The organism is Hornefia porci, from assembly GCF_001940235.1.
Classification (GTDB): domain Bacteria; phylum Bacillota; class Clostridia; order Peptostreptococcales; family Anaerovoracaceae; genus Aminicella; species Aminicella porci.
Map to the genome: position 1 here is coordinate 1610863 of NZ_MJIE01000001.1, position 57671 is coordinate 1668533.

Below are 57671 nucleotides of genomic sequence, written 5' to 3' on the forward strand. Positions count from 1 at the left end.
CCATTTTAATCATTCATTTCACCTCTCTGTTCTTCTGCTTTCCTTCAGCAGTTTTTGTCTTTCATCTTCCAGATAACAGCACATATACCGCTAATAACCGTTCCAATGCACGCGATCATATATGCATTCGTTGTCGTGGTCTCTCCAAACACGAGTTTTGCAGCTATGTTGATGATTACCGGAGAAATCAGCTGTGAGCCGCAGATCGCTACGGTCATGACCGATGACGCCATAGGGGCCGATGCCAAAGGAACAACAGTTGTAACTTCCACCATCGCCTTTGGGAAATAAACACCCTGTGAATATCCGCAAAGGACTGCTCCTAATACAAGCATTACAGTATTTCCCGGAAACACTGCAATCACAAGATATCCCAATGCCAATCCGAACATTGCCCCTGGCAGTGTATATTTCCGGCTCACTTTAACAATATGATTCAGAAGAAAACCAAATATTACCTGTGAAACCGAAAATATACCTGTGAGCAGACCTGCCACAGCAGTATCACCTTTCAGACTTCCAGATAAATGCATGGAAATATTCGTTGTAAACGTTATCACAAAGAACGATTCCACAAACATAAACGCGGCCATCACGAATACCCTGTGATTCAATTGTATCCGCTGCATTCCTCTTCGTTTTTTCTTCTCTTTTTTCGGAAGACAGACTGCAATAATCGCAAAAGCGACGAACGCAAGCAAATTGATGAAATATGCCCGCCGAAAATCCCCTTTGCCGATGACACCGCATACGGTTGTAACAATCATCATCGCCGCTCCCACCGAAGCACCTTGCATCCCCATAACCCGCACACGCTGTTCGCCTTCAAAATAGTCTGCCACCAGGGCTGTGACTAGCGAAACCGCAATCCCGAGAGATAACCCATAGGCCATCCGGGAGAAGAACAAAATCCAGAAATTATCCGCAAGGCAGGGCAGAACCCCCGTCACTCCAGATACTGCGGCCGCAGTTAAAAACAAGGTCCGCTGACCGACCCTCATGGCAAGCCAGCCCGTAATCAGCGCCACTATCATTGCAATCAGGCACGGCGCAGTAATCAGCATCTGAACAAAACTGATATCCACTGACGAAAAATGATGATGAATTTCACTTAATACCGGTGACACACAATGCTGCAACCCATTAATCAACGCAATCGCTGCGATTGCGGCAATGATTCTTTTGTTACCGAAGCCTGTCATCTTGTCAATACGCCTGTTTCAGGATGTCCAGTACGGCTTCCTTTGTGACGCCCTGACGCGGGTTAAATCCGAGCACCGGCTCCTTCAGAACGTCTTCTGCCACCATATCTAAATCTTTCTCATCGATCCCCTGTTCCGACAGTGTCTTTATACCGAGCCTGCGCGTTAGCTTCAGCAATGCTTCAGAAAGAAGATATTGATCCTTTTCCTGTTCTCCTGACAGATCAATACCGATTGCTTCCGCAAGCGCAGCCATTTTCTCCGGACAGCTCTCCGCATTATATCGCATTACATACGGAAGAACAGTAGCGTTCGCCATACCGTGAGCCAGGCCGAAATGCGCGCTCAGAGTATGAGCGATTCCGTGAACCAGCCCGAGATTCGCATTGGAGAATGCGAAGCCAGTGATGATACAACCCAGCATCATCTGTTCCCTTGCTTCCATATCGTTTCCGTTTTCAACGGCTGCCGGCAGATTCCGGTACAGGATTTCCAGTCCCTTCAGAGAATTATATTCAGTAAGAGGAGTCGCCATATTGGAAATATAGCTCTCCACAGCATGCGTAATGGCATCCATTCCGGTTGCTGCGGTCACGCTCTTCGGCATCGTTGCTGTCAGCTCCGGATCTGCGATGACATCTGTGGCAACAAGTTTATTGTCAATGATAACATATTTAATGACTTTCTCGGTGTCGATCAGTGCGCTGACATTGGTGATTTCACTAGAGGTTCCCGCCGTGGTCGGGATCGCAATCAGCGGAAGGCACGGGGTCTTGACCTTGTTCATTCCTCCATAATCCCCGATTCTTCCCGGATTTGTCATCAGCACGTTCACCGCCTTCGCTAAATCGATACTGCTTCCTCCTCCGACTGCGATGAAACCGTCAACTCCGGCTTTTTTTGCCATGTCGGCCGCTTCTTCCACGACTTCGTTCGTCGGGTTTGGAATCACTCCGTCGAAAACAATATATTCCGCACCGGATTCTTTTACTTGGGCCAGGACTTTGCCGGCGATTCCCGCTGCCCTGACACCTTCATCATAAACAATCATCGCGGACTTAAATCCATATCCGCGGATCAAATCCGCAAGACACGCCAGTGCCCCGCGTCCAAAGGTAATATTGCTGTTTACAAAGAAATTAAAACTCATGCTGTTTCCTCCAATACTTCCAGGCTCGTATGCCGAAAAGGCTCATACCGCCTGATCCGCCGCAATCAGAGCCTGCATGGCATCCACCGCTTCCTGCGGCATCGGCTCGAAAACATCTGCCAGTCTGGCGTAATAATTCGTCTGCGCCATTTCTTCCGTATAGATGGTCGCTGCCATCGCCGCCTTGATATCCTTTCCACAGCAAAACATTCCGTGATTTTTAATCAAAACGGCTCTGCCCTTTTCGCCAAGCGCTTTCACAACTCTATCGGCAACCTCGTCACTTCCCGGCATGGTAAACGGGACAATTCCTACCGGTACGAACTCCGCCTGAGGCGGCGTAATCGCCTTCAACTCTCCGAATTTCTCCATTGCGGCGATTGTCGCAAACATTCCGTGAGTATGTACCGTCGCCGTAACATCTTTCCTCGCCCGCATGCAGGCAAGATGCATTGGAACCTCAGAAGACGGTTTATATTTTCCATCCATCCACTTCCCTGTTTTCAGATCGACGATAGCAATCTGCTCGAGATTCATCGTCTTATAAGGGATTCCGCTGGGCGTAATCGCAACAACCGGTTCCTCCGGATCTCTTACCGCAATGTTTCCCGAGGTTCCGTGAATCAATCCCAAATCAACGGCATCCAGAATTGCGTCCAGTACCTGCTGTCTGATATTTTCATATTTCATTTCCAATCCTCCTGTCTAAAACCGCCGCTTAGCTTAAAGTTGTACTTTCCGATGGAATAATCTTATCTCATCATTCCGTAAAATCACAAATTATCTTTTTCCTCTTCAAAGCGGAAAGGAAATCTGATATAATCCGCTTGAGGAGATTCGCTAAACAATGAGGTCGATGCGGTTTCTTCACGGAAAAAGATTCGCGGAACAAAGGTTGAGACCCGCGCATCCGCAAACTCAATCATTAAACATAGACAGAACCTTGTCGTGTCCACAAGTTCCCTGTCCCGACTAAAGGAGGTCCCGCATTTGAAATCTCTAGATCTGTCGCTGCGCCAAAAGCGTATTCTACACATTATGCAACACAACGATACATACATTACAAGCGCCGCACTGGCCGCTAAACTGAACGTTTCTTCCCGGACGATCCGCAATGATGTTGTGAAAATAAACGAGGAGCTGGCACCTTATAACGCCCGTATTCTTTCTCTGAAAAGTCGAGGATACGGCTTTGAATCAGAGGATCCTAAACTTATTGAATCCCTGAATCAGATTGAAACTGCATTCTTCTCCAAGGAGAACCGCGCCCGTTACCTCGCCTTCAAACTGTGTTTTGCCGAAGAACCTCAGAACCTCTACGACCTGGAAGATGAAATGTATATCAGCCATACGACCCTGGATCACGCTCTGCGGGATATTGCCTCCCAGTTTTCCGATCACACGCCGTATATCAGGCTGATTCGGCAGAAGGAGACAGTGCGGTTTGAAGATGATGAAATGAAAAAGAGGCTGGTTCTGGTCGAAATGCTGCGGAAGTCCTGGAACTACCATGCACGCAGAAACGCTTATTATGACGATAATTTTATCGAGCCTAAAGTCCTGGACTTCATCATCGACCTGGTTTCCTCTAACTTAAACAAATATAATATCCTGCTGGAGGATCCCTCTATCGTCTTTCTGAATCTCATGATTGCCGTCATGTATTACCGGATCCGCGATGGTCATATCCTCCCCTATGAACCCCCGATCCCGAAGGCCGACACCTCCGTCTATTACGCCTGTCAGGATATTCTGAACACGCTTACCGATCATCTTCACTGCTATATTCATCCTGAAGAACTCGACAGGCTTTACCTGTTCATCACCGCGAACCGACTGCTGGACCAGACAACGCTCACCAGGGAGACCGCCAAGGATTATTTCGGTCCCAACACACGCCTCATTGCCGAGCACTTCCTCACAATGATACAAAATTACTTCCGCCTGGATTTTTCAGATGATGACGATTTCTATATTACTCTGCTGCAGTACATCCGCACTTTGCAGCGCCGTTCAGATATTTATAACGAACAGTACACCTCCGACTTCGTCAAAAACGATCTTCGAATTGAGCTCATCATCGCTCACTTATTCCAGCCCCTGGCACTTCAATATCTGGGAAAAACACTGACAGAAACACAGTTGATTTATCTGGCCTATTGTCTTTGCGGAACTCTGGAAAATTTTGTGCACAATCACCCCGGGGATAAATTGAACACAGTTATCTGCTGCCAGATGAACATGCCCTTTCTCTTCGCCATGAAACGCAGGCTGGAATCTGATTTCGGAAACTATCTGAATATCACAGCTCTGCTCCCGGTAAACATTAAAAACTCTTTTGATTTTACAGACACAGATTTGATCCTGACGACTGTACAGAAACCGATTACGCGCAATCCCGCCACAGATACCCTCTATATGTCGATTAATATGACGGAGGACGATCTGGCCCGACTGGAGCACCTGATTCTGCAGCGTACTATACGAAAAATCTACACGGCCAGTCCCTCACCTCATGACCTGTTTATCAATGCCTTCCGACATGAGAAAACCGGGCATGGTGATCCGTACAGCATTTTTCGGGACATGGCTGCCGACTTCATCAATGCGGGTTTCGTCACGTCTGATTTCCTCAACGATATTATACGGCACGAAGAAAATTCCACCTACGCAATCTGTCCCGGTGTAGCCTATATCTACTCTCTTATTCCCGCCGAAAAATCCGCCATGTCAATCCTCACGCTGGATCACAGAATCACATGGAACACTCATAAGATCCGCGTCTTCATTATGACCTGTTTCACGCTGGAGGACATGCCGATCACGTTCCGACTGGCAAACTTATTCTATGATGAGGCATACGACCTTCCAAAAATCAAAATGGAAGAAAACCCGGATGTGCTCACCCGCTATTATCTGAGTTTCATTGATGAACCTCTGACCCCTTAAAGAACATTTTCGTTCACGCACCATGGATACGAAGCGGCAAACGTTGATACAGCAACCCGACTCGTCACCTGCCGAACGATGACATTTACCTGCCGGGCAGTGTGCCTACCTGCCGGACTTTTTTTCGTATTCCAGTACAGTCACTGTATTGTGAAGCTTCTTCAGGCTTTCATCAAGACAACTGTACATCTCAGCGTAATACGGATACAGTTTATCATAAACAGAAACCCATTCATCCACCGGCTGAATAATCTCCTTTACACGAATGATTCTTCTGGACGCCTCTGTGAGGGACTCAAAAACTCCGACCTTGCGTCCGACAATCAAGCAATCTCCGACCGGCACATCACCGGAACTCTCATCCAGCACATACACAGGCATCTTCAGCATTGACGCCTTAATCATAGACCACGTCCGACTTTTTGCTCCCCCTCCGCATATTCTCAAAATCCCCGCTTTACCTCCGTTATGACGAATCGTACTCATCACGTGCCGCAGAGCATAAGCCGTACCTTCGAACACAGCGCGTATCAACTCGGCTCGCGTCATATCCATGCCCATTCCGATAAACATTCCACGTGCATAATTATTCCAGAGCGGAGCCCGCTCTCCAAGCAGATATGGATAGAAATAGAGCCCTCGACAGCCTGCAGGTGCCTCCAGCGCCCGTTCATTCAAGTAGTCATAGATATTTCTGCTATTCTTCACGGCATAATCCCGCTCTTCTGCTGCCAGCTTTTCAATAAACCATTTCAAAGACGCTCCGGATGCCTGGATTGGGGCGTCGAACACATAGGGAACCCCATCGATTGCACAAGGCCTGGTCGTCACAGGCACATCCGGCGCACTTTTTTTGTCACTGCCGACAAAGAGCAGAGATGTGGTTCCGGAAGCTTCACCCGCCTCACCCAGGCGACAAAGCCCAGTCGCATACATGGACGCCATCGCGTCGCTGCACCCGCAAATCACGGGAATTCCTTCCGAAAGTCCCGTTTCCTTCGCAGCTCGCGTCGTCACAAAGCCAATGATGTCATCCACCGGCCGCGGCGACGGTAAAATCTCATCCAGACAGATTCCCATCGCCTCTCCGATTTCCGACGACCATGTCATGCTGTTCACATCCAAACACTGAGTTCGTGCTGCCTGATCCACATCCGCAGTCAGCATTCCCGTCAGCTTATAGTTGATATATGAACTTGCCTGAAGACAACATCGAGTCTTTCCGAAAAGTTCCGGTTCATTGCGTTTATACCAGAGCAGTTTAGACGGCAGGAACGCAATAGACGGGCGGCCGCCGATTATGTCCACAAATCGCTCATATCCGATTTTCTCAATTATGTCCTCCAGTTCTCCAGTCGAACGACAGTCCTGGTATATTATGGCATTGCGCAGCGGCTTTCCGTCTGAATCCAGTGGGAGCAGCGAGACCGTGTGAGAACTGACACAGATCCCGCGGATCCTTTTCACGATATCCGTACCCGCGAGTTCTGTGATATCCCTCAGAATCTCTGCAGCATTGCCCCACCATTCATCCGCGTTCTGTTCCTGCATATCCGGGCCCGGGGACAAAGTATGGCTGGCGCGGCTCGCCTCCGCAACCGCCTTCCCATCCTCTCCGAGAAGTACTGCCTTGATATTCGTTGTCCCGCAATCCATTCCAAGTAAATAATTTTCGATTCTTGCCATAGCCGGTCCTTTCTGTCGTGCATTCCACTCCATGATTCATTCCGATATTTTCGTTTGATAACACAATATCAAAAAAACTTTACTGCCGCAAAAAAAGTTTTTCCGCTTCCTTCAGGCAATTTAAAATAATGCCGTTTATAAGTGGCAATTTCCCGTTTGAAATTCCGGCACAAACCCCGTAAACTGATGCCATATCAAACGAACAGAAAGGAGAAATGAAATATGAAAATGAAAGCGGCTCTGATGTACGGGCCAAATGATATTCGGGTTGAAGAAACGGAAAAGCCGACCTGCCCCAGAGACGGCATGATTCTGAAAATCATGTCTGTAGGTCTTTGTGGCTCTGATATACGGAACCTCACTACCGATTCCCGAAAGGGAGATTATCCGTTTATATACGGTCACGAGATCGTCGGTTATGTCGATGAGACGGGACCTGAGACAACAAAATACAAGCTGGGACAGAGACTTTTTCTCTTTCCGGGAACTTACTGCATGGAATGCGATGCCTGCATCAGCGGTCACAGTGAGAACTGCGAGAATGAGCATGTCGCGAAACTGGCTGGAACCGGCGGATTCGCACAGTACATCGCGGTCAGCGGAGAGAAAATTCAGAAAGGCGGAATTTACGAAATCCCTGAAGACGTCTCCTTCGATGCCGCCAGCCTGGGCGAACCGCTGACCTCTGTATTCGCCTGCCTGGAAAATGTCCGCGTCGGCTATCCTGACACCCTGGTAATCATCGGCGCAGGCCCTATCGGAGACTTCATGGCACAGCTTGCCAAAATCCGCGGCGCACGAAAAATCATCATGATCGATATCAACCAGACCCGCCTCGACATGTCTGAACAGTTCGGCGTGGATGTCACAATCAACAGTGCGGAAACCGATCCGATCCAAGAGGTGTTGAAGCTGACTGAGGGGAAAGGCGCAGACAAAGTCATTTCCGCCACTCCTGTAAACGCGACGCAGGCACAGGCAATCCACATGGTTCGCAAAGGAGGGCTTGTCGTCTTCTTCGGCGGTGTTCCAAAAGGCTCTTTGACCGAACTGGACACCAATCTGATCCACTACAATAACATCTGGATTAAAGGACACTTCGGTGCCTCCTACAGCCAGTCCAAACGAGCGTTTCAGCTGGCCGTTTCACCGTCATTCCCGACAGAGAAATTTATCACTCATGTCCTTCCTCTGGATGAGATAAACAAAGGCATTCAACTGACAAAAAGCGGCGAAGCGATTAAAGTCGTTCTCCATCCGTGGGAATAAACCTGCTCCCACGGTGCAGGTGCAGGCCGATGGAAGCCTGCGCGGATATACGCACCATGTGCGCTCCCACGACACTGCATCGAATTTCACAAACGCGCGGGTGAACTGTCCCTATTACCTCAGTTTTCCCTAGTGTTGATCGGATTGCATACCAAAGCAGAGGGTTCGTTCCGCGAACCCTCTGCTTTGAAATTCAATGCATTCCCTCTGTTTTTTACAGGGAGAATGCAATATACTATACGTCACAATTTACATTTACAAGTCATTTCTACACAAATCTTCCATCGATTCACGTCTCACAGCAACATAACTTCTGCCGTCACAAAGCATCACAATGGGAGGCCTAGGAATTCTATTATAATTAGATGCCATGGAATAGTTATATGCACCAGTCGTACACACTGCAACAAGATCGCCACGTGTTACACTTTGCGGCAACATGACATTTTCTTGTATAATATCACCGCTCTCGCAGCACCTACCAACTATCGAACATTTAAAATCACAGTCTTCCTGCATTTTGTTCGCCAATAAACATGTATAGCTGGATTTATATAAGGCATAGCGGGGGTTATCAGGCATCCCGCCATCAATGGAAACATAATTTTTGTAGCCAGGAATTGTCTTGACAGTACCTACAGTATATAAAGTCATACCCGCCGCGCCTACGATGCTTCTTCCAGGTTCCATATGAATCTCAGGCATCTCAATACCCAGAGAATTACACGAATCAGTAATGGCCGCTGCAACTTCACTGACCTTTTTGTCGACATCCATAAACGGATCCGAATCTACATAACGTACACCATATCCTCCTCCCAGGTCAAGTTGTTGCGTTATATAACCATATTTACGTTTCATTTCAGCCGAAAATTTAAGCATAATGACTGCTGCACGTTCGAAAACATCTTCTGCAAACACCTGCGATCCAACGTGACAATGAAATCCTGCCAGCTCAATATGCGATTGATTCAGCGTATATCTCGTAATTTCATCCGCTTGCCCCGTTTCAATAGCACTTCCAAATTTCGAGTCAACCTTTCCTGTCGAGACTGCCTCGTAGGTGTGTGGATCAATGCCCGGAGTCAATCGGAGAAGAAGTTTTTGCTTAATTCCGCGCTGTTCAGCTTCACGTTCAATTGCCTTAATTTCCTCAATATTGTCTGCAACGAAATACCCTATATTGTTATCCATTGCATAGCTAATATCTTTATCAGTTTTATTATTACTATGAAAATACGCCTTTTTCAGATCATATCCTGCTTGAAGCGCAGTATATATCTCCCCAGAAGAAACGACATCAATCCCCATTTCTTCTTCGCTCATGATTTCAAAAATACGTTTAAAAGCATTTGCTTTGCTGGCATATAGAGGGCAGGAACCTTCTCCAAAATGTTTTTTAAATGCATTCTTGTATACACGGCAATTTGAACGTATCATTTCCTCGTCCAGAAGATATAGAGGCGTACCATACTCCTGTGCTAACACAATTGTGTCCTGACCTGCAAAATATACATGTCCATTTTCTCCAATAGATATATTTTTAGCTATCATTATACAGTCCTTTCTTTCCATTTTATTCAGCAGAAGCAGCCTCAGCCTGCTGACGTCTGATCGCATTGTTTAACCAGTCTTTACCATCTACAAAACGCGACACCATATAGCTTACAACATAATCTCCCGAGGAATTAATCATAGTCGCCGGTGGATCCACGAGATTACCAATGGCAACAAGAATCGGAAACGCCACTTCCACGTTATTGGGGAAAAATATACTGCAGATGATATATTCACCAATATATCCGCCGCCAGGAACTCCTGACATTCCAACAGAGGAGAATACCGCTACCGCAATAACCGGAATCATCATTTTCCAACTCATGTCAGTCCCCATGGCCCCCATGACAAATGCTATCTTAAGTACACACGAAAAGCAGGAGCCATCCATATGCATTGTTGCGCCAAGAGGACAAACCATTTCGGATACATCTTTAGAAATACCGGTAGCTTCTGCCTCTTGCAGGTTTGTAGGAATTGTTGCTACAGACGAGCAGGTTCCCAAGGATACGATGGCTGGTTTAGCAATGTGTTTAAACATCGTACTGATACCATGTTTTCCGCCGCCAAACCATGCGAACAGCGGAAATGCAGTAAAAATATAAATAAAACACAACGGATAATAAACAAGCATTGCACGTCCGTAAGACTGAGTAATAGCAGAGCCGTATGTCGCCATTAAATTTGCGAAGATTGCAAAGAATGCAATAGGTGCATAGTAGGTAATTATCTGAACAAATTTCAGCATTACCTGTGTTAAACCATCGAGCCACCTGGTAACCGGTCCGTCCCCCTGCTCTGCGTGGTTTGTCGCAAATCCAAACAAAAGAGAGAAAACAATCAACGGAAGCATAGCTTTTCTACTTAATAAACCAACAAAATCTTCAGCGGTAAAAAAATTTACTATCATTTGCGACATAGTTGCATGTTCGCCAATATCCTCCGATGCCATATTATGCCAAGCATGCAAGACCGGTGGAAAAAGTTTCATTAGGACAAACATAATGACTGCGGCTATCGCTCCTGTAACAAGGAAAATAGCGATTGTAGTTCCCATAATTTTCCCTGCACGTTTTCGACTATTCATACCCGCAACGGCACCGGAAATCGAGGCAAACACCAGCGGAACAACAATACAAAACATCATATTGATGAAAACAGTTCCGAAAGGGGCAATCGTTGTGCCAAATTTCGGAGATATCCATCCCACAATACAGCCTAAGATCATGGCTGCAAGCATCAAAGCTAAAAACCTATAATTATTCATCACACTCTTTTTATTCATTAGTCACTCCTCCTAATAATAAATCAAGGTTACTATCTGTCAATTCACCAATAGCAACAATATTTGTTGGGCCGGTTAAATACAGATCCTGAAATTTTTCTCCATTTTTTATTACATCGATGTAAAGCGTTCCTCCCTTCATATCGACTCGCACATGATTACCACTTACTAAACCGAGTTCAGTTAAAACAGTTACTGTTGATCCTGTTCCAGTCCCACACGCATATGTAAAATCCTCTACCCCTCGCTCATAGGTTCTCTCGTAGACGTGATCATGACCTATAATTTCATAAAAATTAACATTTGCACCCTTTGGAAAGGCAGAATGAAACCGTAGTTTTCTTCCAATCTTAATCAATTCATCTGCCGGATATGTTTTCAGATCTTTAATTGGTACAACAGCATGCGGAATTCCCGGCATCCCCAATTCCACGTACGAGCAATTAACAATTTCTCCATCAAGATTAACCGGATAATCAAGAATCACTGTACTCGGATCATTTAATCTGATTTTGTACATATCTTTTGCGAGTCGTTCACCTATAACAATTCCTGCTGTTGTTTCAATTTTTTGTATTTCTCCAGCAAGGCCATTTTCATATCCATAGCGGCTTATACAACGTGCTCCATTTCCACACATTTCTCCTAGACTGCCATCCGAATTATAGAAAATCATTCGATAGTCAGCATTTCCTTGTGGCTTATCGACGACCATTAATCCATCGGCACCCAATGAAAGGTGACGTTCACATACTAATTTAGCTAGTTCTCCAAATATCTCCTGCGACAGCGTTTCTTCAATGTTGTTGATAATGATAAAATCATTTCCAGCTCCATTCATTTTCCAAAACTGCACATTTCTCACCTCCTATTCTAAAATGCGGCCGTCATAGTTTATTGTAGCAAAAGATATGCCAAACATCGCAAATTAGTTTATTGGCCATTTTAGAACAACAACCTACAGTTTTCTCAGTCAAAAAGTCCCGATTCAGGGAATCGTTTTCCTTGAATCAGGACCAGCCAGGCAGTTAGTGTATTAATGGATATCATATTCTTTCAGTTTTCTGTAGAAAACAGTCTTAGATATTCCAAGTTGTTGCATTGTTTTTAACTTATTCCCTTCATTTTGCATTAAAGCTTGCAAAATGATTTTTTTCTCTTCCGCCGCAAGTCTGCTTTTCATAGTAAGCATTTGTGACTCATTCTCCAAATGGATATTTTCGGCATAAATAATATCCGAGTCCGAAAGTACAATTGCTTGCTCCAGAATATTTTCCAGTTCCCGAATATTTCCAGGCCAATCATAGGATGTCAATTTAGCAAAAGCTTCCCCAGATAGATTTTTCTTACGAATCCCATATTTGATTGGAATCTTTTCTATGAGATTATTAATGATAAAGTAGGTATCCACAGGACAATCACGCAATGGAGGCAGATTCACAGTAAATGTACTGAGCCTGTAATATAAATCTCTTCTAAATCTGCCCGCAGCAACTTCTGCTTTCAAGTCACGATTCGTTGCAGCTAAAATACGAACATCAACTGGAATAGCTTTCGTCGATCCCACTCTTGTAACTACTTTATTCTGAATAACATTGAGAAGTTTGGTTTGAATTTCCAACGGAATCTCTCCGATTTCATCAAGGAAAATGGTTCCTCCATTCGCTTCTTCAAAAAAACCGGCCTTTCCATGAGGATCTGCACCGGTAAAAGAACCTTTCACATAACCAAACATCTCACTTTCGAAAAGAGTCGGTACGATTGTCGAACAATCTACCTTGACAAAAACACCTTTCCGCGGCTGTACATGGCTAATTGCCTCCGCAAGAAATGATTTCCCTGTGCCGCTTTCACCTGTAATCAGAATATTACAGTCTAACTGAGACAATTTATATGCCTGTCGTCTTGACGAATCTGCCGACGATCCGATACCAAACAATGTCAAAAAAGTTCTTTCATCTTGAACCGCGTTCCGTTCCCTTCTCGTTTCCTTGTAAGATTTTTCGACGATTTTAATTGCATCATTTCGTTCCTTGATAATCATTTGGATATCTTCTATATTGCGAAATCGAACAATAACATATTGCAGCGTCCCTGAATTATAAACTGGAAGAAGCGATGCTACAAGCTCAAATCCGTTGATTCGATACTCCTGATTCTCATAACAGTCTACTTCTCCGTTCATAATCTGGCTAAGATGTGTTTCGAACAAATCTCCTTCAAAGTAATCACTGAAATGATGGCCCACCACGTTCAACTCAAAGTCAGGACTTTTTGCAATATACCGCCCTCCTCGAAGGATATCTCCTGCCCCCTCTTTTCGAGCGGTGTATCCGTTCTCTTCCCAGAACTTCACCTGTCCTGTCTTACCATCTAAAATGATGAGTTGAGCTACACAGAGAAAGTAATTAATAATATATTGAGAGTCTTTAATATTAACCAAAATTGTCCGATCTTTTATTGTAGCCATAACAGGAATGCCGTCAACTTCGGTTTCTACTTTTAGATACTCCAACTCATTCCCCGGGTAAAATTTATAAACAGGCGAACATTCCGGATTATCATATCGGGCAACGGCAACACACGCATCTCCTGCATGTATTTTTTTATCGTGAATTCCCAGTACATTTAAATCTTCCGGCCTGAGGTTTCCATCGTCTGCACCAATTGCTGTATCCGCAAGTATAACAATATCGTCTTTTTCCAACTTGCCGGCAGCATGGGAATATTGACTATGATTGAAAAGCCCGAATCTGGTCTTTGCCTGCTCATTAATATGATCAATTATTCCATTTTGATTTAATATAAATATTGCGTGGGTTGATGAATCCATTACGCTTTGAAGTAAATCCATATTAATTGCCTCATTTCTAAAAATACATCTAATCCCAATATTATTTTAATATGTTACCCCCTTTTCTGACAAGATCTATTTGAATTTATTCAATATTAAGACTATCTTCCGAATTACTGCTGCCACCCACTTTCTCTATTATTTCTGTTTCAACAAACACCCCCATATTCAAAATATGCGAAAACGTCGTACGGAAAATGCTCGCTGGAACGCTGGCAATTGAGATCTGAGCACCATTATCCGGGCCGATCCCGCCGGTCATGCGGGGCGGTGACCCGAGGGTATTGTCCGGCAGACTACAGCATGTTCTCGGGCTTACTCGTTCTCCCCGTCCATCCCATCTGCCTTGCCCAGTCGCGCATCTCTTTTGCGGCATAACGATCTGCGCCATGAATCGTTTCCAGGAAATCAAGATATCCCCCGTATCCACCGACATCATCCATAACATTTAACCCATCTGCATATACACAGAGAGGTTTTCCCAGATACTGAATCTCATTAAGCGTGTTCTGCAAGTCTTCCGAAGCTTTTTCACTGCTGCTGTCATAAAAAACCGCGTCCTCATCAATTGACAGTATGTGTTCCAGAATCTCATGTCCATCTGCCGCAGTATAATCAAAGTCATCATTTTCCCAGACGGCATGATAGCCTTCCTCGCATGTGATCTTTACTTCCCAGCCATCACCATAGTCGTAGTAATATGTAAGCCCGTCCGCAACCGGAACAATATCCGGATTCCAATCGTTGATATATTCACAACATTCATCCTGCATCTCTTCTATCGCCCACTTATATTCCATCTTGACGTCAAAGGGATCCTTCCCCAGCTCTTTTTTTATTCTATCCGGATCGGAATGTGAAAGGCGATCGATTTCCTGATAATTGCGCCTAAGAACTCGTAGACGTTCTGCTGCTGACGCATAATGATCAAGCTCTCCTGCGCTAAATTCCTCTTCTACCATTTCGTTGAACTGATCAATCAAGAGAGCAATGTCCTCTGCCGCATGCTGAAGATTTTCCCGCTTTCCTCCTTTTCCTTTGACGTACAACAGTTCTCCGAGCTCAAGCCGTTCTGTGAGATGCTCCACATCAATTCCGATATCGCTGAGAGCTTTGAGTTCTTCAAGTGACAGTTCTGCATATCCCCTGCCGCCGAATATTTTCCCGGCTTTTTTGTCGCCATCCACCCAGCGTTCAAACTCTTCTGTCTTTCTGAGGTTATCCAGATAGCAATCTCCCACGCTGAATGTGCCTTCTTCATCTGTATACTTTCGTTTCAGCCAGGTTTTAACACTTATACTTTTGTCATAATCATCGTCCCAGTAAGCGTCACTGAAGTCATCGCCCTCCGGAAAGCGAAAGAGCACGCCGCAAAGTTCCGCCCATGTTTTTACACTGTTCTGTGTGAGTCCCTTGAAAATGCATTCCGGCAGTTCAAAGTGATGCAGATGGCTGTTCTGCCAGCCGAAGAGTTTTTGAATCATATAGTGCGCAGCATGCAGACTCATCCTCCCCGGAACAAGAACCTCTCTGATGATTCCGTTCTTCGCTTTCCCATATTTGCGAATCGTTTCCATGCTTTCAGATGTCTCGAAATGATTTACTAATTCCAGTTTAAGTTTGAGCACGTCAAGGTTTAATGCCGTTTCCTGAATACCTTCAACTGAATTGTCCGGTTGTTTTCCTGTATGCTCAGCCTTTGTTCCCCCATAAGCACATCCTTTTCTGTTTCTATAACTGTCCAGATCAATAACAGTTCCCATTTCTCCTGACTCCTTTCTTTTTGCGTCTGAATTACACTTATTGACCACCTGCGATTCAAAAGCTTTTTTATTACGTTCCCGATAATTTTCACTTCGAATCGCACTGTCACTTTTCTCTTTGCCGTACATGCCTCTCTCGTAAGGCTGATATGATTGCGCATCTTTTTCCGACATATGAAGTTGCTCAGCAATCCCGGCAGTTGTCTTCCCCTGTCTGTGTAATTCACCAACAGCAATACTTGTTCTGCTGCTCCATAATCCTTCTGTGATCAAAACGCGTCTGACTTTTATCGGATAAGTGCCAAGTTTCTCCGCCGTTTTGTTTCTTTGGTCAAACGCTAACATACTTGCCATAACGTGTCAACGTTTCTTCTGTTCCCTTCTGCTGATTAAATCATTTTGCGTGGACGATACCTGTGGTAATAATGTGGGGACAAAGCTGGTTTTCAGGTATTTGGCCAAAACAAAAAGCCTGAAACGTTTCCGTTTCAAGCTTTCCGGCGGCCGCAGCGCCGTGACGGCGAAGGAGATCCGACAGCTGATCTTTTCTCGTCCTGTCCGCTGACTATTCTTCCTCCTTCAGACCTTCGTCAGAAAAATATCATCCAGGTCGCCGGTCAGGGAGTCCAGCACTTTATATTTTTTTTCATCTAATTCGGGATTGTAAAATTCGATGAGATAAACGGGTTTATAAAACCGCTCTGTCACATGATCCTCAAGCTCGGGAACCGCGTACAGATTCCGGAATTTTTTCAGGATAAACTCCCGATTATAGTCCCACGCTCGCTGCAGTGCCTCTTCCTCCGTCAGCTTATCCCGCAGAACGCAGTCCGTTTCCACATCCGTTTCCCTGCCGGACGGAAGATGAGAGAGCTTACCCGGAGATAACACGGATTCATCGAATCCCGCATAATACCCCGCATATCTGCGTGTCCTCTTCGTGACCTGTAATCCGATCCTGAACTGAAAAACCCAGCATAAGCTGTAGAGCGTATTAACGCACCTGTATTCAATTCCGGTGATTTTTCTGGATTTATTCAATCTCCGAATCAGCATGTCAGGAGTATACCGAACTCCGTTGAGTACCTGGATCTTCATGTTTCACACCCTCTGAATCAGGCTGCAGCCAATGCGCACTCAGCCGGATGCGGCCGCGGCACCGTCAGCAAATCATCGTCAGCGTCTGTTAAGCCCGATCGGGACTTAACGCGCAGACCCCGATTACTTTTGTAAACTGTTCCTGATTCATTACAATTCCCGAAACCGGCTCTTCCATATCCTCGATCCGCACCTCGATCCGGTCAACCGTTCCGGTTTCCTGCATCGCAGTTTCATTAACGTCTTCAAATCTTCTGGAATACTCCATCAGATCCTGAATTTCCTTCGGCGGCTCCTTTGTCAAAAGGCTGACGATAATATACGCCGCAATCGCAAGGACCAGCGCCGCGAAAAATGTATGAATGTTGGTCTTATCCTGAAGCAGATAATACCACAGAAACCCTGTGACGGAACCGACAATCATGGCTGCGGCAGCTCCCTGTCTGGTTCCCCTTTTCCAGTACAGCCCTCCGATAATACACGGAATAAAGGCCGGCGACAGTACGGACCATGCGATCCATGTCAGCTGGTATACGCCTACTTCAAAGATCGGAACGAAGCACATGGCTGCGCCAATCAGACCGAGTACATAGGTGGCATATCTGGAAACCTTCATTTTCTGGGCATCCGTTGCATTCGGCACAAGCTGCGAGAACAAATCATTGCCCGCAGATGATCCGATAACCAGAAGAAGTGCGCTCGCTGTCGACATGACTGCTGATGCTGCTCCGGCCAGAATGAGTCCCGCGAGACCGGCCGGTAATTTGGTAAGCGCCAGCATCGGCATTACATATTCCGCATTCCCGCCCGGAAGCATTGCCGCATCCGGATATACGACTCGTCCGACCATACCGAGGATATAGACGCCAAAGGCCAGGCAGAAACCGAAGCACGCGCCGATCATGGGAACCAGCCGTATGGACTTCTCATCTCTGATTGCGACTGTCTTTATCACAAGATGAGGCTGACCCATATATCCGATGAAGTACACCAGCGCAATCCCGGCAATCATCAGAGGCGCTCCCTTCAGATAGTAGTCTTCACCCCACAGCGTCGCCAGTCCTTCATTGATGTCAATCAGGCCGTGATTCATTCCGCTGAACCCGCCGACGCTGCTGACGCACACAGGTATCAGAATAAACATTCCGATCACCATCAGTATAGACTGCGCGAAGTCCGTATACGCCACAGAGAGATATCCTCCCGCACCGGTATATATAAGAATAACGATGCAGCCAACGATAAGGGATACAGTATAAGACCAGCCGGTGATACATGATATCAGAACGCCCATGGCCATATATTCCACCAGCAGACTGATTACCATTGCCACGATCAAAATTACGACTGACAGATAGCGTATCTTTTTACTGTAATATCTGTGGCCGAAAAAATCCGGAATTGTAAGCGACTGTGCCTTTTCCGTATACCTCCGCATCCTTCTTGCAATTACTCCGAAGTTCAGAAGCGGTCCGAACACATCGCCCGGCGCCGCCCAAAGCGCGGAAGCTCCCGCTTCCCATCCATACTGAGGCCCTGCAATATACATACCTCCGCCCAGAGAACTGGAGCCATGTGCCAAAGCGGTGATCCAGGGACCCATCTCGCGTCCGCCGACAAACCAGTCCTCCGAATTTTTGACTCTTTTCGCGGCCCACAGTCCGATTGCGAGTATCGCAATTATATATATCACAAGAATAATCGGTACAATTATGGGGATCTCAAACCCCAAAGCCTTTTCAAGACTATCGATATTCAACATTGTTACTTCTCCCGTCTCACCCTAACGGGTGTTCCTTACAGCCTCCACCATCCTTTGTAGAAGGAGATCGTAGCCGCAGCGGCGATAACGACCGTAGCAATGATCAGCACCCCCGTACTGACCGGAAAATCAAAAAACCAGGACAGCAGTTTCATAAGTCAACCTCCTTTTCACATTTTAAAAAGTATCTTCGCGGCGCTCTTATTCTTCGAACTCAGAATGCGAAATGCTTCCGCGCACTGTGTCAGATCAAACTCTCCTGAGATGAGCGGGTCAACCTCAACCTCTCCTTCGGAAATTGCTTTCACTGCCCGTATAAGGTCCTCTCGCGTATAGACATTACATCCGACAAGTGTGATCTGAGAGGCTACGAGTCTGTTGATATCAAATTCAGTGTTCTCTTCAAAAATACTGACTACATACAGTTTCCCGTTTGGCATTACATGCTCTGCCGCCAGTTTAAGGGTGTGCGGATTGCCTGCAGCCTCGATTACTTTATCGAACAGCCGGTCCTCCTTCAGGTTTTTTGTGACATCCGCCGCTCCCACAGCTTCGGCAAGTTCCAGTCTTGTATCCGAAATGTCCACAGCAGTGATGTCCTGTACGCCATAAATCGATCTGGCGGCGATAATTGTCAGAAGTCCGATCGGGCCGGCTCCGATTACCGCAATACGGTCCCCCGCTCTGAACTGTGCACGTTCACAAATATGAAGCGCAACAGCCAGCGGCTCTGTCAGCGCCATAGAGCGAAGATTCGATGCTTTGGGCACCGGTATCAGTTTGTCTTCCGGCATAACAATATATTCTGCAAAACAGCCCGGTCGCACTTCTCCGATAAAGCCCAGTTCTTCGCATGTATTGAAGCTTCCGCTCTGACAGCTTATACAGTGTCCGCATGGCACCATCGGATCTGCGGTAACATAATCTCCCGGCTGATACTCTGTCACCCCGCTTCCGATTTCTTCAACGACGCCGACAAATTCATGTCCCATCGTTTCGGGTATGTTCTGAACGAACATGCCTTTGTTATAAATGTGAAGATCAGATCCACAAATCCCCGCGTAGGCAACCTTAATGAGCACTTCTTTACCGCCGCACACCGGTTTATCGATTTCCTCCGATCTGACGTCATGTACTCCGTAAAATCTGGCACATTTCAAAAGCGCTCACCTCCTCTCAGCTCGCAAGCCAGCCTCCGTCTACCTTGATTGTTTCACCGGTGATGTAATCACTTGCAGACGAGGCCAGAAACAGCATCGGACCTGCCATATCCTTCACGGTTCCCCAGATATGCAGAGGAATCCTGCTCTCGATCCACGCTCTGTGTTCCGGATCGTCGTAGAAGGGCTGTGTCATCGGCGTAATAAAATATCCCGGTGCGACACAGTTAACCTGAATGTTGTCCGGACCCAATTCAATGGACATTGTCTTGGAAAGCTGGATTACTCCGCCTTTGGTGGTACAGTATACACTGGATTCTGCCAGTCCGATGTAACTTCCCAGCGACCCTATGTTTATAATTTTGCCGCCGCCCTGCTTCTTCATCTGTCTGGCAACCGCCTGTCCCACGAAGAAAACGCCTTTCAGATTAACTCCGGTGATAAAATCATAATGCTCCGGCGTCACATCAACATAAGGTTCAATATGTTCTACGCCCGCATTGTTTACAAGAACGTCAATCCGTCCAAAATCCTTCACTGCTGCGTCAACCGCAGCCTGTATCGATTCCTGATCTGTGACATCAATGTAATACGCCTTCCCTTTTCCGCCCTCTTTAATGACGTCATTAACGGTGCCCTCGACGCCGTCCCGGTCAATATCCGCACACGCAACTACGGCTCCCGACTCAGCAAAGATATGCGCATAGCCCTCGCCCAGCCCTGTTGCGGATCCTGTAATGAAGACAATCTTTCCGGATACATCAAACAAATTAGTCCCGTTCAGTACATTCATAATATGCCCCCCTTATTTCTCTACTCTCAGCCTGACAGAATCCCTGTGTCCGTAAAGACCTTCGACTTCCGCAAACCTCATGCAGTGTTTAGACAGATTTATACATCCCTCTTCTGATACAAACTGATGGAAACCGGTTTTTATAAATGTGCCGACCCATACTCCGTTTGAGTACTTGGCTGTTTCCATAGTCGGCAGTGTATGATTCGTGCCGGATACAAAGTCGCCGAATGCGACCGGCGCATAATGCCCGACAAAGAGAGAACCGTAATTATGCAGTCTCGCGGCAATTTCGCGTTCGCTGTCAGCCTGAACCTCCAGATGCTCAGGAGCCAGTTCGTTTGTTATCGCAATCGCTTCATCCATGTCATCCGCCAGATAGACCTGTCCGTTATCCTGCCATGATTTTCCGGCGACATCCTTTGTCTCCAGGGTGGGAAGCAACCGCTCCAGCTCTGCTAACGACTTGTCGATTGTTTCCCGGTCTGTGCACACAAGCATCGGCTTGGCGTTGGGATCATGCTCTGCCTGCGCCAGCAGATCAATCGCGACAAAGGTCGGATTTGCAGTCTTATCCGCCAGAACAAGAACCTCACTCGGTCCCGCCAGACTGTCAATTCCAACATCTCCAAGCACCTGACGCTTCGCTTCTGTTACAAATTTGTTGCCCGGACCCGCAATCAGATGCACTTTCTTTATCGACTCGGTTCCATATGCCATCGCCGCGACTGCCTGCGCTCCGCCGGTACAATAAATCTCATCCGCACCGGCGATATCCATTGCAACAAGTACCGCCGGATGAATCGTTCCGAACCCGCTGAACGCCGGCGAGCACGCAATAACCTCTTTAACGCCCGCAACCTTTGCGGTTACAATCCCCATAAGCGCCGAGCTGGGCAGCGGATGTCTTCCGGCGGGAACATAGCAACCTACTCTCTCTATGGGAATCATTCTGTGCCCAAGCTCCAGTCCGGGCACTTTACTTTGTACGGTCAGATCCTTTAAGCATTCTCTCTGCTTCTCCGCGAAGAAACGAATCTGACTCTCTGCAAACCGAATCGCCTCCAGCGTCTCGCTGTCAACCTTATCATACGCCGATCTGACTTCCTCTTCGCTGACCCGAATGGAATCGACGTCCACATTGTCAAATTTACGGGCGTATTCAATCAGCGCACTATCTCCGTTTTCTCTGACATTATCGATTATATTCATCACCGACTCTGTCAGCTCGCGGTCTCTCTTATATGTCTTTTTTTCCGCACTTTTAATGGTTTTCATAATCTGCCTCCTATAATATTTCAACAACGCCGTTCGTTGCGTCCACTTTTACAAGGTCTCCGTCCTTCACATCCTGATAGAACGCAGGATCAACTTTGTCTACCATTGGGATTTCCATAATAATCGCGCTCGATACCAGTACCGTCTCAGGGAATTGTATAATCATGGCTGCCGGCATATTGCCATGCATATTCAGCTGAAACAGCCCGTCAGCCTGAACGACAGAACTTCCTTTCCCTCCCGGAAAAATCAGAATTTTTTTTGCGATGGATTTCCCTTCCAGATCGTGAGCACTTTCAATCACCCTGCCTGTCTCAGGCTCCATCAGATAAAACATGATATGATCCCCGGAAACGATCGCTTCTGCCTCTGCACATCCTTCAGAGATCTTATGACATTTGTACTGTTTCATTATTTCACCTCCCCTGTCAGCGCTGCTTCAATGCAGTCGTCCAGATCTCTGATAACAAAGTGAATCCCCCTTCTCTGTGGATAATAAGCACACTTCGGAGATTCTGTCACGCCGATCTTCCCTTTTAAGTGCTTCCAGCAGGGCTGATCCGGACATGTGTCCGGGACAATGTATCCCCCCGCCTCGGAAATCGTTTGATCCAGGCCCATTCTTTCAGCCATTTCCTTTACCAGGCTGGAGGTCAGAATCCACATTTCCTTTTTGAGCTTTTTCCCTTCAATTTTTCCCGCAATGTGACGCACCTCCTCAAGAGTGAAATGCGGGCATCCGAACATGACGAAATCAATCGGCCGATTCCCCTTCAGCGAGATTTCATGAAGGATCTCCTCCATGTCCTGATCAGTAAGAACAACTTCCCTTTCAGGCGCTTTCCCTCCGAAGGCAGTGTCTATATCCGGCGCCTCAGGCGTCACACCTGCGATGTGATACATTCCGTATGCGCCCGACGTATTCAGCTCCGCGCCGAGATTGCGCAGCGCTTCCCGCGTAATGGTCTGACGAGGAAGTCCGGTGAAGACCGGGATCCCTTCGCCGATTTTCTTTCCTAACATGCCGAGAATATGATAATCATAGTCGTCTTTAATATCGGCCTCCACACGAACCAGAATATTCCCTTTTCTGTTTTCATCCAGCAATAATCCGTATTCAGGAACGAATCCGGTTACAGCGGCGCACAGAGCGCTGTTTGCACCCTCACGGTTCGAGCGCGCGCCCCAGACAGAATTAATGAAAGGAGTCGCGCTGGACTCTGAATAGGCGGTAATTTCGCCGAACATCGGTACATTTGTGTCAATATACGGCGTACAATTGTATGTCAGCTCGGCGCCGATTTTTTTATATGCGTTATGCGTGCGCTGCATTAAATCCGCAAATTCTTCATCTACCATATTCTTTTTTGTAAAAAAATCGTAACAAAATCCCGGATTTACCGTCGGCGTCACACGACATCTTGCGCCGGCATTTACAAGTTTCTCACAAAACCACAGATCCGCCTGCTGATTTGATAATGCTACATGAGCTCTTGTAATCGGAACCATACGTCTCGCATCAAAGCATTCTCCAATCGCCACCTGGATCTTCATGGCGTATGCGGCACCTTCACTGTATTTTCCGTCCAGCATATCCTGTTGTTCTGAAGTTAATTTCATCGTTTTCCTCCGCAGTGATAGATATTTTACCTGTATACAGGCATTATACGTTCAATTTGCAATCATGTCAATACAATTGTCAGAAAATAAAAAACTGTCGCAAAGCCATGCGACAGTCACAGTCAGAAAAGTTCTTTTTATACGTTAATACGCCCGGATGCAGCTCATTGACCAGTCAATGTGTTCTCCCAGCTTTACGGCAAGTTCTTCTTTTTTCCTGTGTTCAATCAAATCAAGCAGCTCCAGATGCTGCTTCGTGCTCTCTTCAATGTCATCCAGTTCCTCATAGGAAACGGTCTGCACTCTTTTTATGTTGTCAAAAATCGTGTCCATGAAACTCTGGATGTACTGATTATCACATTTGGCAATAATCAGTTTATGCAGTGCAAGGTCGGTATTTATGAACTCGCCGACTGTAATTTCTTCATTCTCCGCATGTTTCTTCAGGAGTGTTTTAAATTCCTCCTCCAGCTGTCTGATCTCGCTTTTCCTGATATTGTCTACCGACGTTTTAACAGCCAGCACTTCCATCACCCTTCGGACTGCATACAAGTCCATCAGTTCTTTATAGCTTATCTGTTTTACAAAGGCTCCTATTCCGACTCTTATCTCAACAAGTCCTTCATTTTCCAGCAGCTTCAGAGATTCCCGCACCGGAGTTCTGCTCATCCCCAGTTCTTTTGCGATCCGACCCTCGCTCAGAAGCGTGCCCGGTTCGATCGAAATGCTGCATATGCTCTCTTTCAACGCGCGATACGCTTTATCGGTCAGGCTGCTTGTTTTCTTTGCAGCAAAATTCCTCGCATCCGCCATTCTTTTCCACCTCCGTTGCGCTAACATTATATCTGTATACGTGTTGTATGTCAAATAAATCTCAGCGCGGATTCTGGCGCACGCCCCCATTCTGCACTTGTATGACCTCAGTCTTTCCGGCGGGATCCGGCTCTCCCTATACCTGTATCACGACCTTCATCGCCTTCTGCGCAGGGTCGGCGATCAGGTCAAAGACCTTTTCGCTCTCTTCCAGCGGAACTGTATGGGTGATTATCCCTGCCAGCTCATCCTTCAGCTTCTCAGTATAGCGGACCGCCTGACCGAATTCTGCCTTCTCGTAGACTCTGGTCGCGGTCAGATTCAACTCACGGAAATGCATGTCTGAAAGGATTACCTGACGGGGTTCTTTGTGAACGCCGACCAGTGTGATCATTCCGTCAGCACAGACCGGATAGGTCATCTCGGATGCTCCCGCCGCAACGCCGGAGCACTCGAACAGTACGTTCACGCCGTCTCCGCCCGTCGCCTCCATCACATAATCCGTCAGCGATGCGATCCGGCTGTTGACTGTCTCCAGCCCGAATTTACGGCAGATTTCCAGGCGCGGTTCTGAGATGTCGGATACAATAATGCGGGATGCTCCCGCGTCCTTCAGCATCAGTCCGATCAGCAGACCGATGGGCCCTGCTCCGATGACCGCGCAGCTGTCCAGTGGACGAAAGCCTGAGCGGTGCACGCTGTGGACGGCCACTGCCAGCGGTTCAATAATTCCGCAAACCGAGTCGGGAACATCGTCCGGCAGGCGGAACAGCACGTCAGTGCTGCAGTTTACGTATTCTGCCATACCGCCGTCCAGATCGATTCCGATCAGCTTCAGCGTATTGCACACATGACTTTTTCCCGTTCTGCAGGGGTAACATTTTCCGCAGGAAATCAGCGGATACGCCGCCACCCGATCGCCCGGCTGAAAGCCGTTGCTCTCTCCGTTAATCTCCTCGATGACACCGATAAATTCATGACCCATGATCAGCGGAGCTTTCGCCCTGGGATGTTTGCCGGAATAGATTCCGATATCCGATCCGCAGACGCCGCAGTACGTCACTTTCAGTCTGGCCTGCCCCGGAGCAGGCGGGACCATAGGCACCTCTCTGACTTCGACCTTTTCCGGTCCGGTGTATACTAATGCTTTCATTTATATTCCTCCTTGTAATTTCATCTGCGACCGGTCCGGTTTTCCATAAACCGCCGGATGCGGCGCAGACCTTCGTCAATTGTCTCTGTATCTACGGCATAGGAAAGGCGGACAAAACCTTCCCCGCCGGCGCCGAAACCGCTCCCGGGTATCGTCACGACATGCTCCTCCTGAAGCAGACACATGGCGAAATCCGCGGAGGAGAGCCCGCTTCTGCTGATGTCCGGAAACACGTAAAAAGCCCCCGCCGGATCCGCACATGAGATTCCGTCAATGGCATTCAGTCCGTCCACAATATGACGGCGGCGTTTACGGTAAACGGCCTTCATTCTCTCCACGTCTTCCCTACCGTTCTCCAGCGCGGCTACACCGCCCCATTGTATCGGCTCGTTGATACAGGAGAAAACATTCTCCAAAAGAGTATTCATCCGGTCGATCATATGCTCCGGAGCGGCCAGATATCCCAGCCGTATCCCTGTCATCGCAAAGGTCTTTGAGAAGCCGTCCACCAGAAGTGTCCGCTCCTTCATCCCCGGTACAGACGCGATGCTTGTGTACTTTGTTCCATCCCAGAGAAGTTCCCGGTAAATTTCATCCGAAATTACGTAGAGATCCCGTTCCATCGCCAATGCGGCGATTCCCTCTATCGTTGCCCTGTCCAGCACTCCTCCCGTCGGGTTGGACGGAGAATTGATTAAAATCGCCTTGGTTCTGTCGGTTACAGCTGCGGCGAGCTCGTCCAGGTCGAACATGAACCGGTTCTCTGCCCGGACCTTCACCGGTACCGCATCGGCTCCGGTCTGAGCGACCAGCCCGATATAGTTCGACCAGCAGGGATCGGGAAGAATCACTTCGTCCCCTTCCCGCATCAGCAGCAGACTGATCAGATTCAGCGCACCGACAGCGCCGGGAGTGATTAGAATTTCATCTTCACTGTAGTTCAGGCCCCGTCTTCTGTATTCTGACGCGATTGCCGACCGCAGAGGCTTCAGTCCGCGGTTGGGAGTATAGTGTGTCTCACGGCGTTCATACGAATCAATGATCGCCCTCACCACATGATCCGGGACGTCAAAGTCCGGCTCTCCGAGTGCGAAGCTGACCACATCCTCCATTCCCTCCTGCATCGCAAACATTCTGCGGATCTCCGACGGAGGAACATTCAGCGCTCTTTGTGAGAAGTCTTTCATCCTTCTGTTCTCTCCTTTTCCTTCTTCGTTTTATTCAGCTGATAACGGAGAGGTCTGCCTGTCAGAAACAGAACCGCCTCCTCCGCGACCTTGCGCTTGAGCTCCTCTGCCGCTTCCTCGGAATACCAGCCCATGTGCGGAGTCGCGATGAAATTCGGCAGCTGCAGCAGCGGATCTTCCGGATCCGCCGGTTCCTTCGCCATAACATCCATCGCCGCTCCCGCAATTTCGCCGTCCTGCAGTGCTTTCAGCAGATCCTGTTCATCCACTATATGACCGCGGGAAGTGTTGATAAGGTATGCGCCCGGTTTCATCGCGGAAAAAACGTCGGCGTTGAACAGACCCCGTGTCGACTCCGTCAGCGGACAGTGAATCGAAATAAGGTCCGATTCCGCGATGAGCTGCTCCCACGTTACGGTCACCACGGAATGCTCTGCGATGATCCCCGCAGGATAAAATTCATCGAACCCGATCAGCCTGCATCCGAAGCCGCTCATTCTGCGGGCGAACATTCTTCCGATACGCCCAAGACCTACAATTCCGATTGTCTGTTCACTTAGCCTGTGAATCGGTACTGACGCGGCATAATCCCACTGTCCGGAGCGGGTATGGGGAACCATCTGATTCAGGCGGCGCTCCAGTGAAAGCGCCATGGCCGCCGCATGGTCTGCCACCTCGTTCATCCCGTAATCCGGAACATTACAGACCGCCACGCCATATTTTGTCGCCGCGGCCACATCTATGTTGTCCACCCCGACGCCATACCGCACAATCAGCTTCAGCTCCGGAGACAGCGCCGCAATAACTCTTTCCGTAAACGGCGCATACTGATTGAGCATCACCTCGCCGCCTCTGCATTCCCGGATCAGATCCTCTTCACTTCTGCAGCAAAGATAGTCGAACCCGATCCCTGCTTCGCGGAGCACCGCTCGTTCGATGTTGATGCTGCTGTGATCACAATCTGTGATGATGACTTTGTTCATGCTCCCTCACTTTCTCCGCTCTGTTCCGGTGCTCTCACCGTCCGCACGATGTCTGACGCCTCCGCGCTCAGACGGCGGATCTCATCAAAATTCCCTGCATCTATCATATCCGCTCTGCACATCCAGCTTCCGCCGACAGCCAGGATCCGCTCAAATGCAATATACTCCGCCAGATTGGCCGCGCTGATTCCGCCGGTCGGCATAAAGGAAAGGTCTCCGTATGGCGCAGCGAGAGCTTTCAGCATAGCGAGGCCTCCCGCAGGCTCAGCCGGGAAAAACTTCACTGTCCGCAGGCCCGCCGCAATTGCCTTCTCGATAGCATAGGTATCCATGCATCCCGGAAAGATCGGAATATCGTTCGCTATGCAATATTCCATGACCGGCTCATTCAGCCCCGGCGTCACGATGAACTGTGCTCCGGCCTTCACTGCAGCCTCTGCCTGCTCCACGGTCATCACAGTTCCGGCTCCCGTCAGCATTTCCGGACGTTCCGCACATATACGCCTGATCGCCTCCAGTCCCGCGGGCGTTCTCAGCGTCACCTCCGCACACCGTAGCCCTCCGCCGGCCAGAGCGTCTGCCAGCGCCACAGCATGCTCCGCATCGTGCAGTACGACTACGGGTACAACTCCATTTTCTCTGATTACATTCATGATATCCATTTATTGTTCCTCCCTTTGTTCATAGAGATATCTGGCTCCCAGCGCGGCCAGCGGATACGCCTCGTCTGCGTCAAGCTCCACATGCGGGAAATCCCCGTCTGCCGTCAGCAGATCATAAAACGCCCGGCACACGGGGCTGCTGCCGGCGATAATGATTCGCACATCTCCGTTTCCGTCAGGCAGTCTCGATTTTTTCAGAAACTCCACATCTCCGGCCAGCACTGCACCCAGGAGATAACTGCGCATACCCCCTCCGGATGTTTCCGTGAACAGTTCCTGCAGGCGCACCAGAAAAAGCGTCCTGGTCAGGCCCTCCTCCATGGCGTCCCGGTATCCCCGGCGCAAACAGGAAAAATCATACTCCTCTGCCGACATAAAACGTTTCTCCAGTGAATCAGCCAGAATCGTGTTCATGGTAACCGCCTCAATCAGTTCCCCGGAAAGCGTCGTTTTGCAGCCGCAGAGCACTCCGTCCGCACTGACATAGATATACTTGTTATGAGAACCCGGCAGAACGAATACCGTGTCCTGTCCGGTCCCGTAACGCCGGATCAGGCCGAACACCTCCGTTTCCTCTCCCCTCATGATATCGAAGTCTCGGAGCTCGTCGCCGCGCATCGGTGCTCCCGCGTGATTTTTCAATCCGGGAACAAAGAATATTTCGTGCTCTGTCACCTCCGGCACAGTGCTCCGCACCATCTGCCGCGGATAATCCTTAAGGCGGACCGGCGCAGTCAGATGAGGCACCTCACAGATTCCGAGATTACAGGTCAGCATGCCGCTGGCGACGACAGCCCCGATACTGGTCTCCTCAACACAGTTTCTCTCCAGAATCTCTGTGAGCATTCTGCGGATCGTCTGCTTCCAGATCATCGTATCGCCGTTCACCGCACATGTTCTGGCACCGACATCCGCTCGCACGGTATCTGCCAGTTCCTCTCCCTTCCATAAACAAAGTCTCGTCCGCGTTGTTCCGCCGTCAATCGTAACCATGTATTCCGCCATGTTCATTCTCCTCTTTTCCCTGCTTCCAGCATGTATTCTGCCGCGATCTGCGTCAGACGTTCAAATTCACCGGCGTCTGCCAGTGTAGAGAATTCCCCGGCAATCCCGAAGAAGTCGGCTCCGTTTCTGTCCCAGTCTTTCAGATTGCCCAGATTTACGCCCCCCGTGGGCCCCATCAGGAACTGAGGAAGGGGTCCCTTGAATGCACGCAGAGAGGACGGCGAAAACTCTGATGCCGGAAAGATTTTAATCATGTTCACACCCAGTTCTGCCGCCCGGAGCATCTCCGTCGGCGTCATGCAGCCGCATACTACCGGCTTCTGATACCGTCCGGCACAACGGATCACACCTTCATTTAACGTCGGCGTTACGACATATTGTGCTCCGTTCATAATTGCCAGTCTGCAGGTCGTCTCGTCCAGAACAGTTCCCGCTCCGACAAGAAGTTCCCGGCAGTCTGAAGTTCTTCGGATAACGTCCAGCGCGCCGGGAGTGTTCATCGCGATTTCAATACTCCGGATTCCGCCGTTGGCCAGCGCGCGCACGCCCCGTTCGGCCGTTTCTGCATCCCTGACACGAAGAATCGCTATTATTCTGTTTCGAAGCAGCTCAGACAGAATCTCCGGATATGTTCTCATACTTCCGCCTCCTCCATGAAACGGATCAGTTCTTCCCGTCCGGGAAGCGCGTCATTGTCTCCGGCTGAGGTAATCATAATCGCACCCATGGCGTTGCCCCGACGCACTGCCTCAGACAGCGGAAGTCCTTCCGTAAGCCCGGTGAGCACACCGACCGAAAAAGCGTCTCCCGCTCCTACTGTATCCACAATCCTCTTTACGTGAAATCCGGGAATACGGGAGCATTCTCCCGCAGCGGTTTTGTAGTATGCTCCTTCACTTCTGTTCTTGACGATAACCGCCTTCACTCCACGCTCCAGATAAAAATCGGCAATACCCTCCAGCGTGTCGCATCCGGTCAGCAGCCGGCCTTCCGCTACTCCCGGCAGTATATAATCACAGCCTTCCGCCAGCCCGTTCAGTGAGGAAATCATCTCCTCCTCACTCCTCCAGAGAGCGGGGCGCAGATTCGGGTCAAAAGTTACCTGAAGCCCCTGCTCCCTCGCCAGCACTTTCGCTCTGCGGCATGCCTGCAGACAGGACGCTGAAACCGCCGCCGTAATTCCTGTCAGATGAAAGAATCTGGCTCCCTGCAGGCGTTCAGGGGTGACATCCGCCGGCGAGAGACCCGACGCCGCGGAATTTTTCCGCATATAAAACACCTGCGGATCGCCCGACGGTACCTTTGTCTTGAAATAAAACCCGGTCAGACGGTCAGTCTCTGTGCTTACTGCGGAAACGTCCAGTCCCTCCCGCTTCATGACCTCCAGAAGATACTCGCCCAGAAAATCTCTGCCAAGTCTGGAAATGTACCGGACACTGTGACCCAGCCGGCTTGCTCCGATGGCTACATTCAGCTCCGCGCCGGCGGCGCCTTTGGAAAAAAGTCCGACTTCTGCAAAGGGCCCCTCTTCCTGGGGGATCAGCACCACCATCGGCTCTCCCATCGTGATGATTTCCGCCATAATTCTCCTTCCTTTCTTCATTTTCAGTCTTTTCTCATTCCAGCATCCCTGTCCCGTACCGCCGGGTTCTGCTCTGTCTGCCCTCCGGTCTGTCCTCTTCTCAGACCGGCGCCCCCGTTTCTGCTGTGACAGCCCGGTCAGTCCAGCCGATCAAAAATTTCTTTATTCACCACATTCAGCGGCCGTTCTCCACGTAGCACACGGGCGATGTCCTCTGCAGGCGTAGACTGCAGAACCGCCTGCGATTCTTCGGAATACCATGCGGTGTGGGGCGTGATGACGACGTTATCATAGCGGAACAAAGGATGATCCGGCGAAGGAGGCTCTGTCTCCAACACGTCCAGTGCAGCACCGCCGATCTGCCCCTCATCCAGCGCCTCGCAGAGATCTTCCTCGGACACCACCGGCCCTCTGGAAACGTTGATGAGCACTGCCGAATTCTTCATCTTCCGGAAGGTCTCCCGGCTAAACATGTGACGGGTCTCTTCCGTCAGAGGGCAGTGAACGGAAATGTAGTCGGCGTTCTCGTAAATTTCCTCCAGACTCTTCGGCACCACGCCGTATTCCAGCATATCCTTCTCACTGACATACTTGTCGTTGACCCAGATGTTGTCGCAAAGAGGCTTCACTTTGTCGATGAAGCTCCTGGCGATCCGTCCGAAGCTGATAACGCCGATAACCTGATTTCTGAGACTGTGCTGGATTCCAGGCATTGAATACCATCTGCCGCTGTGGGTCCAGGAATTGTACCGTCCGACGCGTCGCGCCATTTCCAGCAGAAGCGCCAGTGCGTGAGTGGAAACCTCCTCTCTGCAGTAATCAGACACGTTGCAGAAGTAAATCCCTTTATCTGTACAGGCGTCCAGGTCGATGCCGTCAAATCCCGTCGCATAGCGTGCGATGATTCTGCAGCGGTCCAGCTGTTCCACCAGTTCCCGGGGCATCTTCGCGTACTGGACAATGATGGCGTCCGCATCCTTCGCGACCCGCAGAATGTTCTCCGCGTCCCTGTACTGATAATCCTGAAGATCGACGCCCAGCGGCTCCAGAATCCTTCTCTCGTTTTCAATCGACTTGTACTCATGATCCGTGATCACGACTTTATATTTTGCCATTTTCCTTCTTCCCTCACTTTTCTCCAAGTTCCTTTTTCATCCGTTCCACAGCCTCCTCCAGAACCTCCGTCGCGGAAGCGTATGAGATGCGGATATACCCCTCGCCGGCGTTCCCGAACGCGCTTCCCGGCGTGGTCACCACCTGGCATTTCTCAATCAGGCGCTGTGCCAGCTCCATGGAGGTCATTCCTGTTTCTTTGATATTTACAAAGGCATAGAAGGCGCCGCCGGGGCGGATGCAGGACACGCCGCGAATATCGTTCAGCCCCTTCACCAGCGTGTTCCGGCGTTTTTCATATACATCCTTCATCTGAACCGTCGCTGTCTGATCTGAGTCCAGGGCCACGGCCGCCGCGTACTGCGCCGCCGCGTTGACACTGGAGGTCAGAGATTCCTGAAGGAGCGTCATCGCCCGGATCAGCTCAGACGGTCCCACCGTGTAGCCTACTCTCCAGCCCGTCATCGCATAGCTTTTGGAGAAGCTGTTCACCGTGACGACGCGATTTCGGAACCGCTCGACGGAGGCCAGACTGAACAGTTCTCTGCCGTCGTAGAGAATCGCTTCGTAAGGCTCGTCTGAAATGATGTTCAGATTGTATTTTTCCGCCAGTTCCCCGATTCGGATCAGTTCCTCCCGATCCATCACCGCGCCGGTCGGGTTGCACGGGGAATTGATGATGATGGCGCTGGTTTTCTCTGTAATATGCGCCTCGATGTCCTCCGCCCGGAGCCGGAATTCATTCTCCTCCTTCGCTGCCGCGGGAACCGGCGTAACCCTCGCCAGACTCATGTAGCCCAGGTAATTGGGGAATCCGGGGTCCGGAACGATCACCTCGTCGCCCGGTTCGGTCACGCACTGGATGACCGACATCAGTGACTGCCCGGCGCCGTTGGTAATCATCACGTTCTCAGCCCTGCAGGGAATCCCGTTCACCCGCTCCATCTTCGCCGCTACCGCCTCCCGGAGCTCCGGCAGACCGGCGTTGGCGACATATTTGGTATATCCGTGATGCAGCGCGCAGCATCCGGCCTCAATGATGTGCTCCGGCGTGTCAAAGTCCGGTTCGCCAATGCACAGGTTGATCACGTTTTCATAGCCGGCCGCCAGATCGAACATCCGACGGATTCCCGATGCGGGGAGCGCGCTGACTTTTCTGCTGATTTTCATTCTCTGTATCCCTCCTTGAAGAAAGATGATAAGAAGCCTGTCTTATCATCTTTCCCGAATCTCTTTTTGTTAATGCCTGTTCAGCAACTGAAAATGCCTTAAACTCCGATACTGCACTGCTTAATTCTTCAGTTTTCCGGATTCATACCCCTCATAGGCGTCCTTCCACAAAGGCAGGTCCCCCAGCTGTGGATACTGTGACGGATTGAACACCGGATCAATTCCCTGCTTCTGCTGCGACTCGAAATCCCGGAGCAGCAGCGCCGCCTTAGGCACCAGGAAGAGCAGGCAGAACACGTTCCCCCAGATCAGCATTCCGCAGCCGACATCGCCCAGAGACCAGATCGTGCTCCCGCTTACCACTGTTCCGATAAACACGAATAACATTACAATCAGACGAATACTTACAACATAGCCTGACGGCATCTTTCCGGATTTGTGGAAGAAAAATGTCAGCGCCGTCTCACAGTTATAGAACATGTTCATGATCGTCGTGAACGCGAAGAACATCAGAGCGATCGCGACAAACTGCGCGCCGATCGGCACCAGAGAGTCTACCGCCGCCTGCGTCCAGACCGCACCGGCCTCCGTATCCAGATTGTGCACCAGGAAACCGCCCGTCGGCGCGATGACGTTGTACGCGCCTGTGGAGATCAGCATCAGGCCGGTCGCCGTGCAGACGAACAGCGTGTCAATGTACACGGAGAAGCACTGCACCAGACCCTGCTTGGCAGGATGCGACACCTCTGCCGCCGCCGCGGACTGCGTAGCCGTCGCCATACCGGCTTCGTTGGAATAGACGCCTCTTCTGACGCCCCAAAGAACTGCGGCTCCCATCATTCCGCCGCCGATCGGGCCAGCGCCGAACGCGCTCTGGAAAATCGTCGCGAAGGTTTCCGGAATATTATTCGCATTCGCAAAGAGGATAATCAGCGCGATCAGAACGTAAGCAATCGCCATGAACGGGACGACGATATTCGCCACCGATGCGATTCTCTTAGCTCCGCCGAAGATGATCAGCGCCAGGAACACGATCAGTACAACGCCGGTGACCCATGTCGGAACGCTGAAAGCGTTTTCCGTCGCGGCTGCGATCTCGTGTGACTGAATACCGAACATCGCCAGTTCCGCCACGATCATTACTACCGCGAACAGATAGCCGAGAAACTGAATTCCGGTTCCTCTGCCGAGATAATAAGCGATACCGCCGCGATACTCACCGTTGACCTCTCCTTTGTAGAGCTGCGCCATGGTGCATTCAACAAAGGATGTCGCCGCGCCGATCAGCGCCATGACCCACATCCAGAATAACGCTCCCGGACCGCCCGCGGCGATAGCGGTAGCGACGCCGGCAATATTTCCGGTGCCCACACGACCCGCGATAGCCAGACAAAAAGCCTGGAACGAGGACATTCCACGCTCTGATGATTTCCCGTTAAACAGCAGATGCAGCTGTGTCGGGATTTTCCGGACCTGCACGAACCGCAGCCGGAAAGTAAAATAAAGACCTGCACACACGACCAGAACGAGCATCGGCGTACTCCACAGATACCCGTTGATCCATGAGATAACGTTAGCAAACATACGAACCTCCTTTTTTAGAGATAATAGCAATTCTCTCCATCAACAATGAATCCCATATGGTTAACGATTCATTCTGCATAAAGAGCAAATAGTATGCCAAACAATTAACAAAGTCACAGGTCTATCATTTTTGATCAATAAACTGTTGAAATTTCACGAGTCTCAGGCATTGATCCAAAGATCGGCAACGGATTTTCTGCAGCCGTGGCCTCCGGCGCAAGCGTACACTTCAGCCATTTTCTCCATTTAACCGCCATTTAGAAGCCGGCCGAATGCTCCTCACAGTACCGGATTCCCTTCTCCGTGATGCGGCTGCCGCCCCTTCCTTTGTTCACGGCAACCATGCCGCGCTCCTCAAGCTCCTTCAGGATTCTGCGGATCTGGGCCTCCGTCAGAAACTGTCCTTTGTTCTCCGCCTCCAGTGCGATTCCTTTCCGTCCGAGATTCAGATGCTCCCGAAACGCCCGGTAGAGCAGCCGGAGAATAAAGTCCTCCGGTGCGGCCTCTCCGTCCGGCTCCTTCAGCTCCGGCTCATAGGGATAATCGTCCGCCTCGATGACCGGTTTGCCGAGGCATCGAAAAAAATCCAGACAGTTGTACAGCTGGCGCACATTTCCGTCCCAGTGAAGCCGGGTGAACATCTGCTTCAGTTCTCCGGAGAGAGTATAGTGATATCCCTCCGCTCTGATCCGGTGCTCCGCAAGCTGGAGCACGTCATCGCCCCGGCTGCGCAGCGGCGGGAGGCGGAGCTGAAGCGCCGACAGCCGGTAATAGAGATCCTTCCGGAATTCTCCGCGGCGTACCAGCTCCTGCAGATCCACATTGCTGCAGGCGATGACGCGGACATCCACCGGCAGCAGACGGTTCCCGCCCAGACGCATGATCTCGTGCTCCTGAAGCGCCCGCAGAATACTGCACTGCATATGGGAGCTCATGACCTCAATCTCGTCCAGGAACAGCGTTCCTCCGTTGGCCAGCTCAAACAGTCCGACCCTGCCGTTTTTCCGTGCTCCCGTGAATGAGCCTTCCTCATATCCGAAGAGTTCGCTTTCCATCAGGCTCTCCGGCAGCGAGGAACAGTTTACGGCGACAAAAGGATACCGGTTTCGCGCCGAAGCATTGTGGATCGAGCTGGCGAAAAGCTCCTTCCCGGTTCCGGTCTCTCCCGTGATCAGGATAGACGCATCGATCACCGCCATCCTCTGCGCCTGTTCGACAAGAGTTTTCATCCGATCGCCGACGATGTCCTCAAAGTGATATTTGGCCCGATGCCCGAGGTTCATGATCTGCCGGAATCCGACATCGTCGTTCCGGTTTACATGAATCAGAATCAGAGTGCCCCGGTACGCTCCATCCTTCATCAGCGGATGAAAATGGAAATCCAGCCGCGACTTGCCTCTGCTGATTTCACGGTGCATCGGGATCGCTCCCGTATCCTTGAAATCCTTCAGTCCGCCGAAAATTTCCTCGCTGAAGTCCCAGGCGGCTTTCCCGATGACGTCGTCGGCGACCACCTTCAGCGCCTCCGCCGCTTTCTGGTTGAAGCTGATGATCTTGCCGAATTCGTTGACTGTGATCACGCCATCGTCCAGAATGCCGCTCAGCGCTTCAATGCCCTGACGGACCTCCAGACTGGTGTCGATCAGATCATTGTCCCGCTGATTGCGGTACGGAAACTGCTTCACATAGTCTTTGTAATTCGACCAGTTTCGCACAAATTCCATGTTCAGTCCTTCAATAATCTCGTCGATCACATGCGGCGCCAGACTGCGCGCTCCGATGTCCACAAGCGGATAACGGGCTTTCAGTTCCTCCGGAATAATCTGCGGTTCTCCGGGGGTCAGCAGAACGTCTGCATCGCTGTACCAGGAGCGGGAAGGTAAAAAGGGTATCCACTCAATATTGTCCATGCCGATCTGCAGAAGCCGGGACAGTCCCTCGTTGGTGAACCCCTCCGACGCGCTGGCATAGATGGCCCGGGTCCCCGGGGAAACTCCTTCAGCGTCTTCAGACTGCGGTAATCGAAATCCAGCCGGATGTCCACTACCGGAACCCCCATGGGCAACTCCAGCGGGAAATCAACTTCTTTCAGAAGATAATTGTTATGTAGCAGAAAAAGGTCAACATCGCTGACCTTTTCCTTACTGTAATCATCAAACGACAAAATATCGATGGTAACACTGTTGCCGAAAATGCTGTACAGGTCTTTCCGATAATCCTGAGCCGTTCTTATGTTGAGCATGATCAGGCATATTTTTTTCATGCCTCTTACTCCTTCCGCTCACTGCGCGAGTCGACAGTTCCCGCTTACTGCGTTTTGTTCTCCGCACACATTGTACTTTGTTCCCCACGCTCACAGCGCCTGCTTCTCTGCGCTCTCCGCCGCACCCTACCGAACCAGATATCCTCCGTCCACAGGAATGACAGCGCCGTTAATGTAGTCGGAGGCGCGGGACGCGAGAAACACCACCGCGCCCTTCATGTCTTCCCCGGTGCCCCAGCGGCCCGCCGGGATCCGGTCTGTAATCGCCCGGAACCGCGGATTCTCCGGATCGGTCAGGGCGGAATTCATCTCCGTGTCCATATAACCCGGCGCCAGCGCATTGACATTGATCCCGTCCGCCGCCAGTTCATTGCAGAACGCCTTGGTGACCTGCGCAATCCCGCCTTTGGAGGCCGCGTAGGCCGCTACGGTATACCCGCCGAAAAAGCTGAGCATCGAAGCGATATTAATGATTTTGCCGTAAGGCTGCGGTTTCCTCAGAAATTCCCGGGCCGCCAGCCGGCTCAGGTGGAACGGAGCCGTCAGATTCACCTCCAGCACATCGTTCCACTCCGTATCGGGAAACTCCGTCACCGGATGCCGCCGCTGAATCCCGGCGCAGTTGACCAGAATATCAAGACCGCCCAGAAACTCCACGGCTTCAGCAAACGCCTTCTCGCGCTGTCCCTCATCCGACAGATCCGTCCGGATGCCGCCGCACCGGAACCCGTCCCGACGGAAATCCTCCGCCACAGTCTTCACTTTTTCACTCGTTCCGAAAATCACAACATGGCAGCCCGCTTCCATCAGGCCCTCCGCCATATGCTTTCCAAGACCTCTGGTGCCGCCGGTGACAATAGCTCTGCATCCCGTCAGATCGAAAAGACTAACGCGCGCCGTTTTCTGTTCTTCATTCATATCTGTTCCCTTTCCGGTGTTTTCTGATTTACTACTCCGTTTTTTTCATGATAACTTTACCGGCAGACTTCCGGATGCCCATCTTCTGTGCCTCTTCATTCGTCCGCCTCTTTGTCTGTTTTCTTTATCAGCGGATTCTCGTTTTGTGTTTTCCCTTTAAATAATATTTTGTGAAAAGAGTCCACACTTACTGTCGTGGTTTCTTCTTTGAGAATCTTATTACTCTCTCCCTTTGTCAGAGTAAAAATCACTTTCGTCTTTCCCTGTTTTCCAGCTTTGAACACGAATACAAAAGTTCCGTTCGCATAGTAATCTCTTTCCGGCTTTACGACTGATTCGTCTTCCACCTTACATTTCCACAGATATCCTTCATTCTTATCGGCTTCCTTTTCAATCTGATATTGATCGTCCGGATAACCGAAATGCAGACATACCGCCAAAATAGCAACGATAAAGATAACTGTCAGGACAGCCTGCTTCATTCTGGCCGCATTTGCCGTTTCCTCCAGAAATTTTCTTCTATCCTCCGTACTTTCCTTTTGTTTCGTATCCATAACAAAGCTCCTATAGCAAGCTTCCCCTGAAGCTTATCTTCCGGGGAAGCCCTGAAGGGGTACTCTTTCGGTTTCTGTCCGACAAAATCTGCCGGCAGCGGTTATTTGACAAGTCCGGGCAGGAACATCGCAATCTGCGGCACATAGGTCGTCAGCAGAAGTACGATAATACACGCTCCAAAGAACGGAACCATTCTGGGTATTACCGCGCCGATGTCTTCTCTTCCAACCCTGCATCCGACAAACAGATTTGCGGCAAACGGAGGTGTAATCATTCCGATTTCCAGATTCAACAGCATAATTCCAGCGAAATGAATCGGGTCTACTCCATAAGAGGTCGCAACCGGAATAAGGATCGGACCGAGCAGAAGGATGCTGCTGTTTGTCTCCATAAACATTCCCACAAGAATCAGAAGGATATTCAGAATCAGCAGGAATACCGCCTTATTATCCGTCAACGACAGCATTGCATTCGTCAATATCTCCGGAATTCTCGTGTACGTAATCATTTTTCCCGCAACAGCGGCAAATACGTTCAGCATCGCGATCGTCGCTGCCGTCACGGCAGAATCTGTTGTGATTGCTCTGATCCCCTTCTCGGGGAATTTTTTCTTGAACACCGGCAAAACAATCCAGCCGATAATAAGTCCGTATGCAACTGCAACAGCACCTGCTTCAGTCGGCGTGAAGATACCGCCGTAAATTCCGACAAAAATGATAATCGGCATCATCAGTCCGATCAGCGAGCTCCATGTGCTCTTTCCGATATTAACAATATATTCCCCAAAGTGGAAGGGTTCTTTCACTTTTTCCTCTGTTCTGCCGACGACCCACCAGTTAATCGCTATATAGGACAGTCCCAGAAGGAGTCCCGGACCTACTGTGCAAAGCCAGACTTTCATAATATTCTGTGCCGCCATCATAGCATACAGAATTCCGGGGATGCTAGGCGGGATCAGAATGCCGAGGAATCCGCATACACTGATTAATGCCGTTCCGTATTTGTGATCATAACCTTCTCTGTCGAGTTCCGGAAGCATCATTCCTCCGATACCGGAAATTGTGGCAATGGAGGAACCTGTAATAGCTCCGAACAGCATGCAGGTCACAATCGTTACCGCACCCGCGGCACCGCGGACACGTCCGACAATGGATTTGGCGAACACCATGATAGCGTGGGAAATTCCGGTCGCCGCCATGATGTCTCCCGCATAGATGAATGCAGGAATCGCCAGCCACGTAAATTTATCCAGAGCCTGTGCCGAAGCCTGTGCGGTGATATTCACATTGATGCCGGCATAAGCCATTGTAACAACAGCACCGATTCCCATGGCAAACGGAATAGGAACACGGAATATAAGTCCCATTACGAGGAATACTCCCAGAAAAATTGCTAAATAAATCATTAGTGAGCCGCCTCCTTTCCATCTGCTGCTACCTCCGCAAGATCTGCGTCTTCAACCGGTTTCATTGTCTCCTTGTTAATAAACATCTCAATCATATTGAGGAAGTAATGAATTACGATCAATGCACCGGATATCACACATGCGACATATACGAGATACTGCGGGAACTGTATTGCCGGGGTAAGTGTATTCAAATTTTTAACTGTGATAGTATAATTCGTCAATATTACTGTGAGCCATCCCCAGAATGCAATGCATATTACACTCATAATAACATCGCATATTATCAGGATCATATTGGTTTTTTTCTCATCATGATGGGTAATCCCATTAACAATTGCCGGCAGGATATTGATAGAAATATGGGATCTTTCCCTCGTCGCAATCGCCGCTCCGGTAAAGCTTACTGCTACATACAGCATGCGGCATATCTCCTCGGACCAGGCGAGAGGCATATTCAGCACATATCTGCACAAAACCTGTATCACCAGCAGGATCAACATCGCCAGGAAAAGCACCCAGGTAACTTCTTTTTCAATGGAAAAAAGAATATCGTTAATCATTGTTACCGGATTCTTTTTTTTCTTCATGCATAACTCCTTTCGTAACATATGCCGTTTAATTCAGCATACTTCATCTTGCCATGTTCATGTTACATATGCGGAGGCCATGCCTGGCAGCATGGCCTCCGTGGCAAATTTGTCGCTACAAATATTTTGAATTTCACTCGGTTCTTTGAACTGTTATTTAAGACCGGCGTCCTCCAGAATTCTGTTAACGGCATCCTGGTTAAAGTTCTTCGTTACGGATTTGGTCTGCCATGTCTTTTCAGCTGCGGCACGCATCTGCTTATCGAGGGTGTCTGTATTTTCGATAACCTGGCATCCATCTTCCTTCATCGTTTTTTCAAAACCTTTATAGTCTGAGGCAACCTTCTCCTTAACCTCGTCAAGATAGTCATCCACGCATTCGGACAGAATCTTCTGCTGATCCTCACTCAGGCTATCCCATACTTTCTGGGAGATATAGACCACCGCCGGAGCATAGGCGTGATTCGTCTTTGTCCAATACTTCTGGAAAGACTGCAGGTCGTTCGGTACGGAAATCTGCGGTCCGTTATCCTGTCCGTCAACGGTCTTCTGCTGAAGCGCAGATGCCAGATCTGTAAACGGAATGGAAGTCGGCGTTGCACCGAGATTCTTAAAGAAAGTCAGATACATCGGAGATTCCGGTACTCTGATCTTCATGCCTTTGATATCATCCTTTGACTTGATCGGGTGTTTGGAATTGCTCAACCATCTGAAGTCATTTGAAGTATAGCCCAGAACCTTGATGTCATATTTCGCGGCTTCTTTGGTCATTTCCTTGCCCATCCATCCGTCTTCATCGAATACATATTTCTCGACGTCATCCATGGTGTGCAGTACATAAGGCATATTGATCCAGCCCATCTCTGTGACGTATGCGTCCAGTCCGACAGTGGAACCGATACACATCGCCAGATCTCCGCTGGCACACGTTTCAGCCTGTTCTTTGTCCGTCCCGTGTACGCCGCCGGCATCGATTACAAGTTCAATTTTTCCATCTGATTTCTCATCCAAATCTTTCTTCAAATCCTTGGCTGCTCTGTTCCAAGCATTTGATGTGGACAGAGTGTTTGCAAAGTGGAGAGTCACTTTGTCACTGGAACCGGATGATGATCCGCTCCCTCCGCATGCGGTAAATGCAGCGGCAACTGCAATTGCCAGCAGCACAACCGTGATTTTTTTCAACTTCATATTAGTCCTCCTTCAAACATTCATACATAAATCCGTAAATAGTGTAGCGACCGGATCCATTTCCAATATGTACAATACTATATAGTAGCAGTTTTCGTGCCAATTTCTGAAGTCGCAATTTTACTGCTTTTCTGCCTTCACGCCTTTTTTTCGTCTGATTTTTCATGCAATCACGCATATTTTGATGCAAAAAAGCATATTTCGTGTTCCGCTCTTTCCCCCAAGACGTCTTGGCTTACAATGTAACGCCGTCCTTTAACGCTCCCATTTGGAAATACCCATTGCGTTCGTTTTTTGTCAGAGCCCCGTTGATACAATCCAGAACTGCGTCATAGAGTTCTCTGTTGAGTGCCTGTTTTTTCTCTTTGTCTGCTCCCAGAAACCGTCCGGCATCAAAGTCAATCCAGGTCGGTTTGCGTCTGGCCAGTTCACTGTTCGAAGACAGGCGGAAGGTCGGACCTGCGAAGCCGCACGGTGTCCCTCGCCCTGTTGTGAAGATTGTCAGTACTGCTCCCGCAGCAATCTGACCGCTCACGCCTGCAAGGTCATTTCCGGGCCCGCTTACTAAAACGTATCCCTGAGTGTCAACCCGCTCACCGTAGTCATAAACGCCCATGACCGCGCAATGTCCGCCTTTCTGAATGCAGCCGAGAGATTTTTCTTCCAAAGTGGTCAGTCCGCCGGCTTTGTTTCCCTGTGTCGGATTATCTGCCGCTTTTTCCCCGTAGCGGGCGAAGTACGCATTGTAATCACGAATCATTTTCACTATCCTGTTGAACGTTTCTTCGTCTTTGGCGCGATTCATCAGGATATGCTCGGCTCCCATCATCTCGGGGACTTCCGTCATATTAACGGTCGCTCCTTTGCTGACCAGATTATCACACAGCGTTCCCAGCATCGTGTTTGCAGTGATCCCGGAATACCCGTCTGACCCGCCGCAGTTGACCGCAACGTGTAAACTGCTGATCGGAAGCGGCTCTCGATGGTCCTTTTCCAGATTCTCCACAAGTTCTCCTATTTTATCCAGACCTTCTGCAAGCTCATCCTCGCTTTCCTGAAGCGTGATAACCCGGATACGATTCCGATCCACGCCTTCAAGATATTTTTCCAGTTTTGACGGAATTGCCATTTCACATCCGAGACTCACGAAAAGCACCCCGCCGAAATTCGCGGATCGTGCTACATTAGCAATAATACGTTCTGTCGTGACCAGATCCGTTCCGGTCTGGCTGCAGCCGAATTCCTGCTCCAGTGCCACAAAGCCGTCAAAATGATCATTCGTCGAATACTTCTGAGCTGCTGCGGCGGCAAGTTTCGACAACGGGCCGTTCGCGCAGAACACTGTGGAAATCAGCGCAATATAATTCCGAATCCCGCAGCTTCCGTCATCTCGTTTATATCCCATGTATGTCAGGCTCGACGTTCCCGGATAGACAGCTTCTTCTGCGGGTTCATAGCAATATTCCTTGTCGCTGCCGAGAGTCGTGACTTCATTGTGACTGTGAACCCATTCCCCTTTCCTGATTGCTCGGGATGCAGTTCCGATAATGTTATCGTATTTCCGAATCGACTCCCCCTCTTCAAAATCTTTCAGCGCAAATTTATGCGCCTTAGGGATATCATCGAGTATTTCAATTTCTTCACCGTCTACAGAAACAACATCGCCTCTTTTCAGCTCATCTGCGGCCAGCGCGACTGTATCTGCGGGGTACAGTTTCATTGCTTTCATAATGTTTCTCCTATGCTTCCGTCAATCAGTCGGAATACGCCCCATACACAGCAGATGCGGCATGTTCACTAAACTTTCTGAAAATTCCGGTTCTGCTTGTGATATCTTTGGGCGCAAAATCTTTACTTCTTTCTTTCAGGATTTCCGCAATCCTCTCCGGCGTTTCTTTTTTCCCGTTTATGCCAATGATGTTCAGAGTCCTGTCCGGGATATTCACTTCGATAATATCACCATCCTGAACAAAGGCAATCGAGCCGCCTGCCTGTGCCTCCGGCGACACATGACCGATGCAGGGGCCTCTGGTCGCTCCTGAAAACCTGCCGTCGGTAATCAGAACAGTGGAATCCTTCAGTTTGCTGTCGTTCATAATCGCTTCTGTCGTCATGAACATTTCCGGCATACCTGATCCGCGGGGTCCTTCATAACGAATAATAAGCACCGATCCCGGATCAATCGTCTGATCTACCACAGCCTGATTGCAAGCCTCCTCACTGTCAAACACGCGGGCAGATCCCACATGGTATCGCATTTTTTCTGAAACGGCAGAGTATTTTACCACCGCTCCTTCCGGGGCAATATTCCCTCTCAGCACCGCCACAGAGCCGAAGGCCGCACAAGAATCACGAGGGAACATCACTTCATCCTGCGAAACGCCATAGTTCGCTAAATAGCCAAGGCCTCTTTCATAGAACCCGCTTCTGCGAAGCATCTCAAGGTTCTCTCCCAAGGGTTTTCCTGTCACTGTCATGACATCCAGATCCAGCATGTCAGACAGCATTTCCTGCACTTTCGGAACGCCTCCGGCAAACCAGAACAGTTCTGAGGGATACTTTCCGCTCGGAGCAATATTACAGATATGAGGCACCTTTCTGTTAATTTCATCAAATTCACTGATATCCAGAGGAGTGCCGAGGGCGTGCGCCAGGGCCGGCAGATGAAGGAACGCATTTGTTGAACCTCCGATTGCCGCGTGGATCACAATTGCATTCCGAATCGCAGCTTTTGTCATAATATCAGCAGCTGTAATCCCTTTACGCTGAAGCGACATCACCATATGTCCGGCAGCCCGGGCAGTTCTGCGAATATCATTCATTGTCGCGGGAGAAAGCGCGGAGCCCGGAGGTGCAAGTCCCAGAGTCTCTGCCATGCACTGCATTGTGCTGGCCGTTCCCATGAACTGACAGGCCCCGCAGGAGGGACATCCTGTCCTGATATATTGCCCGACTTCAAACTCATCCATTGTCCCCTGACGTCTTCCGAGTGCCACTGCACCGCCACGTCCCGCATCGGTCAGATATGGGCCCGGCCGCATGGAACCTCCCGGTACAAAAACCGTCGGCAGATTCAGCCTTGCCGCGGCAATCAGATGTGCCGGGATTGATTTGTCACAAGACGAGACAAGAACAAGACCATCCCAAGGGTGCACACTGCCATGGATCTGAACCATATCAGCAATCGCTTCTCTCTGTGCGAGGACATAGTTCATACCATCGTGTCCCTGCGCACATCCATCACAAATATCCGTAACATGATAAGATGCCGGCCGACCTCCGGAAGAGACAATTCCGTCTCTGATCTGTACAGCCAGCTGATTCAGATGGATACTTCCGGGATGAGACTCACCAAATACGTCCTCCACAAGAATATACGGTTTATTTACATCTTCTTCATCCCATCCCATGCCAAGCCGCAGAGCATCGCTCTGCGGCCATATCCACCGGACCCATGATGCGTTCTGACCTTCTGTTTTTTTATCAAACTTTTTCGTCATACTATCACGTCCTTATTTTCATTCAATCCCTGCGATATCCTTCGCAAGCTGTTTCTTACCCTGGATATTTCCCTGACGGGCGATCATGATGCGCTGCGCCTGCGGGGAGCCCGCACCGTGCATGGATTCGGTGCGGTAGCCGACGGCGGCCGCGCCGAGGCAGATGTTCTCCAGGAAGCGCATGACGCGCATGCGGTCCTCGGTAGAGCAGATTCCGTTCCCGACAAAGAATTTGTTGCAGAAGTCACCAATCGTCTCGCCGTTTCTGCCCACCGGAAGATCCGACCGGAAGTCCTTCTGAGAAGGCATAGTAACCATGATGCCTCCGGCGATGTCCTCTGCCAGGCGAACAATCTCATAGGGGAAACGTGTAACGTTCTGTTTACATACATTCGCCAGCAGCAGGTCGATCATGTAGCCGCCGGACGCCGTAGGATGGCCCTCGGAGGAACATGCGATACCGCAGGAGTAAAGAGTCTCGTTCAGATGTGTCATCTCAATGAGCTTGTCCTTCACCGCCGATGCCTTTTCGCACCCGTTATATTCAGCAGCCAGAGCCGCCGCGCCGATCACCACGTCGCCGACGCCGACCTTGCAGCCGCCGTAGCTCTGCCGGTGATAGCCTGCGAAACGCTCTACCAGCATTCCGGCGAAATCATATTCACCGCACATGAAGATATATTCATTCGGGATGAACACATCGTCGAAGACGACAAGGGCTTCCTGACCCCCGAATTTTTTGTTGCCCAGATCCATATCGGCGCCCTCTTCCAGTTTTCTGGTGTCACAGGACTGACGACCGTAGATCATGAACATCCCATCCGCGTCGCTGGGACAGGCGAAGGACACTGCGTAATCTTTGTCGTCCGGTCCCATTGAAATGGTCGGCATGACAATATGCCAGTGGGAATTGACGGAGCCGGTCTGGTGGCACTTGGCGCCGCGGACGACAATGCCGTCCTCACGCCGCTCTTTGATTCTCAGATAGAGATCTTTGTCCTCCTGCTCGTGGGGAGCCTTCCCGCGGTTCCCCTTGGGGTCGGTCATCGCTCCGTCCACAACCAGATCGTTTTCCTGAATATATTCCAGGAAACGTTTCAGATTCCCGTGGTAATCCGTTCCGTATTTCTGATCGATCTCATAGGTTGTGGAGTACTCCGCGTTAATCGCGTCCATTCCCACGCACCGCTGGAAGCAGCTGGCGGTTTTCTGACCCAGCAGCCGCTGCATCTTCACCTTCTTCTTCAGATCCTCTGTGCTCTGATGAATATGCGCGAACCGATTGATCTTATGTCCGGTCAGATGAGACTCCGCCGTCATCAGATCCTCGTACTGCGGATCGTTCGCCAGCTCATAGGTCATGGCGACGCAGTTGATGGACGGGCGGATCATCGGATGGTCCACCCAGTTCTCAATCTGCTCGCCGAACATATATACTCTCGTTTTCATACTGCGCAGACTTTCAATATATTCTGCGCCCGTCTTCAATGCCATATCAGGCTCCTTTCCTTACCAGAAATAGATCTGTCCGGCAGCTTTTCTGTACTCATAGAAATCCTTTTCGATCTGTTCTCTGAATTTCGGATGAGCGATTTCTGCCAGCATCTTGCATCTCTGATCCAGTGATTTTCCGAACAGGTCCGCAACGCCGTATTCTGTGACAACATAGTGCACGTCGTTCCGGGTGGTCGTGACCGGCGTTCCCGGTTTCAGAACTCCGACGATCCGGGAAATCGTATCATTCTTTGTGGTGGAAGGCAGAGCGATAATCGCCTTACCTCCGTTGGATTCCTCTGCGCCGCGGATAAAGTCCTGCTGTCCGCCGACGCCGGAGAACATCTTGGGTCCGATGGAATCAGCGACAACCTGTCCCATAGCATCCACTTCAATCGCGGAATTGATTGCGACCATATTGTCGATCTGTGCGATAGTGTGCACCGAGTTGGTATATTCCACCGGCATCAGTTTCACAAACGGATTATAGTCCACATACTTGTAGAAATCCGGGCTTCCCTGAACGAACGTTGCAACGATTTTGCCTGTGTCAATATTCTTTCTGGCACAGGTGATCACGCCTTTTTCAATCAGCGGAAGCAGATTGTCAGAGAATACTTCGGTGTGAATTCCCAGATCTTTTTTGTCCTCCAGGTAAGGAAGAATCGCATTGGGAATCTTGCCCTGCCCCATCTGCAGGCAGGCGCCGTCCTCGATGAGTCCCGCGATGTTCTCTCCGATCTTCTCCGCCACCGGATCGCCGGACGGGATTTTCGCCATCTCATAAATCGGCTCGTCGTACTCAACATAGTAATCGATATCTTCGACCGGAATCCTCGTTTCTCCCATAACGTGAGGCAGATTGCTGTTGACCTGCGCGATGTTGATTCTCGCCTTGTCCAGAATTACCCGAACCTGGTCACAGGATGTACCCATCCAGACATACCCGTCCTCATCCGGCGGAGTTACCTGCAGGAATCCGACGTCTACCGGGCAGTTTCCCTCCCGCATTGCCTTAGGCTGCGCGTAAAAATGCATCGGAATCATCTGTCCCCGTCCCGAGTTGACGTATTTTCTGTTCTTCGCTCCCGGGAAAAAGGACCAGTCAATGAAGGTCGGATACATGTCGTCCTGCGCATACGGCGCGTCGCCGATGTTCAGTCCCTGGAGAATTCCCAGCTGCTTCCAGTGATCCTTCATCTCACAAAGCTTGTTGAACAGGTATTTCGGTTCCGCAGAATTGTGCGCCGGGACCAGCATTTCCCCGTCCCGGATATGGCTGAGCGCTTCCTCCGCCGATACACATCTCTCTTTATAAGTTTCTTTCCAGCCCATTTCTTCTTTACCTCCTACTGAATGGTCAGTTATCTCATCGCCAGGGTCACGTCCCCGGTGCACGCCAGCACGCCGTTGTCATACACCTCCGCCGAGCAGGTCACGACAGCCTTCTCCTTCTTTTCATAAGTCATTTCCGAGTGGATTTCCAGGGTGTCTCCCGGCCGTATCGGACTCTTGAATTTCACGTTGTTGATTCCGATGAACAGCGGGACCTTCCCCGCATACCGCTCCGCCGACAAAATAAGAATGTCTGAGGCCTGCGCCATAATCTCCACGGTATAGACTCCCGGGAGCACCGGGTCGCCGGGGAAATGCCCCTCGAAGATCTCGCGCTCCGGATCCACAAAGAACTTTGTCGTGATTTTTTTCTCCGGCTCCATATCGACGACCTCATCGACAAGGAGCATCGGATCTCTGTGAGGAATGACTGTCTTTATCTCCTCACGATCCATGCTTATACTCATTTTCCTTTCTCCTTTGTTCCTGCCTCCCAGGCGAAAATCGCGGCTCCGATCGCACCCGCCGCCTGACAGTGAGGCACAACCTCCACCAGGCATCCCAGTTCCCGCGACAGTGCGTCCACTACGTTAGCGTTCAGGGCGACTCCGCCTGTCATGACCACCTCCGGCTCGCAGCCCACACGGCTGCACAGTCCCGCGACACGCCGGGCGATGGAAACGTGAGCCCCGCGCGCCACGTCAGCGATTTTTTCTCCCACCGCCAGCCTGGAGATCACTTCACTTTCCGCGAATACGGTACACACGCTGCTGATGGCGACCTCCTTTGTCGACTGATCCGCAAGGTCGGAAAGCTCGTCCAACCGGCATCCCAGAACCCTTGCCATCACCTCCAGAAACCGGCCTGTCCCGGCGGCGCACTTCTCGTTCATCACGAAGTTCTCCACCTGCCCTCTGGAGTTCAGGCGGATCACCTTGGCGTCCTGCCCCCCGATATCGACGATGGTGCGCGCACCCTCTGAAAGCCAGGCGACTCCCTTGGCATGGCATGTGATCTCCGTGATCTGCCGGTCCGCAGCCTCAAATGTGATTCTTCCGTAGCCTGTGGCGACCGTGTAATCGATGTCATCGCGGGTGATTCCCGCCCGGGTAAAGGCTTCCTCCATCGCCTTCGCCGGGGCGTCCGTCCCCGTGCCGAGATTGATAATCGAGATCGCCGCCAGTTCCTTCTTCTCGCTGAGAATCGCGACCTTGGAAGAGGATGAGCCGATGTCAATTCCTAAATACACGTTATTCTCCTTTGTTACATCAGCATCTCACGGAAGCTCTGAATCCGCGTCCGCAACTGCTCGAATCCTGTCGTCTGCTGATCCACCTCCATGTACAGCATCGGAACGCCCGCTTTCTCCAGCTCTGCTTTGTAGATCGGGTAATCGTACTGCTCGGGGTCGCAGAATTTCATCATCATCACAACGACTGCATCCGCATTGTATCTTTCCTTCAGCGCGAGCATATACTGCCCTCTGAGTTTTTCCGGCTCATACATGAAGCAGTCCGCCTCTGTATCAGCGAAACGGTACGCCATTCTCTCGTAAACGTCCTGCACGTCCTCTCTGCCCGGAGTTCTCCAGAGTCTGGAGCCGAGGGACATCTCGTCCGCAACGATGGCAATGCCGTTTTCCTCAAAGATGTCCAGAATTTCCGCCGGTTCCGCCATAATGCCGGTCACGATCACCCTCCGTCCGTCGAAGTCGGAAGGTCCTTCCTGTTTAAGACCCTCGACGATTTCCTTTACCTTCGGCGTGTACTCGGCTTTGTCCATAAACAGGCCCGCCTTGATGATCATCATGCGTTTCTTCGCTGTTATAATCTCCGGGTGCTCTGCCGCCGCTTCCTCGAAGGCGCGCATCGTCGCGCGGTAATCCTCGTAGAGTGCGAACGCTGCCTCTACCTTTTCATCTGTAATAGCCGAGCCGGAGATCTTCTCAATCTCGTGCCGGATTCTCTTGTACTCTCTTATGGTGTATTCCCGTCCGGCCTTCAGCTTTCTCTGCTGCCCGTAGGACATCCCCAGAACCGGCGTCCCTTCCGGCGCAGAAAGCTTCAGATTCTCCAGCGTACATTTCATGGAATCACAGAAGGTGGGAACAACAATCCCTGACAGAATTCCGTAGGTGCCGTCCATGGAATACTCCACGACCGCCCGCAGAAGGCCGCAGCAGAAACTCTGCAGATAGCGGTCCGCCTGCTTGAACTCCGGGTTTCCTCCCCAGAGTCCGACGGGAACACAACCGCCGGCATAGATCACCTCGTCCGGCGTGTGATAGGGGACACATCCGATGAGTGCCTTGCCGGTCGTCTTCTTTGTTTCCGCGCAGGTTCTCGCAGGATGCAGCCCCGCCTGACATAGTTCCTCGATCGTATCAAGATAACTCATTACAGATCCCCCTTTCTCTTCTGTTCTTTGTATTTGTCCATCATCTCCATCAGCGCCTGGACTCTCGTCTCGTACTGTCCGTCGGAGAAGACTCTCGGATCTGTCTGATCGCCGTCGAAGACGACCGAAGGACATCCCGTGGATTTCATGATCCGTCTCTGAACCTCGTAGGTCCGGAAATCCATCAGCTTGCAGCTGCGATTTGTATGGAACAGAACGCCGTCCACGTTGAAGTTCCGGATTCGCTCTTCCATGCTGTCTTCACCGAAATCAAGGTTGCGGTTAGCGTAGTTGCCGGTGTAACTCCTGGCCATACCGTCCAGGTCATTGGTTTCATAAACCTTGTACCAGCTCTGAGGATAGGTGGATGTCACCATGTTGATGCCGTACTTCTTCAGCAGTTTGTAGGTTGTGGAGAGATGCGGCCAGCAGGCGATTCCGTCCCAGATGATCCGGTACTGCTCCTCGGCGCTGCTCCACGGACCCTGTCCCTCGGCGTGTCTCTGCTCCAGTTCCTCATACCAGAGGCGGAAACAGTCGCGACTGTCCTCAAAGCTGCGGTTCGCCACCATCAGCGCCATATAGTTGAACATCTTGAAGCCGTCCAGCGGTGACGGTGTGTACATACCGGTGTCTGTGGCCTTCTTCCACCACTCGCAGGTTTCGTTGTTGATCTCCATCGCATGAGCGAGTTTATCGTAATCCATCTTCCGTCCGGTGAATTCCTCCAGCTGTTTAATCGCGTTCTCAAGCTGTCCGCGGATATACGCAGTCGCGCTGTCGGTCACCTCATACTCGTGATTGAACGGCATATCAAACAGGATAAGAGGAATATTCAGCTTCTTGGCCAGATTCTCGTACCATTTCTGCACAGTATAACAAATGTTGGTACTGGAGAAAATCAGGTCAGGAAGAGGAATTTCCTGGGAGTCTGACTGCTGAAGATCCACGTAGCCCATATTGACTCTTGCGTAGGAGCAGGTGTCCGGTCCGTATCCGACGCCCTCCGCCTGCTCGATGAATTTCATTGCTTCTTTCCGGGCGCCGATGACTCCGGCCTGATTCTCCGGATACACCGTCGCGAGATCCATTGCGTTCAGCAGCTCATCCGGACAGATGGAAGTTGCCCATACCACCGGCTCGCCGTTAGCTTTCGCTTCCTGCGCCCGTGCGTAGGTTCCGTCCTGGATGTCCTTCAGCAGCTGCTTGGAAGTTCTCTTTACTTCCTCTGCCATTTTCTACCTCCTGAAATTATCGATTTCTGAACTCAGGCTTTCTCTTTTCCATGAATGCCTTCATTCCTTCTTTCTGATCCTCTGTATTGAACAGCTTCGCCCACTGTTCCGCTTCCAGCTCTGTGCCCTTCTCGACATTGTTGTCCAGAAGACCCCTGTTGATCACGTCCTTCGCCATGCGGACTGCCACAGGACCGCGACGGGCGATGCGTTTCGCCATTTTCATCGCGGTCTCCAGCACCTGATCGTCGTCAACTACTTTGTTGACCAGACCGATGGAAAGTGCACGGTCAGCATCAATCGGATCTCCAGTAAAAATCAGTTCTTTGGCCAGAGCTTCTCCGATCAGTTTGGGTGCACGGATGGTTCCTCCCGCTCCCGGGAAGATTCCCAGAGTGACTTCCGGGAATCCCATCTTCGCACTCTCTCCTGCGATTCTGATATCTGCAGTCAGTGCCAGTTCCATGCCGCCGCCGAGGGCATAGCCCTCGATTGCGGCAATGACAGGTACACTTAATCTTGTCAGCTTGTTATATGTCGGTGAAAAGCAGAACGCCTTCGCCCCTTCCTCGTCGCAGGACGCCATCGCCTTGATATCTGCTCCCGCTGCGAAATTTCTGTCACTGTGCAGGATCAGGCAGCGGACGGATTCATCCTCCGCCACCCGGTCGATCAGCACATCGATCTGATCCACAATATCTCTGTTCAGCGCGTTCAGCGCCTCTGGCCGCTCCACGCTGATCAGGGCGACGCCTTCTCCAATCGTCAGACTTGCCTGTGTCATCATTTCTTCTCCCCGTAGTCATAAAATCCTGCACCGGTCTTTCTGCCCAGCCGGCCGGAGTCCACCAGTCTCTGGATCTGCGGACTCGGGCGGAAACGGTCGCCGTATGCCTCAAACAGAATTTCATCTACTTCAAGGTTCAGATCATGCCCGGTAATATCCAGCAGTGCGAAAATTCCCATAGGATGACCCAGACCGTATTTGCAGATTTTATCCACATCCTCTGCCGAGCAGACGCCTTCTTCAACCAGTCGGCAGGCTTCCGCGTACATGCAGTGGAAGATCCGGTTCAGCCCGAATCCCACCACGTCTTTGACGCGGACGGGAACCTTACCTATTTTATCCAGAAGTTCAGTGATTTCTTCTGCCGTAGCGTCGTCTGTCAGCAGGCCGGGGATCACCTCAACCAGTTTCATCACACTTGCCGGCGAATTGAAGTGGGTTCCGATAAACTGTCCCTTTCTCTCCGCACCGACGCAGGACGCCAGCTTGCTGATGGAAATTGAGGAGGTGTTCGTCGCAATAATCGTCTCTGCTTTACAGTACTTATCCAGATTTTCATGGACGCTCTTCTTCACATCCCAGACCTCCAGCACAGCCTCAATGACCAGGTCGCAGTCCGCCAGGTCCTTTATATCTCCGGTGGGATGGACATTCTCCAGCGTTTTCGCTTTGTCCTCCTCCGTAATCTTCCCTTTGCTGATGCTCTTGTCCAGGATCTTCTCCTGCTTTTTCTTTCCGTTCTCCGCAATCTCCAGGCTGATATCATTCAGCATCGTCGGATATCCCTCTCTCGCGAAGCACAGTGCGATCTCGGCGCCCATCATGCCGGCGCCGACAACTCCTACTTTTTTTATCATTCCTTTCGCCTCCGTTTCAGACAGAACAAAATACTATTCGTAAATGTTTTCAATCAGCGTGGACACGCCCAGACCGCCGCCGCAGCAGGCGGAGAACAGTCCGTATCTTCCCTTGCGCCGGATCAGCTCCTTCATGGTGAACAGGCAGAGTCTTCCGCCGGACGCCCCGTTCGGATGACCGAACGCAATGGCTCCGCCCAGCGGATTCCATCTGCTGCGGTCGATTGTCTCTCCGCTCATGGCCTCCATCTGACGGATCACACTCAGGTTCTGTGCCGCGAAGGCTTCATTGCATTCGATGACCTCCATGTCCGATACCTTCAGCCCGAAACGGTTCAGCAGGCTCATGTTGGAGAAAGCGGGGCCGATTCCCATCTCCTTCGGGTCCACGCCGACGTCCTTTCCGCCGACCCATCTTGCCAGAGGACGGTAACCCAGTTCCTCCGCCTTTTCCTTTGTCATCATCAGGACAAAAGCAGCTCCGTCGTTGAGACCGGAAGCGTTACCTGCAGTTGTCACGCCGCCCTCCATGACCGGCCGCATTCCTGCGAGTCCCTCCAGCGTCGTATTCGGCCGCGGATGCTCGTCCGTATCGACGATGACCGGATCACTCTTTCTGCTGTATTTCACTTCAATGGGAAGAATTTCATCTTTGAAATATCCCTTCTCGATGGCGGCCTTCGCCCGCATCTGGCTGTCATAGGCAAACCGGTCGCACTCTTCTCTCGTCACGCCCCACTTCTTCGCCATCCGGTCGGCTATCTCAATCATGGAGATATCATCCTCCTCCACCGGCGCCAGACGCATTCTGGCCGCAGCGGGAGGCTGCTCCCTGAACGGCGTCACGCACGTGGAGAATTTGAACGCGGTCCTGCTGTGCGTTTCCGCACCGCCGGCGATGGCGACATCGATGACGCCGGCCTGAAGCTGCAGCGCCGCGTTGTTGATGCAGGCGATGGAAGAACCACACTGCATTTCGATGAAGGTAGAGGACGTCTCGTAGGGAAGGCCCGCCTTCAGCGTCGAATACCGGGCAAAGTTGTTGCAGTCCACGTCGCCCCAGGCGCATCCGGCGAACACAGCGTCGACCTTTCCTTTGTCCAGAATCCCCGTTTTCTCACAAAGCCCGCGGATGGTCTTTCCGGCCAGATCCGACGGCGTGTACACGCGGAATATTCCTCCGCGTCTGCCGAATGCGGTGCGCGCACCGTCTACGATCACTACTTCTTTCATTTGTTTCACCTCTCTGTAATCTTGCGCTTTTCTATACTGCTTCCACGTCCCAGAGCTCCATGATCTCCGGGATCACCTTTTTCAGGTCGCCCTCAATCGCGTAATCCGCCAGCTGCATCATCGGGCATTCCGGATCTTTGTTGATCGCAACGATGATATCGGAGGTCTGCATTCCCGCAAGATGCTGGATTGCGCCGGAAATCCCGCAGGCAAAGTATATGTGCGGCTTCACCGTCGTTCCGGTCTGTCCCACCTGATGGCTCTGCTCGATCCATCCCGCATCGACTGCCGCACGGGAAGCTCCCACCACTCCGCCGACTTTATCGGCGAAAGCGCGGATCAGATCGAATCCGGAAGCGTCGCCCAGTCCGCGGCCGCCAGAGCAGATAATGCTGGCGTCCGTCAGGGAAACCATCTCCTTCGCTGCCTTCACGACCTCCAGAACTTCAACATGAATATCTTCCTTGCTGATCTCCACATTCACATCGATGCGTTCGCCTCTGGCACCCTCTTCCCGCTCTCTTTTATCCATGACACCGGGTCTCACCGTCGCCATCTGCGGTCTGGTGTTCGGTGTAATGATGGTTGCCATCAGATTGCCTCCGAAGGCAGGACGGGTCTGTTTCAGGCCCTTGCTCGGATCGTTTCTGTCCAGACCGGCCAGAGAAGCCGTTGTTTTCTCCTCCAGATAATCCATATAATTCGCCGTATTGATGTCCAGTCTGGTGCAGTCGGCGGTAAGTCCCGTATTCAGTCTCGCCGCTACTCTCGGCGCCAGATCTCTTCCGATGTGCGTCGCGCCGTAGAGCACGATTTCCGGCTTATACCGGTTTATCGCATCGGTCATGACCTTCGCATAAGCGTCAGTGGTGTACTGCTCCAGAAGAGGATCCTGCAGAACATAGACGGTGTCCGCACCGTATTCGTACAGCTCCTCAACCAGCGGATCGACTCCGTTTCCGATCAGCACCGCGCATATTCTGGTTTCATCGCTGATTTCGGCAGCCAGCTTCTTTCCTTCCCCGATCAGCTCCAGCGCCACATTGACAAGTTTTCCCTGTCTCTGCTCCGCAAAGACCCATATATTTTTGTAATCCGAAAAATCTTTCATCTCTTCCTGTCCTCCTAAATGATATGTCTGGCTTTCATATCCGCCATCAGATTCGCCGCCTTTTCCTTCGCCGTATCGCCTTCTACTGTGAGGCCTGCGCCCTTCGGCTTCGGCGTGAAGGATTTAAACACATTGGTCGGAGAGGCCTTCAGTCCGACAACACTTCTGTCAACACCGATATCATCAGCGCTCCAGACTTTGATCTCCTGCTTCGCGCCCTTCAGAATGCCGCGGATAGACATGTATCTCGGCGTGTTCAGTTCCTTGATGGCGGTGATGACGCAGGGCATCTTGACCTTCAGTCTCTCATATCCGTCTTCCAGTGCTCTCTTGACGACAACGCTGTCTCCGTCAATATCGAATTCGGTCGCGTATGTCACCTGCGGAATCCCCAGTTTTTCCGCAATCTGCGGTCCCACCTGAGCCGTATCTCCGTCGATCGCCTGTCTTCCGGCAAAGATGATATCAAAGTCGCCGACCTTGCGGATTCCTGCGGCTACAGCATTCGACGTAGCCCATGTGTCGGATCCTCCCAGCGCACGGTCCGAGAGGAGGATTCCTTCATCGGCTCCCATTGCCACGCATTCCTGAAGCATTTCCTTCGCCTGAGGCGGTCCCATGGTGATAACGGTCACTGTCGTCCCCGGATTGGCGTCTTTAACCTTCAGTGCCTCCTCAAGCGCATTGGCGTCGTCCGGATTCAGGATTGCCGGAACGCCCTCGCGAATCAGCGTTCCGGTTTCCGGATTGATTTTGATCTGATTGGTATTCGGAACCTGTTTTACGCAAACGATTATCTTCATTTTCATGATCCTCCCTACTACAATATATTTATGGTTAATAGTCCTTACAGCCAGTAAGGAATTATCCATCTTGTTGCTTAAGCTGTATAATGATGGAGCAATCGGTATATCGTCTACCTCTCTTGGACTTCGCGTCCGTTAAACAGACTGATAACCAGTTCCTCATTCGCAGCGTTCGTTTTATGCAGGTTGAATCGCCATAGGTGAATTCGTGTCACACCACAGTAGATTGAATAGGCAATGAGTAAAACTGGTACTTATCCATTGCAATAATCTTAAGGAGTGACAAAATTATGAACGCAGTAGGTATCGATGTTTCTAAAGGTAAAAGCATGGTTGCAATCATGAGACCATTTGGTGAAATTGTCTCTACACCTTTTGAAATCAAACACACAACCAGTGATATCAACTCACTTATTGATCTGATCAATTCTATTGAAGGTGAATCTCGGATTGTAATGGAGCATACAGGACGTTATTACGAAGTCCTTGCACATCAGCTCTCCAAGGCCAACCTCTTCGTCAGCGCCGTCAATCCCAAACTGATCAAGGATTTTGATAACGACTCCCTGCGTAAAGTAAAATCCGATAAGGCGGATGCCGTTAAGATTGCGCGCTATGCGCTTGACAAGTGGCAAAATCTGAAACAGTATAGTGTTATGGATGAATTACGCAATCAGCTTAAAATCATGAACCGTCAGTTTGGCTTCTACATGAAGCACAGGACGGCTATGAAGAATAATCTCATCGGCATCCTTGATCAAACCTATCCTGGCGTTAACACTTACTTTGACAGCCCCGCGCGTAGTGACGGCAGCCAGAAATGGGTTGATTTTGCATCCACTTACTGGCATGCTGACTGTGTTCGCAAGATGTCTCTTAATGCCTTTATTGACCACTATCAGAAGTGGTGCAAAAGAAAGAAGTATAACTTCAGTCAGGCAAAAGCTGAAGAAATCTACGGAAAAGCAAAGGAGCTTTTTCCTGTACTTCCAAAGGATGAAATAACAAAACTTATCATCAGGCAGGCGATTGAACAGCTCAACAACGCCTCTGCAACCGTCGAGAAACTTCGCACGCTCATGAATGATACTGCATCTAAGCTCCCGGAATACCCTGTCGTCATGGATATGAAAGGTGTTGGGCCAGCGCTCGGTCCACAACTCATGGCTGAAATCGGTGATGTCACACGTTTCACTCACAAGGGAGCTATCACTGCATTTGCCGGCGTAGATCCCGGCGTAAATGAATCAGGGTCCTATGCACAAAAGAGCGTTCCTGCCTCAAAGCGTGGATCTGCAGCTCTACGAAGAACCCTGTTT

Annotated in this window: 50 protein-coding genes (1 of these 50 running past the window's edge); 3 read left to right on the forward strand and 47 right to left on the reverse strand. The window is 50.4% G+C overall.

What is annotated here, in order from left to right:
• Nucleotides 1-44 precede the first annotated feature (44 nt).
• The 3 genes from BHK98_RS07635 to BHK98_RS07645 are packed head-to-tail and all read right to left on the reverse strand — an operon-like array spanning nt 45 to nt 3042.
• Nucleotides 45-1202 (reverse strand): MFS transporter, encoded by a 1158-nt coding sequence (locus BHK98_RS07635; RefSeq protein ID WP_075713050.1) that lies wholly within the window; start codon nt 1200-1202, stop codon nt 45-47.
• A gap of 4 nt (nt 1203-1206) precedes the next feature.
• On the reverse strand, nt 1207-2352 hold the full coding sequence (locus tag BHK98_RS07640) for an iron-containing alcohol dehydrogenase family protein (protein ID WP_075713052.1): 1146 nt from the start codon (nt 2350-2352) through the stop codon (nt 1207-1209).
• A 42-nt stretch (nt 2353-2394) separates the two neighbouring features.
• A complete protein-coding gene (locus tag BHK98_RS07645) occupies nt 2395-3042 on the reverse strand; it encodes a class II aldolase/adducin family protein (protein WP_075713054.1) in 648 nt (215 codons plus the stop codon).
• Between the two features lie 300 nt (nt 3043-3342).
• On the opposite strand from BHK98_RS07645, the gene BHK98_RS07650 reads away from it, so the two are divergent.
• Entirely contained in the window at nt 3343-5301 is a 1959-nt protein-coding gene (locus tag BHK98_RS07650; protein ID WP_075713056.1) for an HTH domain-containing protein, read from the forward strand.
• Between the two features lie 105 nt (nt 5302-5406).
• Here BHK98_RS07650 and BHK98_RS07655 read toward each other — a convergent pair whose 3' ends face one another.
• Nucleotides 5407-6987, reverse strand: coding sequence for a xylulokinase (locus tag BHK98_RS07655; RefSeq protein WP_083628147.1), 1581 nt, complete (start codon nt 6985-6987; stop codon nt 5407-5409).
• Between the two features lie 222 nt (nt 6988-7209).
• Between BHK98_RS07655 and BHK98_RS07660 the strand changes: the two genes are divergently transcribed.
• Nucleotides 7210-8256, forward strand: a complete 1047-nt coding sequence (locus tag BHK98_RS07660; protein ID WP_202816876.1) for a zinc-binding dehydrogenase — start codon at nt 7210-7212, stop codon at nt 8254-8256.
• Between the two features lie 255 nt (nt 8257-8511).
• Here BHK98_RS07660 and lysA read toward each other — a convergent pair whose 3' ends face one another.
• The 43 genes from lysA to etfB all read right to left on the reverse strand — a co-directional run bounded on the left by lysA (nt 8512) and on the right by etfB (nt 56349).
• On the reverse strand, nt 8512-9810 hold the full coding sequence (gene lysA / locus BHK98_RS07665) for a diaminopimelate decarboxylase (protein WP_075715077.1): 1299 nt from the start codon (nt 9808-9810) through the stop codon (nt 8512-8514).
• 22 nt (nt 9811-9832) lie between these two features.
• The gene (locus BHK98_RS07670; RefSeq protein WP_075713058.1) at nt 9833-11098 is read right to left on the reverse strand and encodes a dicarboxylate/amino acid:cation symporter; all 1266 of its coding nucleotides are present in this window, start codon (nt 11096-11098) and stop codon (nt 9833-9835) included.
• Nucleotides 11091-11954, reverse strand: a complete 864-nt coding sequence (gene dapF / locus BHK98_RS07675) for a diaminopimelate epimerase (RefSeq protein ID WP_075713060.1) — start codon at nt 11952-11954, stop codon at nt 11091-11093. Before dapF ends, BHK98_RS07670 begins: the two co-directional genes overlap by 8 nt.
• A gap of 180 nt (nt 11955-12134) precedes the next feature.
• A complete protein-coding gene (locus BHK98_RS07680; protein ID WP_075713062.1) occupies nt 12135-13952 on the reverse strand; it encodes a sigma-54 interaction domain-containing protein in 1818 nt (605 codons plus the stop codon).
• Between the two features lie 296 nt (nt 13953-14248).
• Nucleotides 14249-15715 (reverse strand): IS1096 element passenger TnpR family protein, encoded by a 1467-nt coding sequence (locus tag BHK98_RS07685; RefSeq protein ID WP_158024477.1) that lies wholly within the window; start codon nt 15713-15715, stop codon nt 14249-14251.
• A gap of 579 nt (nt 15716-16294) precedes the next feature.
• A complete protein-coding gene (locus tag BHK98_RS07690; protein WP_075713066.1) occupies nt 16295-16813 on the reverse strand; it encodes a hypothetical protein in 519 nt (172 codons plus the stop codon).
• Between the two features lie 88 nt (nt 16814-16901).
• Nucleotides 16902-18575, reverse strand: coding sequence for a sodium/proline symporter (locus tag BHK98_RS07695; protein WP_245796856.1), 1674 nt, complete (start codon nt 18573-18575; stop codon nt 16902-16904).
• 170 nt (nt 18576-18745) lie between these two features.
• Nucleotides 18746-19735 carry a zinc-dependent alcohol dehydrogenase gene (locus BHK98_RS07700; protein WP_075713068.1) on the reverse strand — a complete coding sequence of 330 codons (990 nt, stop codon included), beginning with the start codon at nt 19733-19735 and terminating at the stop codon, nt 18746-18748.
• Between the two features lie 16 nt (nt 19736-19751).
• On the reverse strand, nt 19752-20528 hold the full coding sequence (locus tag BHK98_RS07705; protein ID WP_075713070.1) for an SDR family NAD(P)-dependent oxidoreductase: 777 nt from the start codon (nt 20526-20528) through the stop codon (nt 19752-19754).
• A gap of 12 nt (nt 20529-20540) precedes the next feature.
• On the reverse strand, nt 20541-21806 hold the full coding sequence (hisD, locus tag BHK98_RS07710) for a histidinol dehydrogenase (RefSeq protein WP_075713072.1): 1266 nt from the start codon (nt 21804-21806) through the stop codon (nt 20541-20543).
• Nucleotides 21807-21816: 10 nt separating this feature from the next.
• Nucleotides 21817-22218 (reverse strand): aconitase X swivel domain-containing protein, encoded by a 402-nt coding sequence (locus BHK98_RS07715; protein ID WP_075713074.1) that lies wholly within the window; start codon nt 22216-22218, stop codon nt 21817-21819.
• Nucleotides 22218-23426: an aconitase X catalytic domain-containing protein gene (locus tag BHK98_RS07720; RefSeq protein ID WP_075713076.1), complete on the reverse strand. Its 1209-nt coding sequence runs from the start codon at nt 23424-23426 to the stop codon at nt 22218-22220. Before BHK98_RS07720 ends, BHK98_RS07715 begins: the two co-directional genes overlap by 1 nt.
• A gap of 144 nt (nt 23427-23570) precedes the next feature.
• Nucleotides 23571-24239 (reverse strand): GntR family transcriptional regulator, encoded by a 669-nt coding sequence (locus BHK98_RS07725; RefSeq protein ID WP_075713078.1) that lies wholly within the window; start codon nt 24237-24239, stop codon nt 23571-23573.
• Between the two features lie 136 nt (nt 24240-24375).
• The gene (locus BHK98_RS07730; protein ID WP_075713080.1) at nt 24376-25392 is read right to left on the reverse strand and encodes a zinc-dependent alcohol dehydrogenase; all 1017 of its coding nucleotides are present in this window, start codon (nt 25390-25392) and stop codon (nt 24376-24378) included.
• A 20-nt stretch (nt 25393-25412) separates the two neighbouring features.
• Nucleotides 25413-26579, reverse strand: a complete 1167-nt coding sequence (locus BHK98_RS07735) for a pyridoxal phosphate-dependent aminotransferase (protein ID WP_075713082.1) — start codon at nt 26577-26579, stop codon at nt 25413-25415.
• Nucleotides 26576-27562 carry a C-terminal binding protein gene (locus tag BHK98_RS07740; protein ID WP_075713084.1) on the reverse strand — a complete coding sequence of 329 codons (987 nt, stop codon included), beginning with the start codon at nt 27560-27562 and terminating at the stop codon, nt 26576-26578. The genes BHK98_RS07735 and BHK98_RS07740 overlap by 4 nt, the downstream gene beginning before the upstream one ends.
• The gene (gene eda, locus BHK98_RS07745) at nt 27559-28224 is read right to left on the reverse strand and encodes a bifunctional 4-hydroxy-2-oxoglutarate aldolase/2-dehydro-3-deoxy-phosphogluconate aldolase (protein WP_075713086.1); all 666 of its coding nucleotides are present in this window, start codon (nt 28222-28224) and stop codon (nt 27559-27561) included. Before eda ends, BHK98_RS07740 begins: the two co-directional genes overlap by 4 nt.
• Complete coding sequence (locus BHK98_RS07750) at nt 28225-29229, reverse strand: 2-dehydro-3-deoxygalactonokinase (RefSeq protein ID WP_075713088.1); 1005 nt, start codon at nt 29227-29229, stop codon at nt 28225-28227.
• Between the two features lie 2 nt (nt 29230-29231).
• On the reverse strand, nt 29232-29867 hold the full coding sequence (locus tag BHK98_RS07755) for a beta/alpha barrel domain-containing protein (RefSeq protein WP_075713090.1): 636 nt from the start codon (nt 29865-29867) through the stop codon (nt 29232-29234).
• A complete protein-coding gene (locus BHK98_RS07760) occupies nt 29864-30811 on the reverse strand; it encodes a sugar kinase (protein ID WP_075713092.1) in 948 nt (315 codons plus the stop codon). The genes BHK98_RS07755 and BHK98_RS07760 overlap by 4 nt, the downstream gene beginning before the upstream one ends.
• Before the next feature lie 137 nt (nt 30812-30948).
• Nucleotides 30949-31926 (reverse strand): C-terminal binding protein, encoded by a 978-nt coding sequence (locus tag BHK98_RS07765; RefSeq protein WP_075715079.1) that lies wholly within the window; start codon nt 31924-31926, stop codon nt 30949-30951.
• 13 nt (nt 31927-31939) lie between these two features.
• Nucleotides 31940-33094 carry a pyridoxal phosphate-dependent aminotransferase gene (locus BHK98_RS07770; RefSeq protein WP_075713094.1) on the reverse strand — a complete coding sequence of 385 codons (1155 nt, stop codon included), beginning with the start codon at nt 33092-33094 and terminating at the stop codon, nt 31940-31942.
• A 120-nt stretch (nt 33095-33214) separates the two neighbouring features.
• Entirely contained in the window at nt 33215-34678 is a 1464-nt protein-coding gene (locus BHK98_RS07775; RefSeq protein ID WP_075713096.1) for an alanine/glycine:cation symporter family protein, read from the reverse strand.
• Between the two features lie 257 nt (nt 34679-34935).
• Nucleotides 34936-36588 (reverse strand): sigma-54 interaction domain-containing protein, encoded by a 1653-nt coding sequence (locus BHK98_RS07780; protein WP_075713098.1) that lies wholly within the window; start codon nt 36586-36588, stop codon nt 34936-34938.
• Nucleotides 36519-36941 (reverse strand): hypothetical protein, encoded by a 423-nt coding sequence (locus tag BHK98_RS07785; protein WP_075713100.1) that lies wholly within the window; start codon nt 36939-36941, stop codon nt 36519-36521. The genes BHK98_RS07780 and BHK98_RS07785 overlap by 70 nt, the downstream gene beginning before the upstream one ends.
• A 126-nt stretch (nt 36942-37067) precedes the next feature.
• Complete coding sequence (locus BHK98_RS07790; RefSeq protein WP_075713102.1) at nt 37068-37859, reverse strand: SDR family oxidoreductase; 792 nt, start codon at nt 37857-37859, stop codon at nt 37068-37070.
• A gap of 95 nt (nt 37860-37954) precedes the next feature.
• Entirely contained in the window at nt 37955-38413 is a 459-nt protein-coding gene (locus BHK98_RS07795; RefSeq protein ID WP_075713104.1) for a protease inhibitor I42 family protein, read from the reverse strand.
• A gap of 101 nt (nt 38414-38514) precedes the next feature.
• On the reverse strand, nt 38515-39819 hold the full coding sequence (locus tag BHK98_RS07800) for a TRAP transporter large permease (protein ID WP_075713106.1): 1305 nt from the start codon (nt 39817-39819) through the stop codon (nt 38515-38517).
• Entirely contained in the window at nt 39819-40409 is a 591-nt protein-coding gene (locus tag BHK98_RS07805) for a TRAP transporter small permease (protein ID WP_075713108.1), read from the reverse strand. Before BHK98_RS07805 ends, BHK98_RS07800 begins: the two co-directional genes overlap by 1 nt.
• Nucleotides 40410-40562: 153 nt before the next feature.
• The gene (locus tag BHK98_RS07810) at nt 40563-41597 is read right to left on the reverse strand and encodes a TRAP transporter substrate-binding protein (protein ID WP_075713110.1); all 1035 of its coding nucleotides are present in this window, start codon (nt 41595-41597) and stop codon (nt 40563-40565) included.
• A 235-nt stretch (nt 41598-41832) separates the two neighbouring features.
• Entirely contained in the window at nt 41833-43326 is a 1494-nt protein-coding gene (locus tag BHK98_RS07815) for a UxaA family hydrolase (RefSeq protein WP_075713112.1), read from the reverse strand.
• A 25-nt stretch (nt 43327-43351) separates the two neighbouring features.
• Entirely contained in the window at nt 43352-45097 is a 1746-nt protein-coding gene (ilvD, locus tag BHK98_RS07820) for a dihydroxy-acid dehydratase (protein ID WP_075713114.1), read from the reverse strand.
• Nucleotides 45098-45115: 18 nt separating this feature from the next.
• On the reverse strand, nt 45116-46591 hold the full coding sequence (locus BHK98_RS07825; protein ID WP_075713116.1) for a 4-hydroxyphenylacetate 3-hydroxylase family protein: 1476 nt from the start codon (nt 46589-46591) through the stop codon (nt 45116-45118).
• A 15-nt stretch (nt 46592-46606) separates the two neighbouring features.
• Nucleotides 46607-47926: an acetyl-CoA hydrolase/transferase family protein gene (locus tag BHK98_RS07830; RefSeq protein WP_075713118.1), complete on the reverse strand. Its 1320-nt coding sequence runs from the start codon at nt 47924-47926 to the stop codon at nt 46607-46609.
• Nucleotides 47927-47955: 29 nt separating this feature from the next.
• Entirely contained in the window at nt 47956-48393 is a 438-nt protein-coding gene (fabZ, locus tag BHK98_RS07835; protein WP_075713120.1) for a 3-hydroxyacyl-ACP dehydratase FabZ, read from the reverse strand.
• Complete coding sequence (locus BHK98_RS07840) at nt 48390-49175, reverse strand: acyl-CoA dehydratase activase (RefSeq protein ID WP_075713122.1); 786 nt, start codon at nt 49173-49175, stop codon at nt 48390-48392. The genes fabZ and BHK98_RS07840 overlap by 4 nt, the downstream gene beginning before the upstream one ends.
• A gap of 14 nt (nt 49176-49189) precedes the next feature.
• Entirely contained in the window at nt 49190-50323 is a 1134-nt protein-coding gene (locus BHK98_RS07845; protein ID WP_075713124.1) for a 2-hydroxyacyl-CoA dehydratase subunit D, read from the reverse strand.
• Nucleotides 50323-51558, reverse strand: coding sequence for a 2-hydroxyacyl-CoA dehydratase subunit D (locus tag BHK98_RS07850; RefSeq protein ID WP_075713126.1), 1236 nt, complete (start codon nt 51556-51558; stop codon nt 50323-50325). Before BHK98_RS07850 ends, BHK98_RS07845 begins: the two co-directional genes overlap by 1 nt.
• A 16-nt stretch (nt 51559-51574) precedes the next feature.
• A complete protein-coding gene (locus BHK98_RS07855; protein WP_075713128.1) occupies nt 51575-52345 on the reverse strand; it encodes an enoyl-CoA hydratase/isomerase family protein in 771 nt (256 codons plus the stop codon).
• Nucleotides 52342-53202, reverse strand: a complete 861-nt coding sequence (locus tag BHK98_RS07860) for a 3-hydroxyacyl-CoA dehydrogenase family protein (protein ID WP_075713130.1) — start codon at nt 53200-53202, stop codon at nt 52342-52344. The genes BHK98_RS07855 and BHK98_RS07860 overlap by 4 nt, the downstream gene beginning before the upstream one ends.
• A 33-nt stretch (nt 53203-53235) precedes the next feature.
• Entirely contained in the window at nt 53236-54435 is a 1200-nt protein-coding gene (locus BHK98_RS07865; RefSeq protein ID WP_075713132.1) for a thiolase family protein, read from the reverse strand.
• Between the two features lie 31 nt (nt 54436-54466).
• Nucleotides 54467-55546 (reverse strand): electron transfer flavoprotein subunit alpha/FixB family protein, encoded by a 1080-nt coding sequence (locus tag BHK98_RS07870; protein WP_075713134.1) that lies wholly within the window; start codon nt 55544-55546, stop codon nt 54467-54469.
• A 14-nt stretch (nt 55547-55560) separates the two neighbouring features.
• A complete protein-coding gene (etfB, locus tag BHK98_RS07875) occupies nt 55561-56349 on the reverse strand; it encodes an electron transfer flavoprotein subunit beta (protein ID WP_075715081.1) in 789 nt (262 codons plus the stop codon).
• A gap of 293 nt (nt 56350-56642) precedes the next feature.
• Here etfB and BHK98_RS07880 point away from each other — a divergent pair, with 293 nt between their 5' ends.
• On the forward strand, nt 56643-57671 hold the 5' portion of the coding sequence (locus BHK98_RS07880) for an IS110 family RNA-guided transposase (protein ID WP_075713136.1). Its footprint extends 183 nt past the window's final position; only the first 1029 of its 1212 coding nucleotides appear in the window; its start codon is at nt 56643-56645; the stop codon falls past the right edge of the window.

Excerpts from the sequence above, each read along its gene's own strand:
- BHK98_RS07635 (WP_075713050.1), bottom strand. The coding sequence starts at position 1,202 with ATGACAGGCTTCGGTAACAAAAGAATCATTGCCGCAATCGCAGCGATT.
- BHK98_RS07640 (WP_075713052.1), bottom strand. The coding sequence starts at position 2,352 with ATGAGTTTTAATTTCTTTGTAAACAGCAATATTACCTTTGGACGCGGG.
- BHK98_RS07645 (WP_075713054.1), bottom strand. The coding sequence starts at position 3,042 with ATGAAATATGAAAATATCAGACAGCAGGTACTGGACGCAATTCTGGAT.
- BHK98_RS07655 (WP_083628147.1), bottom strand. The coding sequence starts at position 6,987 with ATGGCAAGAATCGAAAATTATTTACTTGGAATGGATTGCGGGACAACG.
- BHK98_RS07660 (WP_202816876.1), top strand. The coding sequence starts at position 7,210 with ATGAAAATGAAAGCGGCTCTGATGTACGGGCCAAATGATATTCGGGTT.
- lysA (WP_075715077.1), bottom strand. The coding sequence starts at position 9,810 with ATGATAGCTAAAAATATATCTATTGGAGAAAATGGACATGTATATTTT.
- BHK98_RS07670 (WP_075713058.1), bottom strand. The coding sequence starts at position 11,098 with ATGAATAAAAAGAGTGTGATGAATAATTATAGGTTTTTAGCTTTGATG.
- BHK98_RS07680 (WP_075713062.1), bottom strand. The coding sequence starts at position 13,952 with ATGGATTTACTTCAAAGCGTAATGGATTCATCAACCCACGCAATATTT.
- BHK98_RS07685 (WP_158024477.1), bottom strand. The coding sequence starts at position 15,715 with ATGGGAACTGTTATTGATCTGGACAGTTATAGAAACAGAAAAGGATGT.
- BHK98_RS07690 (WP_075713066.1), bottom strand. The coding sequence starts at position 16,813 with ATGAAGATCCAGGTACTCAACGGAGTTCGGTATACTCCTGACATGCTG.
- BHK98_RS07695 (WP_245796856.1), bottom strand. The coding sequence starts at position 18,575 with ATGTTGAATATCGATAGTCTTGAAAAGGCTTTGGGGTTTGAGATCCCC.
- BHK98_RS07705 (WP_075713070.1), bottom strand. The coding sequence starts at position 20,528 with ATGAATGTACTGAACGGGACTAATTTGTTTGATGTATCCGGAAAGATT.
- hisD (WP_075713072.1), bottom strand. The coding sequence starts at position 21,806 with ATGAAAACCATTAAAAGTGCGGAAAAAAAGACATATAAGAGAGACCGC.
- BHK98_RS07715 (WP_075713074.1), bottom strand. The coding sequence starts at position 22,218 with ATGAAACAGTACAAATGTCATAAGATCTCTGAAGGATGTGCAGAGGCA.
- BHK98_RS07720 (WP_075713076.1), bottom strand. The coding sequence starts at position 23,426 with ATGAAATTAACTTCAGAACAACAGGATATGCTGGACGGAAAATACAGT.
- BHK98_RS07725 (WP_075713078.1), bottom strand. The coding sequence starts at position 24,239 with ATGGCGGATGCGAGGAATTTTGCTGCAAAGAAAACAAGCAGCCTGACC.
- BHK98_RS07730 (WP_075713080.1), bottom strand. The coding sequence starts at position 25,392 with ATGAAAGCATTAGTATACACCGGACCGGAAAAGGTCGAAGTCAGAGAG.
- BHK98_RS07735 (WP_075713082.1), bottom strand. The coding sequence starts at position 26,579 with ATGAAAGACTTCTCACAAAGAGCGCTGAATGTTCCTCCGTCGGAGATC.
- BHK98_RS07740 (WP_075713084.1), bottom strand. The coding sequence starts at position 27,562 with ATGAACAAAGTCATCATCACAGATTGTGATCACAGCAGCATCAACATC.
- eda (WP_075713086.1), bottom strand. The coding sequence starts at position 28,224 with ATGGATATCATGAATGTAATCAGAGAAAATGGAGTTGTACCCGTAGTC.
- BHK98_RS07750 (WP_075713088.1), bottom strand. The coding sequence starts at position 29,229 with ATGGCGGAATACATGGTTACGATTGACGGCGGAACAACGCGGACGAGA.
- BHK98_RS07755 (WP_075713090.1), bottom strand. The coding sequence starts at position 29,867 with ATGAGAACATATCCGGAGATTCTGTCTGAGCTGCTTCGAAACAGAATA.
- BHK98_RS07760 (WP_075713092.1), bottom strand. The coding sequence starts at position 30,811 with ATGGCGGAAATCATCACGATGGGAGAGCCGATGGTGGTGCTGATCCCC.
- BHK98_RS07765 (WP_075715079.1), bottom strand. The coding sequence starts at position 31,926 with ATGGCAAAATATAAAGTCGTGATCACGGATCATGAGTACAAGTCGATT.
- BHK98_RS07770 (WP_075713094.1), bottom strand. The coding sequence starts at position 33,094 with ATGAAAATCAGCAGAAAAGTCAGCGCGCTCCCCGCATCGGGAATCCGT.
- BHK98_RS07775 (WP_075713096.1), bottom strand. The coding sequence starts at position 34,678 with ATGTTTGCTAACGTTATCTCATGGATCAACGGGTATCTGTGGAGTACG.
- BHK98_RS07780 (WP_075713098.1), bottom strand. The coding sequence starts at position 36,588 with ATGGACAATATTGAGTGGATACCCTTTTTACCTTCCCGCTCCTGGTAC.
- BHK98_RS07785 (WP_075713100.1), bottom strand. The coding sequence starts at position 36,941 with ATGAAAAAAATATGCCTGATCATGCTCAACATAAGAACGGCTCAGGAT.
- BHK98_RS07790 (WP_075713102.1), bottom strand. The coding sequence starts at position 37,859 with ATGAATGAAGAACAGAAAACGGCGCGCGTTAGTCTTTTCGATCTGACG.
- BHK98_RS07795 (WP_075713104.1), bottom strand. The coding sequence starts at position 38,413 with ATGGATACGAAACAAAAGGAAAGTACGGAGGATAGAAGAAAATTTCTG.
- BHK98_RS07800 (WP_075713106.1), bottom strand. The coding sequence starts at position 39,819 with ATGATTTATTTAGCAATTTTTCTGGGAGTATTCCTCGTAATGGGACTT.
- BHK98_RS07805 (WP_075713108.1), bottom strand. The coding sequence starts at position 40,409 with ATGAAGAAAAAAAAGAATCCGGTAACAATGATTAACGATATTCTTTTT.
- BHK98_RS07810 (WP_075713110.1), bottom strand. The coding sequence starts at position 41,597 with ATGAAGTTGAAAAAAATCACGGTTGTGCTGCTGGCAATTGCAGTTGCC.
- BHK98_RS07815 (WP_075713112.1), bottom strand. The coding sequence starts at position 43,326 with ATGAAAGCAATGAAACTGTACCCCGCAGATACAGTCGCGCTGGCCGCA.
- ilvD (WP_075713114.1), bottom strand. The coding sequence starts at position 45,097 with ATGACGAAAAAGTTTGATAAAAAAACAGAAGGTCAGAACGCATCATGG.
- BHK98_RS07825 (WP_075713116.1), bottom strand. The coding sequence starts at position 46,591 with ATGGCATTGAAGACGGGCGCAGAATATATTGAAAGTCTGCGCAGTATG.
- BHK98_RS07830 (WP_075713118.1), bottom strand. The coding sequence starts at position 47,926 with ATGGGCTGGAAAGAAACTTATAAAGAGAGATGTGTATCGGCGGAGGAA.
- fabZ (WP_075713120.1), bottom strand. The coding sequence starts at position 48,393 with ATGAGTATAAGCATGGATCGTGAGGAGATAAAGACAGTCATTCCTCAC.
- BHK98_RS07845 (WP_075713124.1), bottom strand. The coding sequence starts at position 50,323 with ATGAGTTATCTTGATACGATCGAGGAACTATGTCAGGCGGGGCTGCAT.
- BHK98_RS07850 (WP_075713126.1), bottom strand. The coding sequence starts at position 51,558 with ATGGCAGAGGAAGTAAAGAGAACTTCCAAGCAGCTGCTGAAGGACATC.
- BHK98_RS07855 (WP_075713128.1), bottom strand. The coding sequence starts at position 52,345 with ATGATGACACAGGCAAGTCTGACGATTGGAGAAGGCGTCGCCCTGATC.
- BHK98_RS07860 (WP_075713130.1), bottom strand. The coding sequence starts at position 53,202 with ATGATAAAAAAAGTAGGAGTTGTCGGCGCCGGCATGATGGGCGCCGAG.
- BHK98_RS07865 (WP_075713132.1), bottom strand. The coding sequence starts at position 54,435 with ATGAAAGAAGTAGTGATCGTAGACGGTGCGCGCACCGCATTCGGCAGA.
- BHK98_RS07870 (WP_075713134.1), bottom strand. The coding sequence starts at position 55,546 with ATGAAAGATTTTTCGGATTACAAAAATATATGGGTCTTTGCGGAGCAG.
- etfB (WP_075715081.1), bottom strand. The coding sequence starts at position 56,349 with ATGAAGATAATCGTTTGCGTAAAACAGGTTCCGAATACCAATCAGATC.